This is a genomic window from Rhizobium sp. 01L419 (genome assembly GCF_056400025.1).
In genome coordinates, this window is sequence record NZ_JBFTSM010000011.1 from 112,614 (window position 1) to 169,505 (window position 56,892).

Here is a 56,892-nt window from a genome sequence, read left to right on the forward strand (position 1 = left end):
CATAACTGCACGCGCTTCGCAGTCCCCCCTTTCGTGGCTCGTCATATGCCGAGCAGGCACGAACGGGCTTACGGTGAGCGAGGAACAGATGGCCGGCACTGGCGGAGATCTCCCAATTGCCCACGCCCTGGCATCGAAGTGACAGTGATTCCACGCGTCGTGTTCCCGCCGTTGCAGCCACTTTCCATTTGGCCAGGCGGCGCGAATGTGCGCATTCGTGACCGGATCATATGTGCAAGTTGTGGAGGGTGACTGTTTACTCCGACGGAATGGAATCCCGTTCGAAGTGAGGCCATCAAGCGTTTTGCCGATGCGCGCAACTGACGTCAGGCCCTAGCAGACGACAATCTTGTCCCTAGCAAGCCATCTACAAAAAGTAGCAGAAAATTAACCATTTACGCGTGGTAGCATGGAACATTCGATCTTGCTAATAAGTTGATGATCCGCAGATCCTCAGCCTCTAGTCCCGCACTCGGCGGATGCGGATCGCAGGAGAGCGCGCGCCTCCTTCATTGTCATGTCGCCGGAACGTGTTCCGGCCAATTGGTCTTGGAGGACTTCAATGTTGTCTTATAAATTGGGCGTCGCCGTGACGGCGCTTGCGTGCGCAACCCTTGGCATGTCGGCTGCGGCAGTTGCACTCGATATCGGTGGACAGAACGGCATCAGTGTCGGCAGTAATGGCAGCGGCGGCCTCGGCGTATCAGTCGGAGGCCGCACTGGCGTTAACGGCAGTGTTGGAAGCAGACCGAGCGGCGCGCTCGCGGTCGACGCTTCCGTCGGCGGCTCGAGCGGCCTCAACAGCAACACCTCGGTCGGCGGCAGTAACGGCGGGCTCGGTGTCGGTACGCGGGCAGGCATCGGCGGGTCGAACAATGTCCGTGCCACCGCGAACGCCACTCTCGGTGGATCGAGCCTCGCAACGACGAGAACCGATGCCACGGTCAATGGTTCTCGGGGCGTGGCGGCCGACGTTGACGCGACGGTCGGGGGAACAAGGCTTGGGAGCGCGCGTGCAACGGTCGGTTCCACTGGCACCACGCTTGCAGATATCCTGCTCGGCTCTCCGCCAACAGCCGATCGCGACGCGAATGGCGGCAATGACACCGGCGAATCCGGCATTGCAAGCTCCAGCGGTTCGCGGATAGGCAATCCCGCAACGGAGCGTCATGTCAGGGCGATCAGAGACATGTCTTCCCTCGAGCGCGCCAAGGCAAAGGTCCGATGCAAGGATGTGCTGCGTTCCGGTGGCTATGATGCAGGTCTGACAAACCTCTGCAAGATAGTCGTCTCGATGCGGTGAGAGGCCTGGCGAGCGCTGCGCTGCGGGTATGCCCGACCCTTGATCTCGGATGATAAGATGGGAGGTCCTTCGGACCTCCCTTTCCGTTGGGAAATGTGGACAGACCGTTGCCCCATTGGTGCTCGTGGGGGCATACATAGAGATAATCCTGTGAAAAGCGCATCGCCGAAAGGCGTCCCAGGGCCGGCGCTATAACGTCTCTCAATGGGCAGAATGAAGGCATGGCAGCGAATAGATATTCTCCCTTTGCGCCGATCGAGCTCACATTCCATAACAATCGGCCGACAATGATCATCCGCACTCTGACAGACGCGGCGCGCGTCCTCATTCGGAGATAGCCTCTAGACGATGGCGAGGAGTTATCACCGCCGGCAAGGCCCGCGCCGATGCCCTCATTGGCGGGTCAGCCCTGAGGTGCTTCGCCGGGTGATCCTGCGCGCCGCGAACGAAGCCGGCATCTCTGCTCTGTCGCTCGTCCATGACGAACATCGCGAGAAGCCTCAGCCGACCCGCTTCCGTCGTTGCGTGGCCAATGATGGCGCAATCACCGTAAAGTTCTGCCAACGCCTTTATCACGTCTTTACTGATGCTGACACATGCCGGCCTGCGTAACAAATAGAGAACTTCAGCAACGAGGAGCCCGCGATGCACGTCCGGACGGACCGCGATGCCCTAACTGAATTTATGCCTGATACCAAATAACGTCGTTTGTGTGTGGTTTTCAAGAACTGTATCGAAGCTCGTCAGACCATGCCTGATGCCGTTCGGAGGCGTCGGTCATTCCAGCCAAGCATGAGATCAGGTCGCAGGTTCCGGTGCGTGCATCCGCGCGCCAGGGCATCCGTATCACGGCCAGGTCTCGTTGCTTGCAGGGGCAGCGGGAGTCCGGAACGTGCTAAGATTATTCACCTGGCTCTTGAATGTGCTCACCAATCTCGTGCTTGCCGCGGCCATCGTGGCATTCGTGCTGTTGCAGGGCGCGACGGCAAATTTGCCGGATTACCGGGCGCTTGCCGAATGGCAGCCGGCGCTGACCTCGCGGCTCTATGCGAGCGACGGCTCGGCACTTGCCGAGTTTGCCAGGGAGAAGCGGTTGTTCCAGCCGATCGGCTCCGTGCCGTTGCGAGTGAGGGGTGCATTTCTTTCCGCAGAGGACAAGAATTTCTACCAGCACGGCGGCATCGATCTCGAAAGCATTGCGCGCGCTTTGATGTCCAACATCGCCAAATCGGTCTCCGGCGACCGGCTCGTCGGCGCTTCCACCATTACCCAGCAGGTGGCGAAGAACTTTCTGCTGACATCTGATCGCACGGTGGAACGCAAGCTGAAGGAGGCGCTGCTTGCGATCCGCCTCAACCAGAGTTTCAGCAAGGACCAGGTGCTCGAGCTTTATCTCAACGATATCTATTTCGGCTCGGGCGCTTATGGTCTGGCACAGGCGGCGCTCACGTATTTCGGCAAGAGCGTCGGCGAACTCGATATAGCCGAAGCCGCCTATCTGGCAGCGCTTCCCAAGGGGCCGAACAATTACAATCCCATCCACTCCTATGAGAAGGCGTTGGCCCGGCGCAACTGGGTGATCGGCCAGATGCGCGAGAACGGCTTCATCAGTGCGGCGGAGGCCGGCAAGGCTGCCGATGAGCCGCTGAAGGTGATGCTGAAAGAGCGGCGGGTACAGATTACCGAGAGCGAATTCTTCACGGAGGAGATCAGGCGTTTCCTTCTGGCCAGATATGGCGAGGAAGGACTCTACACGGCTGGCCTGACGGTGCGCACCAGCCTCCATCCCGCCCTGCAGCGGGCTGCAATGAAGGCGCTGCGGCGCGGGCTTGTCGAATACGATCAGGCGAGGGGATATCGGGGGCCGGTGGCACAACTTGCTCTAGGTGAGAGTGCTGAACAGGTTTCCCAGAGGGTGCAGGGGCTTGCCGACGTCCCAGAGTGGCGGCCGGCGCTGGTGACAGGTGTGACGGCCGATGGGCTGGAGCTTCGGATCGATGGGCAAGCCGGCAAGTCGCTGCGCATGGATAAGGCGAATAGCTGGACGCTTTGCAAGATCTCCGAGGCCGGTCGTCGCTGCTTTAAGACGCCAGGCGAGGTGTTTGCCTCGGGCGATATCGTCTATGTCGAGGAGACGCCTGCGGGCCTCCGCCTGCGCCAACCGCCTGATGTCCAGGGCGCGCTGGTTTCGATGGAGCCGCGTACGGGCCGGGTCGTGGCGATCGCGGGCGGCTTTTCCTTTGCGCAGTCGCAGTTCAACCGGGCGACGCAGGCCTTCCGACAGCCGGGCTCGGCCTTCAAACCATTTGTCTATGCGGCAGCGCTCGATACCGGCTATACGCCCTCGACACTGGTGCTCGATGAGCCGCTCGCCATTCCCGATGGCGCCGGCCATATCTGGAGCCCGAAGAACTACGATGGTAAATCCGACGGTCCGTCGACCTTGCGCGTCGGGCTTGAAAACAGCCGCAATCAGATGACCGTGCGGTTGGCGCGCGCCGTCGGCATGGAGGTCGTTGCCGATTACGCTGAGCGTTTTGGCCTTTACGACCAGCTGACACCTTATCTGCCGATGGCGCTCGGGGCGGGTGAGACCACGCTGATGCGGCTGGTGGCCGGCTATTCGGTCATCGCCAATGGCGGGCGGGAGGTGCGGCCCTCGATGATCGACCGCATCCAGGACCGGACGGGCCATACGGTTTTCCGGCAGGATGACCGGGGGTGCCCGGATTGCCGCGCCGCAAATTGGCATGGCCAGGCCGAGCCGGGTGTCATCGACGACAAGGATTACGTTCTCGACCCGATGACTGCCTACCAGATTACCTCCATGTTGCAGGGCGTGGTTGAGCGGGGCACGGCGCATGGCGTCAGCGTGCTTGGCGTGCCTATTGCCGGCAAGACGGGCACGACGAATGACGAGAAGGACGTCTGGTTCGTCGGCTATACGCCCGATCTCGTGACCGGTGTGTTCATCGGCTACGATACGCCACGGCACCTCGGCTCGGGTGAGACGGGCGGCGGGCTTGCTGCGCCCATTTTCATCGATTTCATGAAGGTCGCGCTCGCCGGGCGTCCTGCTTCGAAGTTCATTCCGCCTAACGGTTTGATCTTCCACAGGGTCAACCGGAAAAGTGGGCAGGAGGTGGCCGCTGGGGCCGGGATCTCCGAGGCCTTCAAGCCGGGCACGGCGCCCTGCAGGGGCGCCTGCGCGGTCATCGGCGATGAGGAGCAGGGAAATATTGCCAGCGATCCCGGCGGTCTCGACGAGGCGACGCGGGCCGAACTTCTGCGCAATACAGGCGGCCTCTACTGATGCAGCAGGCCTCCTTCCACGCGTCCAGGCGCACTGCCTCTGCGAGCTCTCGTATCCTCATCCTGATGATCGGCTTTTCCGTCGCTTTCTTCATCGTGGTGGGCCGGCTCTTCTATCTCGGCCTGCAGGTGTTCCCAGAAGCGCAATGGGTGCCGAAGGGCAGTATCAACGGCCGGCCGGCCATTCTCGACCGTAACGGCGAGGCGCTGGCGATGGATATTCCGATTACCAGCGTTTATGCCTCGCCGAAACTGATCGTCGATGTGGACGAGGCGGTCGAGCGTATCACCGCCATTCTGCCAGAGCTTGACCGGCGTCAGCTCTATCGGCGGCTTTCCTCCGGCGCGCAGTTTGCCTGGATCAAACGGCATATCAGACCGCGCGAAGAGCAGGCGCTGTGGAATGCCGGCATTCCGGGCCTGAGCTTCCAGAAGGAGAAGAAACGCTTCTATCCGAAGGGGACGCTGGCAGCGCATGTGCTCGGCGCCGTCAACATCGACAATATTGGCATTTCCGGCCTGGAAAAATGGATCGAGACCGATGGTCTGGCAAACCTGCGCCAGAGCGGCATGGAGCTTGCGAGCGAAGATCTCAGCCCCGTCGTGACGACGCTCGATATCAGGGTGCAACACGCGCTCGAAGACGAGATCGCCAAGGCGATCATTAAACATGATGCCAAGGCCGGAGCCGGCCTCGTGCTTGATGTCGAAAACGGCGAGGTTCTGGCGCTGGCATCGCTGCCGACATTCGATCCGAACGAGCCAGCCGATGCGCTGGAGCCCGACAGAATCAACCGTATCGTGGCGGCCGATTTCGAGATGGGATCGACCTTCAAGGCGCTGACGACGGCGATGGCGCTCGATTCCGGAATGTTCTCTATCCACTCGGTCATCGATGCCAGCAAGCCGCTCGCCTTCGGGCGGATGCGCATCCATGATTTCGAGGGCAAGTACCGGCCTCTCTCAGTGCCTGAGGCCTTCATCTACTCCTCGAATATCTCGATGGCGAAAATGGCGATCGCCGTCGGTAAGGAGCGCCAGCAACAGTTCCTGCGGCAGTTCGGGCAGATGGACGCGCTTCGCACCGAACTGCCGGAGACAGCGATGCCGATCCTGCCGAGACGCTGGAACGAAGTCGAAACGGCGACCGTGTCCTTCGGGCATGGCATTGCCGTCACGCCACTGCAGGCGAGCATGGGCGTTGCCGCGCTTGTCAATGGCGGGCGGCTGATCCGGCCGACATTCGTGAAAGGCACGCCGGTCGACGCCCGCACATTTGCCTCCGGCCTGGTCGCGGCGCAGACGAGCCAGGCGATACGCTATCTGATGTCGCTGAATGCCACGGCAGGTTCGGCCAAAAAGGCCAGGGTCCCCGGCTATTTCATTGGCGGCAAGACCGGCTCGGCCGAAAAGGTGGTAGCCGGGCGCTATTCGAAGGAACTGAACATCACTTCCTTTATGGGCATCGTGCCGGCCGACAATCCGCAATATCTCCTGCTGACGCTGCTCGACGAGCCCAAGGGACTGCCGGAAACATACGGGTTCCGCACGTCGGGGTGGAATGCCGCGCCGCTCGGCGGGGCGGTGTTCAAGCGCGCGTTGCCGATGCTGGGTGAGCTCCCGTCTTTCGAGGCGCAGACCGACCCGTTTTCGGGTGTCCGCTGAAGCCCACATGTCTGCGAAAGATCTTGCAAGGAAGCCTGATGCCGATCGCATGCCAGGTCGTCAGAAAAGGCGTGAACCGAGCCGAGAGCGACGCCGTCTTCCTCACGATTTCGATGCCGCTTCATCATAAAACCAACACATGGTGCCGCCCGGTCGTCCGCAAACCCCGCCTTTACGCCTGACTTGAGCGCGAGAGAGTGGCCGTGATCGGGCATCATGTTCGTCTGCAGCGGGCGATCAGTCCGTCGATTTCGCCTGGCAGCCCGGTTGCGGACATCGACGGTTCGTCAACATCGAGAAGGCCCAGCTTCTCAAGGCGGCCGAAATGACGGATCGGTCCACAGACGGCAAAGGCATCAGTACGACGGTCGCGGGCTGAATTTACGCGTGTGAACGGCTTTTCCTCGCCTTCCGCCAGCGTATAAAGGCCTGGAGAAACAGCGAGGGTTCGACATGACAGGTACACCTGGAGGCGTTTTGCGCAGGGCCGCTATCACCGCGAGGCTGTTGACGCTTGCTAAATGCGACACGCGGGGTGCGCCGCAGGGGCAACACCAGCCTCCTGTCATCTCTGCATTCGTCGCCCGCAAACGTGAAACGATAACGCAGCTTGCCATGTCGACGACCGGTCTTGTCATCATCCTTGAGGGAGCAAAGGAGCTCACCTCCGGTGCAGAACGCCGGGTCTACAGGAGCGGCGACATCTTCGTTCTTTCGGCCAACGAACATTTCGACGTTGTCAATGAACCAGATGACAAGACGGGTTACTATCGGGCCTTGTTCATTCGCTTCGACCGCGCACTCATCATTGAGGCGGCCCGGCTGTGGCCGCAGTTCGTAAACCAGGAGACACGTTCGACGGAGCCTCGGATCACCGATGATCTGTGTTCAGCGATCCTTCATGCTGCGCAAGCATTAGCCCATCGCTTCCCGGTGTCGCGTCGGGTGGTCGAGCACCGCCTTCTCGAGGTGGTATTGGTGCTGGCCGAACAGGGCGTGCTTTCGCTCGCGCCCAAATACATCGAGGATTCGGTTGTGGCGGCGGTGCGTCTCCTGGTGCGGCATCGTCTTCATCTGAATTGGACCACGGCAGCGGTGGCTTCCGAATTCTCCATGTCTGAAGCAACACTGCGTCGGCGGCTTCGAGCGGAGGGCCATACGTTCCAAGGTCTACTGCTCGATGAGCGGATGAAGGCGGCCTTCATCATCCTGAGGGATCGTGACGCGGATGTTGCCGACGCGCTGGCGGCCACGGGATATCATTCGCGCGCGCACTTTTCGAGACAGTTCCAGGTGCGCTTTGGAGCAACGCCCAACGAGGTCCGTCTCGGTAGAGGAGCGCCGTCGAGCTCCTGATTGGAGTCGGCTCAAACCTGATCGGTATCGGATCATCTGCAGACATGATCGTCGCTATCCTCACCTCATCAACCGAGAAGGATAAATCGACATGCATCGATATTTACCGACAGTGGGTGCGGTTTGCGCCTTGGCATTTGCAACAACGGCGGCTGGATCCGACATCAAGAGTTTGAAGGTCGAGATCGAAGGAGTTGAGCAGGGTGGACGCCTGCCGGACAAGGCCGCCTTCTGTCCGCCATCCGCTACCACACAGAGAAACATTAGCCCTGCCATCACCTGGTCGTCAGGACCGCAAGGCACGAGATCTTATGCTCTGTTGATGACGGATCCAGATGTCCCCCGGGATTTCAGCCGGATCAACAAGGCAGCTGTAATGATCCGGCGCGACGACCCGCGAGTTTCGGTCTACCACTGGGTACTTGCCGACATTCCGCCTGAGACGAAATCGCTCGCGGAAGGTGTTGAAAGCGAAGGGCTGGTTCCCCACGGAAAGCCTGTTGGCGAGACGGCACACGGACGCCGGGGGACGAATGTCTACTCAAGCTTCCTGGCATCTGATCCGGAAATGGCCGGGACCTATGGTGGCTATGATGGTCCTTGCCCTCCGACAAACGACGAGCGCCCGCACCGGTACGTTGTTCAGGTCTATGCGTTGGACGTCCCGTCACTCGGCCTGAACAGCACCTTCGACGGTTCGTCAGTGGAGAACGCAATGCGGGGTCATGTTCTCTCGCAAGGAAACGCCATAGCCACTTATTCCCTCTATCCGAGTGTCACCAAACAGCTCGGCCAATGACAATAATCGCTCCGAGGAACTCTGAGATGACCACAAATGAAACTGCTGCATCCGTACTTTTTACCCGCGATGCTCGAGGTTACGACGATCTGCGCCGCCGCCTAATTCCCTCTTTCGATGAGTTCTACGGCACCGCCGTAAAGCTCATCCAGGAATGGCAATCGGGCGCAAATCTTGAGGTGCTGGATGTCGGCGCCGGGACCGGCCTCTTTTCGGCGATGGTTTTGGAAGCATGTCCGGTCGAGCGCCTCTGCCTGCTAGATGGATCCTCGGCGATGTTGGAGCAGGCCTGCGCGCGTGTTGGGCCAAAAGTGGAGGTGGAGCTTCATCACGCTGACATGGCGGTTGCGGATTTGGGTGGGCCGTGGGATCTCATTGTATCGGCGCTGGCGATCCATCATCTTTCCGACGAAGGTAAGCGCGTACTCTATGGCCGCATCCGCCATGCCCTGAAGCCCGGCGGGCTGTTCGTCAACGCCGAACAGGTAGCCGGACCTGGAGCGGCCGCAGATCAACGCTACCAGAAGATATGGCTCGAAGGAATTCGCCGGCTCGGAGTTTCGGATCATGAGATCGATAAGGCTGCTGAGCGCATGCTCCACGACAAATGCGCCTCCGTTGAAGATCAACTTTGCTGGCTTCGCGATGTGGGCTTTTCGGACGTCGACTGCAGCTTCAAAGCCTGGCGGTTCGCTGTAATCAGTGGCAGGGCATAGGAAAGCGCGAGGCTGGCAGCTGCGGTTGTTGTGCGCCTTGAGGCTCAAGCATGGGCGACGCAACGGCATGGCGCGGTGTTTACGTCCCAAAATCTGTTGCGGCGACGTCCACTCTGACGAAGTATCTCGCGCGCTTCGATCTCCGGTTCGAAGACGTCAAGAAGAGATATCCGAGACGGAAGTAAGCGGGTCGGCGGTCTAAACCCACTCAACAGCTTTAAGATCGGTACCTTTCGGTTGGTGGCATTTGCAACAACATTCGGCGAGGTGCAGCCGAAGGGGTGGAAGGCACACGTCCCACATTCCACCTACCATACTCAAACCCTGCACGCAGGCCGGTCGCCTCCAATAGCCGCAGGCACGCACCTCACCTCATCCACCCGCCAGCAACGCCCTTGCGCTCTCCTCGTCCGTAATCAGTGCGGTTGCGAGTCCGGCGCGTACGGTGGCGGTGAGGATGGCGTGTTTGTGGATGCCGCCCGAGGCGACGATGCGGCAGGGGATCTTGAGATAGTCGGTGAGGTCGGGGGCTAGCACCTGTGCGTTCAGCGGGTGGGCGACGGGGCGGCCCCCGGCATCGATATAGCGGCCGAGCAGGTCGCCGACGGCGCCGACGGCGATGAGGTCACCGACGTCGGTTCCGGCCGGCAGGCCGTAGCGCACCTGCAGGGATTGCCTGGTCACGTCGCCGACGCTCAGGTAGGAAATATCCACTTCGCAGGTCTGGCGGAAGATGCGCTCGAAGACCGATTGCGTGATGATCGCCTCGCGCGACTGCGGGCTCTCGGCATAGATCGGTGCCGCGAAATAGTGGCATTGCGCCTTCAGGACCTGCGCGAAGGCACGCACGATCTCGAACGTGTTGATCTCCGAGCCGCGTGTCAGCCCGCCCATCATCGAGCGCAGCTCCATCCCGGGCTCGCTTGCCGGCGTCATGTTGGTGACGGTCTCGCGCAGCGTCGCGCCCCAGCCGACCCCGATGGAGCGGGGCTTGCGGGCCTGGATCAGCCGGTCGAGATAGGCGGCTGCGCCACGGCCGAGCGCCTGGTGCAGGAGCTGCGGATCGGCAGGGGTGGGCACGACGACTGCCGCCTCCAGGCCGAAACGTTCCTGCAGGCGCGATTCCAGCTCCATGCCGGCGGCAAGCGGCGAGGCGAAGCTCACCCTGACGATGCCTTCCTCAAGGGCTGCGGCCAGGAACTCGTTCACCCGGCGACGGGTGAGGTACATGCGCTCGGCGATCTGCGCCTGCGTCAGCCCCTCCACGTGATAGAGCCAGGCCGCCCGGATTTTCAGTTCATGCGATTCCATCAATCCCCATCCCCAACATACCCTAAATGCCTTGGCGTTACATATTTCACATTGGTGTAACATATGTAACGTAATGCCGTCTGCATGACGATAGAACTTCTGATCTTCGATTGTGACGGCGTATTGATCGACAGCGAGGCGGTGGCGAGCGGCACGCTGGCGCAGGCCCTGCAGCGCGCCGGCATTGCCTTGAGCCAGGCTGAGGTCCACCGTCGCTTCACCGGCCTTTCGGGGGAGGCGGCCGGCCGCCTCTGTCGCGAGGAACTCGGCCTTGCCGATCCGGACCGTGTCTTCGCCGATGCCAAAAGCGCGCTCTACGCGGAATTTTCCCGTTCGCTGCGGCCGATGGCCGGCATGGAAGAGCTGGTGCGGAATGTGAAGCAGCGCAAATGCGTCGCGTCCAACAGCGACATGGAGAGGCTGCGCCGCAGCCTCGGTCTTCTGGATCTGTGGACGGAATTTGCCCCGCATATCTATAGCGCCGAGATGGTGGCGAGGCCCAAGCCTGCGCCTGACCTTTTCCTTCTCTGCTCCGAAAATCTCGGCGTGGCGCCGCACCGCTGCCTTGTCATCGACGACAGCGCGCTCGGGATTACGGGTGCTGTGGCGGCGGGCATGACGGCAATCGGCTTCATCGATCCGGCCGATCCACGCAGCGGACGGCACGAGGCGCTTAAGGCGGCAGGCGCTCTGCAAACGGTGGAGGGAGCGAGCGAACTGGCACGCGCACTCGACGCGTTTTCGGCGGGGACCGCCGCTTCGCCTGCAAGCAAACCGGCGGTTCCCGCCGCCGGCTGACCTTGTCGCGCCGGGCTTTGCCTTACGCGCTGGAACGGCTCTTCGCGGCATCCGCGACGGGCGCCTTTATTGAAAAATTCATAAAGCCGTCAATCCGGCGACATCTCGCTGATCTTAACAACACAGACCACGAGCGGGGGCTCGTCGGTCAAGACACAAGGAGTTTCCGATGATTTCGATCAATCGACGCGGCGCGCTCGGCCTTATCGGCGCCACCGCCGGCACGCTCGTTCTGCCACGCCTCGCTTTCAGCCAAGGCAAGCGCCCGTCCATCACCATCGCGGTGCAGAAGATCACCAACAACAACTCGCTCGACGTCTATCACGAGCAGTCCAACGTCGGCGAGCGCATCTTCTATCCCAACCTCTGGGAAGGCCTGATCCTTCGTGACTGGATGGGCAATCAGGGTCCGGTTCCGGGTCTTGCCACCGAATGGAAGCGCACCGACGACAAGACGCTCGAGCTCAAGCTCCGCCAGGGCGTCAAGTTCCACAACGGCGATGAAATGACCGCCGAGGACGTCGCCTTCTCCTTCTCCAAGGAACGCGTGTTCGGCAACACGGAGCCCGCCGGCGGCAAGACCATTTTCGAAGCCGACCACAAGCCTGCGACCGCCAAGGAACTGCCGGCAACCGTTCCCGGCGTCGGACGTCGCCTGTGGCCCGCACTCGCCGGCATCGAGATCGTCGACAAGTACACCGTGCGCCTGCACAACACGACGCCCGACGTGACGTTGGAAGGGCGCCTCTATTCCGGCGGCAGCCAGATCACCAACCGCCGCGCCTGGGATGAGGCCGCAAGCTTCACCGAATGGTCGCGCAAGCCGATCACGACCGGCCCCTACATGGTCGGCGAGTACAAGCCGGACGTTTCGCTGACCCTCGTTGCCTTCGACGAATATTGGGGCGGCCGCCCGCCGCTCGAGCAGATCCGCTTCGTGGAAGTTCCGGAAGTCGCCTCGCGCGTCAACGGCCTCTTGTCAGGCGAATATGACTTCGCCTGCGACCTGCCGCCGGATCAGATCGCCGCCGTTCAGGCCGCTCCGGGCTACGAGATCCAGAACTCGACGATCTGGAACCACCGCATTTCGGTCTTCAACACCCAGAACGAGATCCTCGCCAACCCGCTGGTTCGCCGTGCCATGACCCATGCCATCGACCGCCAGGCGATCGTCGATGCGCTCTGGGCCGGCAAGACGGTCATCCCGGCCGGCCTGCAGTTCGAATCCTTCCGCAACAGCGACATGTTCATCGATGGCTGGACGCCCCCGGCCTATGATCCCAATCTCGCCAAGGACCTCCTGAAGCAGGCCAATTACAAAGGCGATGCGATCCCCTACCGTCTGCTCAACAACTACTACACGAACCAGACGGCCAACGGCCAGATCATGGTCGAGATGTGGAAGCAGGTCGGCCTCAACGTCGAGATCGAGATGAAGGAGAACTGGGCGCAGATCCACGATCCCCAAGGCATCAAGGGCGTGCGCGACTGGTCGGCTGGCAACTCGATCAACGACCCGATCACGCCGATGGTCGTGCAGTTCGGCCCGAACGGCGAAGCGCAGCAAAAGAAGGACTGGACGAACGCGGAGATGAACAAGCTCGCCGTCGTCATGGAAACCTCCACCGACCGGGCGCAGCGCAAAAAGGCGATTGCCCGCATGCTGGAAATCGCCGAGCGCGAAGACCCCGTCTATCAGGTCCTGCACCAGAATGCCGTCTTCACCGGCATGAAGTCGTCGCTCAAGTGGAAGGCCGCTCCGGCCTTCGCCATGGACTTCCGCGCCACCAACTGGTCGATCTGATCGGCTCCTCGGTCTCCGGCGGCTGAAGGGCTGCCGGAGATCCTGTTTTTGATGCAACAAAGAGCGGGGATGAAAGATGGGCACGACCGGCTCCAATCTTGTGGAACTGCGTGACCTGACGGTCGCCTTCGACGGCGTGCAGGTTCTCCACGGCATCGATCTCGATGTCGCCAAAGGCGAGGCGCTCGGCCTCGTCGGCGAATCCGGCTGCGGCAAGTCGGTCACGTGGCTTGCAGCCCTCGGTCTGCTGCCCGGCAAGGCGAGCGTTTCCGGCTCGGTGCAAATCGAAGGTCGCGAACTCATCGGTGGATCGCGCGCGGGGCTCGAAAGTGTGCGCGGCAGCCGCATCGCCATGATCTTCCAGGACCCGTCCAGCTCGCTCAATCCGGTGCTGCGCATCGGCCGGCAGATTTCCGAGGCGCTGTCGGTCCATCGCGGCCTGCGCGGCGAGGCGGCAAAGGCCGAGGCGCTGCGGCTGATCGATATGGTCGGCATTCCCGATTCGCGCCGCCGCTTCGACCTCTACCCGCACGAGTTTTCCGGCGGCCAGTGCCAGCGCCTGATGATCGCCATGGCGCTCGCCGGTCAGCCCGATCTTCTGATTGCCGACGAACCGACCACCGCGCTCGATGCAACGATCCAGGCGCAGATCCTCGATCTCTTGATCCGCCTGCGTGCCGAAACCGGCATGGCGATCGTTTTCATCAGCCATGATCTCGGCGCGGTCAGCCAAGTCTGCGAGCGCGTCTGCGTCATGTATGCCGGACGCATAGTGGAGGAGGGCAGTGTCGAACAGCTCTTCTCCGAGCCGCGCCACCCCTATACGCGCGGCCTGTTCGATGCCATTCCGCGCCTCGACGGCGGCCGTGAACGGCTGATACCCATTCCCGGCACCGTTCCCAATCCGAAACATCTGCCGGACGGCTGTTCCTTCTCACCGCGCTGTCCGCGCGCCGTCGAGGCCTGTCGCAGCGAGCGCCCGCCGCTCGTTTCTTTCGATGGCGGCCGCAAGCTCGCCTGCACGCGCCCGGTGCCCGTCGCGGTTTCCGTCGAGACCCGGTCGTCCCGTATCGCCGAAGGTCTGCTGCAATGACGCCGCTCATCGAAGTCCATGATCTCGTCCGCATTTATCAGATCCGTCGCGGTCTCTTCGGCCGTCCGACGCCGGTGCGCGCCGTCGACGGCGTTTCGCTCTCGGTCATGCCGGGCGAAACACTCGGCATCGTCGGCGAATCCGGCTCCGGCAAATCGACGCTTGGGCGCATGCTGCTCGGCATAGATGACGCGGACCAAGGAAGCGTGCGTTTCCAGGGGCAGCCGATGCCGGCGCGCCATACCGCGGAATGGCGGGCACTGCGCGCCAAGATGCAACTCGTCTTCCAGGACCCGCTCGCAGCGCTCGACCGCCGCGTAACGATTGCGAAGCAGATCGCCGAGCCGCTTGATATCCACAAGCTCATTCCTAGGGAGCATCAGGGGTCGCGCGTGATGGAACTGATGCGGGCCGTCGGCCTGCGAGATGACCAGGCCGAGCGCTATCCCCACGAACTTTCGGGCGGCCAGCGCCAGCGCACCGTGATCGCCCGGGCGCTGGCTTCGCGGCCAAAACTGCTCGTCTGCGACGAGCCGGTTTCCGCGCTCGACGTCTCCATCCAGGCGCAGGTCGTCAACATGATGCGCGACCTGCAGGAAAAGAACGGCATCGCCATGGTCTTCATCAGCCACGACCTGAAGGTGGTGCGCAACATCGCCGACCGTGTCGCGGTCATGTATCTCGGCCGCATCGTCGAGGAGGCTTCCTCCGACGTCATCTTCCGCGCCCCGCAGCATCCCTACACGAAGGCGCTGGTATCCAGCGTGCCCATTCCCGGCAAGCCGCTCGAAGGCCGCGTCATCCTGCAGGGCGAGCCGCCGAACCCGGCCAAGCGCCCTTCTGGCTGCGCCTTCCATCCGCGCTGTCCGCTGGTCCGCGACATTTGCCGTTCCGTAGTCCCGGAGCTCCAAGGGATCGACGAGTACCGCAGCGCCGCATGCCATGTCGTGGCGGGCAAGACCACGCCAGTGGCGGCATAGGGGAGGGTTCCATGATCCGTTTTGTTCTCGTCCGCCTGTTCCGTGCGATGCTGACCATCATGGCGGTCGTCACCTTCGCCTTCGTGGTCCTGCGCATGTCGGGCGATCCCGCCATGGTGATGCTCGGGCCTGACGTGCCGCAGGAGTCGGTCGATGCCTTCCGCAAGGCATGGGGCCTCGACCAGCCGCTCTGGATCCAATATCTCGCCTATATCAAGTCGATCTTCACCGGTGATTTCGGCGTCTCGATGCGTGACAAGGCATCCGCAATCCAGCTGGTGCTGGAACGTGTGCCGGCGACACTGCAGCTGACGGTGCCGGCCCTCATCCTTAAGCTCGTTTTCGGCATTCCTGCCGGCGTCTACGCGGCGCTGCACCGGCAAAGCTTCTCCGATCGCGGCGTCATCCTGCTAGCCGTCCTCGGCTTCACCATTCCCTCCTTCGTCATGGGACTGCTGCTCGTGCTGCTCTTCTCGGTCATCCTCGGCTGGCTGCCATCGGGCGGGCAGGATACGTGGGTGCACGGCATTCTGCCGACGCTGACCATGAGCATCGGCGGCATCGGCATCCTCGCCCGCTTTTCGCGCAGTGCCATGATCGAGGTGATGGGCCAGCCCTATATCCGCACCGCCTCGGCCAAGGGGCTGACATGGCGCGACGTGGTCTGGAACCACGCATTGCCCAATGCGGCAGTGCCGATCGTCACGATCGTCGGCTTCATGGTCGGCTCGCTGATTGCAGGCGCGGTTGTGGTGGAATCGATCTTTTCCTGGCCCGGCATCGGCCGCCTGCTGGTGGTCTCCGTCAGCAATCGCGACCTCGCCGTCGTTCAATGCATCCTGCTGATCATCGCCGCCGTCATGGTCGTATCGAACCTCGTCGTCGACCTGCTCTACGGCTGGCTCGATCCGCGCCTTCGCTCACACGCGGCCGGACATTGAGGAGAAAGCCAATGGCAACTGTCGATCTCGCTGGGACATCGGCTTCCGGAAAGCCGAACCGCCTCGTCTCGTTTCTGCGCCGCAACGTGCCGCTCTCGGTGGCATTCGGCATGCTGTGGCTCGCGGCAATGGTGCTGACCGCCATTTTCGCCGACTATATCCGCCCGTTCAACATCACGGCCATGGATCTCGGCAGCCGGCTTTCAGCGCCGGGCGGTCTCAAGCATCTGCTCGGCACGGACGAACTCGGCCGCGACGTGCTTTCGCGTCTCATCCAGTCGATCCGCGTCTCGCTCGTCATCGCCTTCGGTGCGACGATCCTGTCGGCACTCTTCGGCACGCTGCTCGGGTTCCTCGCGGCGCAGTTACGCGGTTTCGTGGAGCATCTTGTCCTGATGCTCGCCGATTTCCAGGCGGCACTTCCCTTTCTCATCATGTCGCTCGCGGTGCTCGCCTTCTTCGGTTCCTCGATGCTGTTGCTCGTCTGCCTCATGGGTTTTTACGGCTGGGAGCGCTATGCGCGCATCGCCCGGGGCCTTGCCATTGCCGCCGGCGCTCAGGGCTATGCTGCCGCGGTGGTTCAGCTTGGTGCCACACCTTCGCGCGTCTACCTGCATCATATCCTGCCGAACGTCGCCTCGACGCTGATCGTTTCCATGACCCTCACTTTCCCGGAAATCATCCTGATGGAAAGCGGGCTCTCCTTCCTTGGCCTCGGCGTGCAGCCGCCAGAAACCAGCCTCGGCAACATGGTGGGCTTCGGGCGCGAATATCTGACGCGCGCGCCCTGGATCATGCTGGCGCCCGCCGCCGTCATCATGCTGACGACGCTTTCGATCTCGCTCGTCGGCGACTGGCTGCGCGACAAGCTCGACCCGACGATCCGCTAATACTGTCAAATCGATTTACTGAAGGATATTCCATGACGCTGATCACCGGCCACCGCGGCGCCCGCAACCTCTGGCCCGAAAACTCGCTCGCCGGCTTCCGCAATGCGATCACGCTCGGCGTCGACGCCATCGAATTCGATGTGCACCTGACGCGCTCGGGCGAACTCGTCGTCATCCACGACGCGACGCTGGAACGCACCGCCGAAGGTGTCGGCCCGGTGCAGGACCTGTCGGTGGAAGCCCGCAGGTCCGTCAGGTTGAAAGGCACGGACGAGGCCATTCCGACGCTCGCCGATGTGCTCGATGTGCTTGCGGTCAACAAGGGCATCGACCTACATGTCGAGATCAAGATCGACGAGACGGGTACGCCCTATCCTGACATTGCCGCGCGCGTCGCAGCCGAGCTTTTTCGCTTCGGTGTGGACGAACGCTCCTACCTGACCTCCTTCGATACGTGGGTGCTGGAGGAGTGCCGCCTTCACGCGCCAGATGTTTCCCGCCTCGTCTCCGTCAACGCCGCCTGGGCCGAGAAGCAGGGTGGGCTCGCCGCCTTCATCGACCGCCTGGACGGGCTGGTGGAGATCGTTGCCATTCATCACGAGCTGATGGAAGCCGAATGGGACTTGATCCGCAGCCGGCTGCGGCTCGACCGCCTCTGTGTCTGGACCCTCAACGACGAGCCCGGCATCCGCCACTGGCTGGAGCGCGGCATCGGCAGCCTGACCTCGGACAGCCCGGATCTGGCGCTGAAACTGCGCGCCGGCATCACTGCGTGAGCCATGGATTTGCCTCTGCGCCCTAGCGGGGGAACGGCCCGTTAAACCTGTGCCATTGGATCAGTGGCGCGGTCATGGCGCTGTGATTTCTGCTGGTCGGCTTGGACATCATGCGAAATGGTCGACGGCCAGCTTTCGTCCTCATATCGAAAGCGGCACCACCGATGACATCATCCGTCATATCGAGGCAGGCCGCATCAATCTCGGCTTCATCCGGCCTGTGGAGAATGTCGGTTCCTTATGCTTCTTCTCGATTCTCCATGAACGCTACCTGCTGGCGGTCGCCAGGGAGAGCCCGCTGTCTGCCAAGAGCGAGATCGAGATCGAGGATCTGCGTGGTGAGAATATCATCTCATTCTCCCGCCAGAGCCTCTCCTAGAGCGAGCGTTGGTTCGCGGAAGTGTTCGAAGAGCACGATCTCACCGACAATGTCGCTTGTACCTGCGACGACACCTTCTCTCTGGTATTGCTGGTCTCAGCCAGTCTTGGCATCGGCTTCGCGCCGGAATGGACGCACGATCTACCGAACCGAGGCTTGGAGCTGAAGAAGGTAAGGGGCGTCGATTCCAAGATCGGGCTCGGCGAGGCCTTTGCGGCTGGGAAAGGCGGCCGGTTAGGTGGGGCTCGAGGTAGCCGTGCATACGAACATCGGATACAGGGTCCGGCAGCTTCGACAAGATCACATGCCCGACCGCGCTTCATCTGAATTTGCGACCAAGAGGCGTTCTTGAGACAGCAGTCCCATCGCTGAAACAGCTTTGCCGCCAGTCAACAACGGTTGTTGAGACCATGGGACCTGTATGTCGTTGAGAGCCAAGATTTTCGTTGCGGTCATCGGTGCTGTTTTGATCGTCGTGATGGGAGGTTCCGCGTGGTTGTGGGATCGCTCCGGCGCTTACGGCTTCAATGTGATATTGCGGCGGGGTGGGACCTGCTGGATCAGCGTTAAAGCCACGACCCGCGCTTGTCTCCCGCCATGCAGCTGTCTTTGAGCAATCCCGAGCCGGTCGTAGCAGCTGGTCCTGTGATTTGGCGCGAAGTCGAGAAGGGCTTCGAGGTCGCGGAACTTCCGGTCGTGGTCCACGGCCACGAAGTCGATACCATCCTACTCAATGGGATCGATCCCGCCTATTACCGGTTCGTGGCGAGAAACGCACCGGCCGGCGACTTGGGGATCGATGAATGGGAGAAGGCGGTTCCGCAGGCGGTCCCGATCGTCAACGACAGCTACTGCGATCACAAGGGCAAGCCTGACACGCCGATCCTCAGCGAAGGCGTGCCGATGGGACCGACGGACTATGACGCCAAGGCAGGAGCCTTCGTGGCGGGCGATGGCTTTGCGGATATCAAAGATCTGTCTGCACAATCAGTGGCAAACGGCTTTTCAAGGGGCGACCAACGCAATGGTGTCCTACCTCTGTTGTTTCGGTGCCGATGGTCAGACGCATGTGCCGGTCAAAAGGCGGCTTGCCAACCGGACTTTTGTCGCCAAGGACAACAATGGGCGCGTGATCGTCGGCACGACAAAGGGAGGCTTTCTTCTCGCTCACCAGGCTCGCCGATTTCCTGAAGGATTCTTCGCTGAACCTGAGGAGCGACTGAATTTCGATGGCTGCCCGATCGCTTGCCAGAGCGTGCGTTTGACGGGATTTCAGCGAAAGCTCTATGTGCGATGGGAGGCGCAGGTCGAAGGCGACGAGGTGCGGCTGCTCCGGCGGCCTCTTAGCAGTGCAAGTTGGGCGATGTCTATGGTGCTGACGATTGAACGACGTGCAGACGATTAGGACCCTATCCCGTAATATGGATCAGTCGAACGCATGAGTGACTTGCCGATCAATACTGCGCTTAGTCCGCGCATGATTCACATAGGGTCTGGGGTTCGAACCTCTTCAAGGCGAGCAGGCTAAGAAAGACGTTCCCGGCAGATGGCCGCGACCAGTTCCTGCAGGACTTTCACCCGCTCGATCAACCATTCCAGCTCCTCAGCACTGATGTCGAAGTTGGGTGAATACCGTGCCTCGACATAGGCACGAGACAGGAGCTCAAAGCGGCGCCGGGCGATCCGGTTATCGCGTGGCCAGGCTTCGATCAAACGCTTGTCAAGGTCCTCAGCCTTGGAGCGCAATGCCTTGATGCGGTGCGATTTCGGGCTGTAGAGAGTCATTGTCAACAACAGGCAATGATAGAGCCGCTCGGTCGCCTGATGGAGGTTAAAAGCTGCCTCTTTGATATTCCCGCGATCAAGCAGGAACGTGGCTGAAGCGCCGAAGGCGTCCGCGCTAGCGAACCATTGTTCGAAATACCGCCGCGCCTCCTCTTGAGCTTGCTCTTTGTTCAGAGCCTTCGGCTGGGTGAGGGGATGGCCTTCCTCTTCGAAGAGGATCTTCCCGTCCCTCACGATATCGACAAAGAAGGGCCGGCCGCGTGAGAGCTGGTCGTTGATATCATGCAGGCTGTGAACGATCGGAATGACGGGCGTCTCGATGAGATGAGCGATCTGCTCCTTCAGGAGGCGCTCGTCGAGCGCAAGCCACAGTTCGTGTTCCTGGGCAAAACTGTCGGAGTTGACGACGACAAGGATATCGTAGTCCGAGCGATAACCGCTCAGCCGGTCTTCCACCCAATCGCCGCGAGCATAGGAGCCATAGAGGATGACTTTCAGCACCGCGCCGTTCGACCGTTTCACAGAAAGCTTCGTGGCCCGGAACTGCTCGACTTCGGAAAAGATGATCTCCAGCACGCGGGCAAGTTCACGCCGCTTGTTTGCCGGCAGGTGATCAAGCGTGTCAGTCAGTGTCAAAGCCGCGTCAAAGCCTTCGGTGGGATTCGTATTCATCTCCATCATACCGGCTCACCAGGTGAATAGCACTCAAACTCTTTACGAGAGCGCCAATATATATTCAACCCAAAAGAGCCGTTACCGCGCCCATGGAGCCGGCTTGTGGTCGGAGGCTCAGTTGGCTTGCTCGACCGGCGGCCGCGCGGGCGAAGAGGTACGAGCGAGCGTGGATTGCAATTCCGATAATATTCGTCAAGGAAGGTTATCAACAGGCTACGTTACAGCTATCAGCGGCCTGTCGCAGGAAACGATCCTCAGGAAGCCTCCTACGCGCTCGTTTCAATCGCAGATTTCGATCCATCACGTCTACTGCGGCTATGGCATGGTCTGCGATTTGTTTCCGTTCAAGGCGGTTAGACTAAGAAAGACGTTCCCGGTAGATGATGGCGCTGAAAGCACGCGGGGCAAGGTTCACTCCAGATGCGGATCAGCTCTCAGTGCAAATCAACAGCATGCATTCCTTCCGTTTGTTAAAAGCTGGTAGGCTTAGCGGTGCGATGGAAATGTGCGCAAATCTGCGTTCGGTTCTCTACTATCAGGTGCCCCTTCGTTGAGGATCGGCTAAGTCAGTTCCGGCGACCAATCAGCTAGAGGTTCAGCAGCGCCTGCGTGGCCTCTCGCCTCCCTGACGCCCGCCATCTGGCAGCCACCACTTTTGGTTTTTCGTTTCAATCAGCCGCCATGCAGATTTCAAATGGTCACAACTTAACTTTCAATTGGTCATCACTCGAGTTTCAAACGGTCACCAAAGGAATGAAGCTATGGCGCTGTATCCAAGGCTCATTGAGCAACGCGTTGCCGACGCCATGTCAGACACGCGAGTCGTATCGGTCGTATGTCCCCGACAATCAGGAAAAACGACGTTGGCGAAGAAGATGGCCAACGAGGAGATGGATTATTACACGCTGGATAATGCGACGACCCTCGTTGCAGCGACACAGGATCCAGTTGGCTTTGTAAGACCCATGGATCGGGCCATCATCAGTTGCAGGACGGACGCGGTGTCGGCCGCGATCGGCTTGAGGATTTCGGTCCGCGGTCGTTACATGCTCATCGCCAGCGAAACCGGCGCTCAAGGGCGGAAATCTCGTCGCCGACTTCACGAAGGCTTGTCCGCATGTCCGCCTGCGCGATTGCTTCGTCGAAATCATCGAGAAACAGACTTCGAAACTCGTTGATGACAAGAGCCCTTTCGAGCTCGTTATGGCGTGCGGACAATCGAAGCATGCGTCGCAGTCGGCCCATCGGACATGTCCCTGTCAGGCTGCCCGTCCCGGCAGCTTCATGCCGGGTGCCATCAAAGCGTGGATGGCACGCAGAACATCCGGCGCGGATGCAAAGCGCTGTTCGTCGAGATCGTAGACCTCGTATTTGACGGCAACGAACCGCACACCGGCCCCGTCCGGGACAATGATGCCGACCTGTATTCCGGCATATTCGATAACCTGCTTGGCCATGGCCTGCCTCCGATGTGCATCGATAGTTCCGAGCGGGACAAGGTTCATACTTGAGCCGCCGATATCGATAATAGTCTATTAATTTAGTGGATTATATCGTCGATAAGGTGGGAAAGAAATTCCTGCCTGTGCTAGAATTTCCTCCTGAGGTGATAAATCCTTCTAATATGAGAGGCCGGTTCGACGATCGGGCGTGGGCTAAAAGACCCGGCTTCCGTCGGTGCGCCGTGGTCGCACCGTTGGGATGGCCCGGCTGGAAAAGTCGGCGCTTTGCGACCGTTCGATAGATGACAACATGGGAGATCGATATGGCGACCGGAAAACGAGTAGTTCTTGCAAGCAGACCGCAGGGGGCTCCGACTTTGGACAATTTTCGCGTCGAGACTTTCGATCTGCCGGAGATCAAGGAAGGCGAGGTCGGCCTGCGCGTGATCTATCTATCGCTTGACCCCTATATGCGCGGCCGCATGAGCGACGCCAAATCTTATGCCGCACCGGTCCCGGTCGATGGGACAATGGAAGGCGAGACCATAGGCGAGGTGACGCATTCGCGGCATTCGGATTTCAAGCCCGGCGACATGGTCCGTGGACGCACCGGTTGGTGCACCGATGCCGTCATCAAGGGTGATGCCATTCGCCACTTTGACACGCATGGCGCCCCCCTCACGTCAGCCCTTGGCGCCCTTGGGATGCCGGGCTTTACCGCCTATGCCGGCATGAAGGTGATCGGTCAGCCCCAGGAGGGCAACACGGTCGTCGTTGCGGCTGCCTCAGGACCGGTCGGCTCGATGGTTGGCCAGCTCGCGAGACTGGCTGGCGCAAGGGCTGTCGGCATTGCCGGCGGGGCGGACAAATGCGCCTATGTCCGCGACGAGCTTGGCTTCGACGCCGTCGTCGATCATCGTTCCGGAACCTTCGCCGACGATCTCAGGCTGGCCTGCCCCGACGGTATCGACGTTTATTTCGAAAATGTCGGGGGCCATGTTTGGGACGCGGTGCTTCCGCTCCTCAATCCGTATGCGCGCGTTCCAGTCTGTGGCCTCGTCGCGACCTATAATGGCGAAAATGCTGCCGGCCATGACCGGCTCGCCGGCACGATGTCGGCGATCCTCCGCCGGAGCCTCAGGGTGCGTGGCTTCATCCAATCCGAGTTCGTGGGCGAACACTACGCTGACTTCCAGACTAAAATCGGCCCCCTCGTCGCATCAGGCAAGATCCGCTACCGCGAGGATATTGTCGACGGCCTGGACAATGCGCCGGAGGCCTTCATCGGCATGCTGAAGGGCCGCAATTTCGGCAAGCTTTTGGTGCGGGTTAAGGAGCTGTGACCGGTCTGATGGTTGCGACCCGACGACTATATGGGCCGGTCGGCCCATATTTCTGGTGTCGTCGGTAGTTCGAGCCTATCTAAACGCCGTCATGGACTGCGCGGGCCTTGGTCTCAGGCTACATTGCTCAATTCCTGCGAATTGAAATCGACAAGCAGGATGGCGATTTCATAGCCGCGCCGTTGCAGCCAATGGGCGACGATGCGCGCGCGTGCGCCAAGAAGATCATCGATGAGGACGATGCGTGCCCCTCTGACCGCGATCGTGCGATAGGCGACGCCGAGCAACTGGCCGCCCTCCGAAGACAGGCTATCCTTGAGATGGCCGCTTTCGAATTCTTCCGGTGTGCGCACGTCGAGCAGGTAGGTGGTGCGGTCGGGGTCGGCAGCCCATGTCCTTGCCGTTTCGATGTCGATCTCGGGGAACCGGTCGGCACTGCCCAAGACCTCGATCTGCCGACGGGCAAATTCGACAGCCGTTTGGCTGACCTCGCCATAGGTGCGCGTCTTGCCGGTCTCCAGGCTGAGGCCGGCCGCAGTCCATGCCTTTGTGCCGTCGTGGAGATAGGAGACCTTGTTGGGAACCTTGGCGTCGATCAGTGTCTGCGCCCCAAGGATGGCGCGTGGCAAACCGGCGCAGGAGACGACGATCCGCGTCTTTTCGGAGGGCACCACATCCTTGAAACGCAGCACCAGTTCCGCACCGGGAACGCTGATGGCGCCTGGCACGTGTTCGCGCGCAAATTCAGGCACGGTGCGGGTATCGATGACGATAAGATCCTCGCCTTCATCGCGAAGCCGTTTCAACTCTTCGGCCGACGTCACCGGCGTGCCCTTCTCGTCCTTGACCGCGAGAGTGAAATCGACACCGGGCGTATCGAATGTCGGCAGGGCGATGCCGTCGCCGCCCGCCGTCCAGGCCGGAATGCCGCCCTCGAGCGCAAAGACGTTCGGCCAACCGGCCTCGGCAAGGTCTGCCGCAAGGCGCTCGGCAGCACCGTCACCACCATCGGCAAGCACGGTGCGTACGACCTTGCGGGGTACGAAGCGCGACAGGTCGCCTGTAACCTTCTCGGCCGGCAGGTTGGTGGCAAAGAGCGGCGAGGCGTAACCGACGACGTCGGGGGCTCTAATGTCGAGAACGGCGAGTTCGCTTCCGTCTGCAAGCCACTCCTTGAACGTGTCGCGGGAAATCGTCTTCTGGCTCATCGTCAGTCTCCTTGTTCACGGTGGGTGATGGCGCAAGACTAGCGGCAGGACGAGGTGCTTTCGAAGTCGCTCGATGCGGTAAGGGCCCCAGATCGGGAAAAGCAATTCCATTATCTATAAAATCTATAGAGATTATTTTCTTATCTCTGTTTCTGCGCTCTCGTAGGCTTCCTGCCGTCATTGAAGGACGCCACGTCAATCTACGCGGGGCCACGCCGCTCGGCCAGGAGGGAAGAAATTATGAAGTTCAGCAGCATTACCGGGCTCATTCGTCGCGCCGGCATCGGCATTGCCCTTGCGGGCTTGTTCGCGACAGTATCACTGGCGCAAAGCGGCCCTGATCTTTCGAACCTCACGCTGACGGTCGGCACGCCCAACAAGACCGGCCTGCATCGGCAGCTGATTGCCGCAAACGAGATCGAAAACCTTCCCTACAAGATCAAATGGGCGGATTTCGATTCCACGCCGCCTCTCGTCGAGGCGCTGCGTGCCGGTCACGTCGATATCGCCGCCGGAGGGGACACCGGCGTGCTTGCGGCGATCGCCAACGGGGTCAAGGTGACGATCCTTGCCGCCACCCTTGAGCGCAAGGAGAGTGGCAGCGCCATACTGGTGCGCGGCGATTCAACGCTGCAAAGCGTCGCTGATCTCAAGGGGCACAAGGTCGCCTTGCCCTATTTCACCAAGCAGCACTATCAGTTCGCCAAGGCGCTCGAAGCGGCCGGTATCGCCTTTGACGACAAGCTGATCTTGAACCTCAACACGACGGACGGGCTGTCGGCGCTGGTCAATAGCCAGGTCGACGCCTTCGTCGTCTGGGATCCGAACACGGCCATCGCCCAGCAGCAGCACGGCGCGCGCATCCTGCAATCTCTCAGCAAGGTGATCGACACGGCAGGCGTGCTCTATGCGCCGACGTCCTCCGTCGAGGACCCGGCCCGCAAGGCAGCGCTCCAGGACCTGACACGCCGCATCATCAGGGCCCAGGCCTGGGTAAATGCCCATCCGGCCGAATGGGCCGAACAGGTCGCCAAGCTGTCACAGATCTCGCCGGACGCAGCCAAGCTGCAGGCGAGCCGCTCGCGGGTGGAATATGTTGCCGCGACCGATAGCGACGTGCTCGCCGGTTGGCAGAAGGAGGTCGCCTATTTTCATGGGACCGGCCAGTTCAAGCGCGAATTCAAGGTCGACGACTATGTCGTCAAGGACTTCGGCGACCTGATCGGCGACGAGAACAAGAAGTTGGCAAAGACGAACTGATGGCGACGGTCACGCGGTTTTCAAACGCGCATCCGGTCGTTCCCGCAAGGGGAGCGGCTCCACCGCAGCCGCTCCTTTCCGGCCTGGAGCGCATCGTCCCGGCGGGGAGGAGCCGGGCCGGCAGGAAAAAGAGTAGCAGTGTCCCGCGCGGTCTTGGCAAGTGCCTCGGCCCCGCGGCGCTCATTGTCCTCTGGTGGCTCAGCATTCGCTACGGCCTGGTTTCCGAGGACCTGCTTCCAGGTCCGGCGACGCTCTTTGCGACATTGCTCGAGATGATTTCAAGCGGCGAACTTGCCGAAGCGCTTCTCCTGTCGCTCCAGCGCGTCGTGATCGGCTTCGGCATCGGCTTCGTTACCGGCGTCGGTCTTGCCATCATCTCCGGTCTGTTGCGCCTTGGTGAGGATATGATCGACGCGCCGATGCAGATGGCGCGAACGCTTCCCTGGGCCGGCCTCGTGCCGCTGCTGATCATCTGGCTCGGGATAGACGAGACGCCCAAGGTCACGCTCGTCGCCTTTGCCGTCACGTTTCCCCTCTACATCAACACCTTCGCGGGCATCCGCAATGTCGACAAGACCCTGGTCGAGGCTGCGCGCACGCTATCCTTTGGCCGTGCAGCGCTGATCCTAGAGGTCATCCTGCCGGGTGCCTTGCCCAACCTGCTGGTGGGGCTGCGCTATTCACTTGGATCGGCCTGGCTGGCGCTCGTCTTTGCCGAGACCGTCAACGCTCAGGGCGGCCTCGGCTACCTGATCACCCATGCGCGCGAGGTCTATCGCGTCGACATCATCATACTTTGCCTTGCCATCTACGCGCTTCTCGGCCTGGGCGCGGACCTCGTCGTCCGGCTCCTGGAACATTTCCTGCTCAGCTGGCGCCAGAGTTTCGACGGAGCATGAACATGTCGCTTCCCGCTTCGACCCCGACGGGGCTTTCGGTCAGTGTGCGCGGGCTGGTGCGCCGTTTCGGAAAGCGCAACGTCATCGATCGTCTCGATCTCGACATCCGTCGGGGAGAATTCGTTGCCCTGCTCGGGGCAAGCGGCTGCGGCAAGAGCACACTTTTGCGGATCCTCGCCGATCTTGACCACGACATCGAGGGTGACGTCTTCGTTTCACCGCGTCGCGGCGTGGCCTTCCAGTCGCCTCGGCTGTTTCCCTGGAAACGGGTCTGGAGCAATGTCGTCGCCGGTCTCCCACGCGGCGCTGACCGGGCAAGTGCAAATGCGGCGCTCGAGGAGGTCGGACTGACCCACCGAGGCGATGCTTGGCCGAAGGATCTTTCGGGCGGGGAAGCGCAGCGGGCGTCGCTGGCGCGCGCACTCGTGCGCAACCCGGATCTCCTGCTGCTGGACGAGCCGTTCGGAGCGCTCGACGCCCTGACCCGCCTCAAGGCCCAGGCGCTTGTCGCCGATCTCTGGCAGAAACATCGCCAGGCCGTGCTGCTCGTTACCCACGATGTCGACGAGGCGCTTCTGCTTGCAGACAGGGTTCTGGTGATGCGCGACGGCGTGCTGGCCCATGAGGTCGTTGTCGACCTGCCGCGGCCACGCTCGGCCGGCGATGCGAACGTCAACCGCCTGCGCGTGCAACTGCTGGACTGGCTGGGCGTGATCGAGCCGGCTGTAAAATCAACATCAGAGCAATCGATGACAGTGAGAAAGTAGACCCATGACCAGGATCGATGAAGGCTGGGGTCGCGGCCCTTCGGCGCGCTACGAAGAGATCGCGGGGCCGTTCCGTGCCATCTTCCGTGAGATAGGGCAGGCGGCGATCGAAAGGGATCAGCAACGGCGCCTGCCTTTCGAGGAGGTCCGGTGGCTGCGGGATGCCGGCTTCGGCGCCCTACGGATACCGTCGACCCATGGTGGCCTCGAACTCACCTTGCCGGAGCTTTTCGGCCTGCTGATCGAACTTTCCGCCGCCGATCCGAACATCACCAACATCTTCCGCAGCCAGCTCGGCTTTACCGAGGACCTGCTCAATGCGCCGCAGGGTGATTGGCGCGACGAATGGCTGACCCGCCTCGGTCGCGGCGAGATGATCGGAAGCGGATTTTCGGAGCTTTCCACCGTCAAGGTCGGCGATCATTCGACGACGATCCTGAATGATGGAAACGGTTATCGCCTGAACGGCCAGAAATTCTATACGACCGGTTCGATCTATGCGGACTGGATCAATCTCGCCGCCGTCGACGGATCAGGTTCTCCCATCGCCGCTCTCGTGCCGACCCGGGCGCCGGGCGTCGATATCCTCGACGATTGGGACGGTTTTGGACAGGCTATGAGTGGCAGCGGCACGGCGCGGTTCAAGGATGTCAGGCTGGAGCCCGACCACATCAAGCCGGACGCAGCCCGCTTTCCCTACACGCCGGCCTTCTTCCAGCTCGTGCATCTGGCAAGCCTTGCCGGGATCGGCCGGGCCGCCGCCAGCGAGCTTGCCCAGCATGTCGGCGCCCGGGCACGCATCTATCCGCGCGGCAACGGCGCGACCAGCGCCGACGACCCGCAGGTGCTCGAAGTGGTCGGGCGCGTCAGGGGGCGAGCCTACTCGGCCGGCGCGATCGTGCTGAACGTTGCCGAGGCTTTGCAGCGCTCCTTCGAAGCCAATGTTTCGGGCATCGACCCGGAGCAGACGAATCTTCATCTCCTCGCAGACATCGAAACGAGCCAGTCCGTCACGGTCGTCTCGACACTGATCCTCGAGGCGACGACGATCCTTTTTGACGCCCTCGGGGCCTCCGCCGCCAAACGTGCCACCGCGCTCGATCGCCATTGGCGCAACGCCCGCACGATCACCTCGCATAATCCGCGCATCTATCACGACCGTGTGGTCGGTGAATACGCGGTTTCCGGAAAGAAGCCGGCGGCCGTCGGCTACCGCAAGATCATCACGCCTTTCGGCACCACGAGCGAGGTTGCCTGAGCCATGACGTCCATCAACCGCAAACTCAATCTGAATGTCGGCATCAACACGACCGGTTATCTCGCCAATGCCTGGAAATACAGAAGCGGCAGCCGCCATGACATCAACGATCCGGACTATTACCGCCGGCTGACCGAGCTCGCACATAGGGGACGTTTCGATGCAGTGTTCTTTTCAGACCATCCTGCACTGATGACCGATCCGGCGAGCCGGCCCTTCCACACGATCGATCCTCTGATCCTCTGTACCGCGCTTTCGGCACAGGTCCCCGATATCGGTTTCGTTGTCACCATGTCCTCGACCTACAATTCGCCGTATAATTTCGCACGGCGCGTGCAATCGACCGATATCATCTCGGGAGGCCGGTTGATCGTTAACGTCGTGTCTTCCTTCAACCCGAATGTCGCCGCCAATTTCGGCTCCGAGCCGTTGCCGCCACGAGCCGAACGCTACGCCAAGGCCTCCGAGTTTCTCGATGTCGCCAAGGAGCTCTGGGCGAGCTGGGATCCGGCGCGCGACGCAGAGGTGCCGGAAAACCGCTTCTGGAATGCAGCAAGCGCCCACCCGATTGAACATCAGGGTGCCTACTTCTCCGTCAGAGGGCCGCTCAATGTGCCGAAAGGACCGCAGGGCCACCCGGTCATTGCACAGGCAGGCGCATCCGAGGGGGGCATCGAGCTTGCCGCACGCCACGGCGAAATCATCTACTGCAACATCCTTTCACGCGGTGCCGGCCGGGTCTTCGGCGCGAAGGTGAGGGATCGCGCGGCCGCGGTCGGCCGCGATCCCTCCGGCATCCGCATCGTCCCTGGTCTTGTTGTGATCCTCGGCGAAAGCCGGGAGGAAGCGTTGCGCAAGCACGAGCTTTATAGCGGCGCCGGCTCGGAAGACGGATTGCTTGCACGCTTCGCCAAAGAGCATGGCATCGATCCTGAGGGGTTCGATCCGGACGCTGTGCTGGATGCCGAACGCTTCATTCCAGATCCCAATCGCCTCCAGGCTGTCGGTATGGGGCTTGGCCTTTCCGATCTGCTGACACATGAGAAGCTCACCGCAAGACAGGCGGTACGCCGGTCGGAGGGGCACCATCGCTTGCTGCTTGGGACTCCGGAACAGGTGGCCGACGATATCATCGATCTCTGGGCGGATGGGACCGTGGATGGCTATACGCTCCAGCCACCCCGCGCGCCCGACGATATCGAGGAATTTGTCGAGAAGGTTGTTCCGATCCTGCAGGATCGCGGCGTCTATCGGCGGGAATATGACGGCAAGACGGTTCGCGATCGATACGGACTGCCTTATCCAGCCGAGACGTTCGAGGGGATTGCCGAACGCCAGGTGCAAGCAGGCTAAGGCTGCGGATGATGGTGGCGCATGAGGCTTGGTGCATGGGTTCCCGCCGCGTCCGTGGCGTGTTCGGTGTTGGCGGTCGAGTTTTAACGCAGCAAAGTTTTTTCCGCATGCCTGCGATTGCGAACCGTCATTCCTTTAGTCCACTAAAATTATAGACAATACTGCCTCAGATGAAAGGAAGACCCATGGCCGTTCCCAGACTTGTTGGTATTGCAGGCAGCTTCAACCGTCCGTCCAAGACCCTGGCCCTCGTCAGCCACATCGCCCGCATTGCGAGCGACAGACACGGCTTCGCCACCAAGGTCTACGATATGCTCGATGTCGGCCCTTCGCTCGGTGAAGCCACATGGCGCAAGGATCTGGATGAACAGGCCGAAACCGTCGTTTCCGAGATCGTCAATGCGGATCTGCTGATCATCGGCTCGCCCACGTATAAGGGCTCCTATCCAGGGCTCTTCAAACACCTGATCGATCTGATCGAACCGCATGAACTGCGGGCCAAGCCGATCATCATCACTGCAACGGGCGGCGGTGACCGACACGCGCTAATGGTCGAACATCAATTGCGCCCCCTGTTCGGGTTCTTCATGTCCCACACCCTGCCAACTGCAATCTATGCGTCGGATCGGGATTTTGTCGACTACACGGTTTCCTCCGAGCAGCTTTCACGACGCGTCGACGAAGTCATCGGCGAGATCGACGCATTTTTCCCGCACTCCCGGCCGGCGCTCAGCGCGGCAGAATAGAGCGGCCATGTATCAGAGCCTGCAGGAAAAGACTGAAGCCAAGCCGGTGGGCGAGGAATTCTGGAACGTCTCTGACTTCGCGCGGCGCTATCGCCTGGCAAAGTCCGAGGAGAACCGTCTGCTGACCCTGTTTGGAACGACGGCATCGCCCCGCGACCTGTTGGTGAGCGCCAGGCGAGCGGAACTGTTTTCCTAGCGCAGATAATCAAAGAGGCTCGCCATGAAACGACGCATGCTTCGGCTTTTGGCCACAGGACTTAGCCGATTTCGCAACGGGCGAGGGATTGGGCAGATGATCGCGCCGGGCGTTCTTGCGGGCGACGACCGCCAGACGGCTCTCGACTACGAACTGTCCTTTTGGCGAGCGGCAGCTCCGATCTGGTACTAGTGGAGGCGACAATGGCAATTGCCAACGATCATCAGCGTTTCCTGCCCCGACATCATGGCAGTTGGCTTACTCCCCTCTGTCTGCGCCTGCATCAGGCCGCGGCAGCCGGTTCGTTTGCCTTCATTCTGGCACTCGTCCTCGGACTGGTTTGATCGACGGCGATGAAGCGGCGGGCCATGATGGATGGGGACTTGGAAGACACGGTCCTGGACGCGGCGGGCGATCCGCCTGCAGGTCAGGTGCGTCGCCGCGAAATCATCGGCGAGATTGTGAGAACGCTCGGCGCTCTTACCGAGGGGTTGGAAGGCCAGAACGAGGTGTCCCGGGCCTCGGTCGGACGCCTGATCGGAATTCTCCAGACCATGTCGGGCAGTATCGCATCGGCCGACGACGCGACCTTCACCGCAATCATGCGTGAGGCGGGCTTGCTCATCCGGGCAGTGCGTGAGCGACAAACCTATTTCAGCCAGTTCACGGTCCATTAGGATGCAGGTGCTCTTGTCGACGGTCTCATCGATCCAGGAGGCAGGCTCGGAAGAAAAGGACCATCCTGCGGGCTTACGTACGATGGCGCTGACGGCCGATCTCGTTTCACTCAGCTTGAGGCTGGAAGCCGACCCCGGACCGGATCCCCATCGTGTTCCGCTGAGCGACGAGGAACTTCAGACGCTCTCGGAGCGACTGTTTCATGAAGCGGCGGGCGAGCCACTGTGGGTCTTTGCCTATGGCTCGCTGATCTGGAAGCCGGACTTCGACGCGGTGGAATGGTGCCGTGCCCGAGCCCACGGGTGGCACAGGTCCTTTTGTCTGCAGATGACGCGATGGCGGGCAACCGATGCCGTACCGGGCCTGATGATGGCGCTTGAGAAGGGTGGACAATGCAACGGCGTCGCCTACAGGCTCTCGGAGGAGGACCGCATGGGGCAGATCCGTCGCATGATCCGCAGGGAGATCGGCACGATCACCGACTCGTCCTTCATCCGCTGGGTAGTGATCGAAACTCCACAGGGACCTTTGCGCGCCCTGGCGTTCTGGGCCGGGCCGAGAGGCAAGCGTGTGCTGCGCAGGCTACCGCTCGAAAGCGTCGCGCAGGTCCTGGCAAGGGCTTGCGGACATATGGGATCGTGTGCCGAATATCTCTATCTCACCGTCAAGCATCTCGAAGAGAAGGGTATCCGCGATCGCAATCTCTGGCGGCTCCAGGCCCTGGTCGCCGAGGAGATCAGGCGTATCCACGGGCTTGAGGCCGCTTAGAAGCATGGGGCCTGCTCATCGCCCGTGAGTTCTTCAGCCTCGTCTTTGAGATCCATCATCGCACGAGGCTCCCAAGAGCCTGAGGCCGGAACACAATCTACCACTGAGAATCGTTATTCAAGGAGAGCGGCAGCATATGAGCAATGAACTGGATATCGTCGACATTCATACACATCTCTGGCCCGCAGAATGGGGTGCTGATGGCAGCAGGCGTATATCCGCCGGGCTTGCAGATACCGTGTTGAAGAAGATTGTCGATCCAGCCTCCCTAATCGACGAGTTTTCCTCGGGCGGTGTCTCGCTAGCCGTTCTGAGCACGACCATCGAAAGTCTGTTCGGGATGGAGGGCGCTGCCGATCCGCATGTGATCGCCGAAGTCAACGACTGGCTTGCCGGACTGGTCAAGGCCCATCCCGATCGCTTGGCCGCGCTGGCGACGATCGATCCCTTTTCCGGTGAAGCAGGCGCGCGCGAGGCGGAGAGGGCGCTTGGCGAGCTCGGATTGGCGGGCCTCGTCGTCGATTCCTACCGGGACGGCAAGTTCATCGGAGATCCGGTTGCCCGACCCGCGCTCGCGGTTGCTGCCCGTCTTGGAAAGCCGGTATTCGTGCATCCCGTCAATGCGCCGCAAGCCGACATTCTCGTTGCCGGCGCCGGAAAGCTCGGCAATTCCCTCGGCCGCGGGCTGATGAATGGCGTGGCGTTTCTGTCGGTTCTGGAAAACGGTCTGCTGGACGAATTTCCGGATCTGAACTTCGTCTTCGCAACCCTTGGCCTCGGGGCGGTCGTGCAGGCTGCGCGCGGCGGCCACTACTCACAGCAAAACCGCGCAGCTGGGCACCGTCCGAACGTCTATTTCGATACGATGGGCGACGATCCGTCGATCATCGCCATACTTGTGGAGTTCTTCGGCGCGGAGCGTATTCTTGCCGGAACGGACTGGCCGATCCTATCCGCCCTTTCGCAGCAGGCTCTGGCCCAGAATCTCGCGGCCGCCGGTCTGGACGCTCCGGCGCGGTCCCTTGTCGCCGGCGGCAACGCGCGCCGGCTTTTAGGACACCTCGGTCGATAGACCTCTTATTTCAGCAATCACTGTCGTCGCGCACGTCCGCTGTCTCTTGCAGCGGAGGCAATTGACGTTCGAACTTGACGCTCCTCCGTGACAAGCTTTGCTTCTCCGCGCGGATAGAAAATCTGCCTTTGCTTCAGCGGGTCGCAAAGGGATCATTCAGGCAGCGGGGCATGGGGCTCCGTGCACGCTTTTTCGAGCGTCACCGCCTTAGGAGCCTTCAATGTCGATCAATCGCCGCCAGTTCAATCGATTCCTCCTTGCGGGTTCAGCCGGGCTCGCATTGGGAGGCGTTCCCCAGTTTGCCGCTGCCGCAGCAACCGAGACGCCTGTCAGAGGCGGTACGCTCAACTGGGCCTACTATCCCGATCCAAGCGCCCTGATCGCCATCAATACGTCCTCGGGTACGGGGCAGGCGATCGGGCCGAAGATTAACGAAGGCCTCTTCGACTTCGACTATGATCTCAATCCCATCCCGCTTCTCGCAACGGAGTGGTCCGTCAGCGACGATCAATTGCGTTATACGTTCAAGTTGCGCGAGGGGGTCAAATGGCATGACGGCGCCGACTTCACATCGGCGGATGTCGCCTTCACCATTTTCCGACTGAAGGAAGCTCATCCGCGCGGCCGGATCACCTATCAGAATGTGACGGCCGTGGAGACGCCCGATCCGCGTACCGCAATCGTGGTTCTCACCAAGCCCGCTCCCTACCTCATCACGGCGCTCTCCAGCTCGGAATCGCCGATCGTGCCAAAACATGTCTACGAAACCTTCAAGCCGCAGGAGCAGCCCAAGCTTGCCCAGACGATCGGAACAGGCCCCTTTCTTCTGAAGCAATGGGTTCCGGGCAGCTATCTGATCTTCGAGCGCAACCCGAATTACTGGGACACAGGAAAGCCCTATCTGGATCGTGTCATCCTGCGTGTCATCCTCGATCCGTCCGCTCGCGCTGCAGCACTCGAGACCGGCGAGATCGACATCGGGGCCAATCCGGTTCCATTGGCCGACATCGAGCGCCTCAAGGCCAATCCCAATCTGGTGGTGGACACGACGACCTATGCCTATTCCGGGCCTCAGCAGCAGCTGTTCTTCAACTACGAAAACGAAATTCTCACCAAGCGCAATGTCCGCCTGGCGATCGCGCATGCCATCGACCTGCAGAAGCTCGTCGATATCGCGCTCTTCGGCTATGCGAATGTCTCGCCGAGCCCGATCAGCACGGCATTGCCGAAATGGTATGATCCGAGCATCAAGGCGCGCGAGCCGGACGCCAAGCTTTCCGAAAAGCTGCTCGATGAGGCGGGTTACCCACGCGGGGCAGACGGCGTGCGCTTCAAGCTGCGCCTTGCCTATAATTCCTTTCTGCAGCCCTCCTATGCCGATTTCATCCGCCAGTCGCTGGCAGCCGTCGGCATCGACGCGGAGATCCTCAAATTCGACCTCGCGACCTTCCTGAAAACCGTTTACACGGATCGCGCCTTCGATCTGGTGATTGAATCGCTATCCAACACCTTCGATCCGACGCTCGGCGTGCAGCGCGCCTACTGGTCGAAGAACTTCAAGATCGGCCTCGTGTTTTCAAACGCCAGCCACTACGCCAACCCGGAGGTCGACAGGCTGCTCGAAGCCGCCGCCGTCGAGCCCGACGAGGCCAAGCGGCGCGATTTCTGGTACCAGTTCCAGCGCATCATTCACGAGGATGTCGTGTCGGTCGATCTCGTCGCCGCCGGGGCGCAGATCGTCGCCAGCAAGAAGGTCAGGAATTTCGCGCCCGGAGCGCAGGGTATCAACAACAGTTTCGGCCAGATCTGGCTGAGCCCGGATGCCTGATTTTTCCAGATGCCCGGCCAGTTCAGTGCGCTGGCCGGGCGCTCCCGTCTCGTGTTGAGTTTCAGATACGCCCCGCCTCCAGACGGGCAAGGGCGTTTTTCGCAGCGATCGCCCGGACCATGTGGTTCTGTGGTGCATGCGAGCGGCCGGTGATGGCATCGCGATGCTGGCGCTCCAGCCCGAAATCCCTGTTGAGCCCGGGATTACCGGCAAGATCGAGCGCCAGACTTGTGACGGCCACCGCATTGTCGATCACCACATGGCGCACGGCCATGGCGTCGACGCCGACGGGCCTGCCGGCATCGACATCGTCGCCGAGCGAGCGCAACAACCTGGCGTTCGTCGACAGGCGGACCTCGATCTCGCCAAGACCATCCTGGATGCGGGGCACGGTCGCAATCGGCGCCCCGAGGCTTGCCGGCGCATGGTGGGCCGAAAAGGCGAGCACCTTGTCGCGGGCCGATAGCGCCACCCCATGGTAGACGGCGCCGATCAGCGAGAAGAAGAAGGCCGTCGCATGCTCCTCGCGCCGGATCGGCTCTGAAGCGGGTTGCGCCTCGATCAGGTCTTCGAAGGGGATGGTGACGTCCTCGAGAATGATGTCGTCGCTGGCGGTCGCGTGCATCCCGGTGGCGTTCCAGGTCTTCTCGATCGTCAAGCCCGGGCTGTCGGTCGGCACGAGGAAGGAGGCAAGCCGTGGCTCGGCTTCATCGGTCAACGCCAGAAGCGACACCCATTTGAGGATCGGAATGCCGGTCACATAGGTCTTGCGACCGGTGATACGCCAACTGTTGCCCGCGCGCCTTGCAATCGTCTCGGGCAAGGCGCCGTGGGCGGGAGAGCCGATACGCGGCTCGGCCTGAGCGGCATTGATCAGGGCTGGCCCCTGCCGGTTGGCGAGAAGCACGCGTTCGGCAAGGTGGGCCGGCCATTTTCCGAACCGCCGCAGCGTATAGTGGCTGTTATAGTGCATGGCGAGTACCAGCGCCGTCGATGGCTCGCCGCGGGCGATCTCGCTGATCACTGCCTGCGCATCCGCAAGGCCGCCGCCATGACCGCCATGCTCGGATGCCGTCACCAATCCGAGCAGGCCGGCCTCGTAGAGCCTGGTGAAATTCTCGAAGGGAAATTCGCCGCTTGCATCGAAATGGTCGGCGCGTTCGGAAAAATCCTTTGCAAGTCTTCGTGCCCTGTCGAGGGGGTCAATCTTTTCCTGCAGCATGATTGCACCTCCTATCAGGCGACGGCGCGGGCATCGAAGCCGTCGATATGACGGCGGTCGACCCAATTGGCGATGTCGAAATCGGCCGCGAGGAAGCCGAAGTCGCGCAGGAAGTCCTTGTAGTGGCCGACCGCTTCGACCAGTTCGGGCTCCAGGCCGAGGCCAAGATGGCGGTGGATCTCAAGCCCGTTTGCCGCCAGCACCTGCTCCTCGGTTGCGCCGGCCTCGCGCGCAACGAAGCGGCGCGTTTCGTCCGGATGGGCTTGCGCCCAGTCGGCCGCCTTGTAGATCGCTTCCAGAAGCCGGTGGACGAGATCAGGGCGCTCGTCTGCCAGGAGTTCGTCGACTGTCAGAATTCGGGGTGAACCGGAATTGATGCGGATCTTCGGGTCGGGGTGAAAACCGAACTCCGCCACCTGAACGGCGCCAATCAGATTGGCGACGCTGATGCCGGCCGTACCCTTCACATAGATCGCATCCACATCACCGCGCAGTAGAGCTGCGATTTCCTCGCCATAGGCCTGACGACGCTTGAGACCGAAGAGCGATGGCCCCTCCTGGGTGGCGAGCACAGAATCGGCAAGCGCAATGTCGATGATCTCAACGTCGTCGAGCGCCAGGCCTTCCAGCGACAGAGCCGACAGGAGACCTTTCAAGGCCGTCGCGCGCATGAAATCGACGATGCCTTCCGGCCGTCGCGCGATGCCGAAGCGACGTCCCTTTAGATCCCTGGTCGCGTTGATTCCGGCTCCCGGCAAGGTGATGATCGCCTGAAACTCATCTGTCCAGGTGATGCCGACGAGCCTTGTCTTTCGGCCTTCCGAGCGGGCGCGGATCGGGGGAACATTGCCGCCGTGGCGGAAGGACCAGTCGAGCGTATGGTTGAAATGGCTCTGGCGGATGGCGCGGTCGGGAGAGTCGATGATCGACTTCAGTGTCACGCCTTCCTTGCGGAAGCCTTCCTCGAGATAGCCGAGCTGGGCGGCAAGCCCGACCGGGGTCGGCACCGGGCAGCGCGTATACCAGATTTCGGAAATGGCATTGCTGGTCATGATCGTCCCTTTCAGTGGCGCAGGCCGACCTGCTTCATCAGCGGCAGCACGTCGGTGCCGAAGAATTCGAGCTCATCACGGAAATCGAAGAAGCTGAGCTGCAATCCGTCGATACCGGCGGCCTTCAGTTTCTGGAACTGGTCGACCACGCTTTCGGGCGAGCCGATGACGCGGATATTGCCGCCGACGAAGCGGTAGGGATCCTGCGGATCGCGGCCTTTCCAGGCATGCGCATCCGAGTTCAGTGACGAAAAGCCCTGCGGCGAGCGCTGGTCGCCATGGGCGACGATCCGGTCGGCAAGCTCCCAGGCCTCCTTGTCGGTCGGCCGGCAGATGACCATCGGATTGAGCAGGGTGCGCACCGTGCGTCCGACGTCCCTGGCGGCATTCTTCACTCTTTTCGTGTGGGCCGGCAGCGATTGAAGCGCGCTGTTGATATCGGCGCCCGTCGGGCTGGTGATGAAGACAATGTCCGAATAGCGGCCGGCGAAGGCAATGCCGGCATCCGAACCCGTGGCGTTGACGAGGATCGGCCGGCCGAAATTCGGCTTGGGCGTCACGAAGCCGCCACCGAGCTTCCAGCTGCTCTCGCCCTCGAAGGAGAAATTCTCGGTATCGCTCCAAAGACGCTGGACGACTTCGAGGAATTCGGCCGCCAGTTCGTAGCGCCTGTCGTGCTCGATGCGTGGCCAGCCGAACATTTCATGCTCGACGGCACGGTGACCGGTCACGACATTGATGCCCCAGCGGCCACCGGTGATGTGGTCGAGCGTCCCACCGAATTTTGCCAGATGCAGCGGATGCCACGGCCCGTAAAGGACATGCATGGTGGAGATCAGCATGATCTTCTTGGTCAGGCCGGCAAGCGCTGCCGTCGTCGTGAAGCTGTCGAGCGCCTGGCCGTTGAAGACGCCGCCATAGCCGCCTTTCGGCAGCCACTGCGACAGGGCGAAAACCAGATCGAAGCCGAGTTCTTCGGCCTTCAGCGTCAGCGCCTTGTTGTAATCGAAGCTCCAATCCGTGGATCGCTCGAGCGTGGATTGCGTCCAGCCGCCGGCCTGGATCGGCAGGAACAGGCCGAGCAGCACCGGCTGCTTGAGCGCCTGCGACAGTGGGCTTTCGGCAAAGTCGGTGGGGGCGGAGAATTTCGGGAGACCCACGATAGAGCCGGGAGGGTGTTGAATGGACATGACGGATCCGTGTTCCTTTCCTCTTGGCTCAGGCTGTGGCGAGATAAGCGTAGGCAAGGCTGCCCGAGACGCCTTCTCCACCCACAGTGTGGTCGGCGATGCGCTTGTTGTAGATGGTCAGCTCCGGCTGGCTGGCGATGTCGATCGCCGGTAGGTCCTCGACAAGGATCTGCTGGATCTCGCGCCATTGATCGACACGCTTCTTGGCATCGACCTCGATTGCCGCGGCCTCGAGCAATGCATCGACCTTCGGATTGCTGTAGGCCGAGCCGTTGGAGAAGGGCACGCCCGGCTTGAAGTTCTTGCTCCAGTAGAGGCGCTGAACGCCGACGGTCGGATCGAAGAGGTTGCTCATTCCCTCGAAAGCGAAATCGAAATCGCGATCGGTATAGATGCGCTTGGTATAGGTGGCGAAGTCCTGGCTGCGCACCGTGGCATCGACGCCGACCTTGGCAAGCGCCTGGCGGATATATTCGGAGCCACGCGGATAGGTTTCGCCGCTCGGCACATAGTCGAGATTGATGCGGATGCGCACGCCGTCGCTGCCGCGTGGATAGCCTGCCTCGTCGAGCAGTTTCTCGGCGGCGGCAAGATCGATCGGATAGGTCTTCAGGTCGCCATCATACCATTTGGCAAGATTGGGATTGATCGGGCCGGGAATGGCCGCGCCGTAGCCGTAGTTGATGGTGTTGAGGATCACCTTGCGGTCGATCACATGGGCGAAGGCCTGGCGAACGCGGATGTCCTTGAAGAAGGGCCGTTCGAGGTTGAACTCGATGCGGCTGACACCGTTTGCATATTGATAGCCGCGCTCCTCGAAGGCGATGCCGGGGACCGTCTTCAAACGTTCGAGATCGCTCAGAGGAACGGGCGTGGAGGGCGCAAGATCGATTTCGCCGGTTTCGATTGCAATCGAGCGCGCCGCTGCGTCGGGAATGAAGCGGACGATGAGCTGGTCGAGATAGGGACGCGGCTGGTCCCAGTAATCGGGGTTGCGCTCATAGACGAGGTGGCTGCCGCGGACCCATTCCTTGAACTTGAAGGGACCTGTGCCGATCGGCGCGAGATTTGCAGGATTTTCGGCAACCTTCGTCCCCTCATAGATGTGACGCGCTACGATCGGCGTCTCCGAGGAGGCAAGGGCGGTGATGAGATAGGGCGCCGGCTTGGAGAGTTTCAGGATCGCCGTCAGCCGATCCGGCGTTTCGACGTCGACGAGGTTGAGGAACGTGTTGCGACCACGTGGATGAACCTCCTTCAGCGTCTTGATCGAGAAAACAACGTCGGCCGAGGTAAAGGCCTGGCCGTCATGCCATTTTACGCCGTCGCGCAGGTGGAACGTGTAGACGAGCCCATCCGGGCTCACCGACCATTCCTTGGCCAGAAGGGGCTGCGGGTTCAGCTCGAAATCATAGGTCAGAAGGCCTTCGATGACCTTCGGCGAGACATAGACGGAATTAAAGGCAGTGTTGGCAATCGTCGTCAGCACCGGCGGCTCAGCCGACAGGAGCAGCGTCGCTGTGCCGCCACGCACCGGAGCGGCAAAGGCCGGCAGGCGTGTTGCCGACGCCACGGTGAGCGCAACGGAAGCAAGAAGGAAATTGCGGCGTGTCGGAGCAGGAAATGCTGGCATGGTCGGTCCCTCGATGATTGTGCGTGCCCGTTGCCGGGCGTTCTGGGTTCGCCTTTCCATACTTCGGCGCAGCCGTAGAGTTTTTTACCCAATTCCGGACCTGCTTCGGTAAGAAATTCGAATGTGTTCTAATATGGCGTTAAATAATTTCAAAAGACTTCGATATTCGAACTCTTCTTGGAATTATTTACTAATATGGATTTGACAAAACCCACAGATTTAGTCAACTACTATCGCAACACAGCACGATGAAATTCTTCCGGCGACGCGAGGTGGAAATCCATGTCGGCACTCAAGCGGGTCGCCCGCACGATCAGAAAGACCGTCATTCAGGCCGTGCCGACCATGCTCGGCATCGTCATACTGAGTTTCTTCCTGCTCAAACTCGCGCCGGGCGATGCAGCCGACGTGATGGCGGCCGAATCCGGTTCGGCCACTGAGGAAACCATGGCGGCTCTGCGCCAGCGTTTCGGGCTCGACAATCCTCTTCTCGTGCAGCTCGCCAACTATCTAGACAACCTGGCGCATTTCAGCCTCGGCTTTTCACCGCGCTACGGGATGCCGGTCGCCGATCTCATCGGTCAGCGGCTGCCCGGAACACTGACGCTGATGCTGGCCGCGCTGCTGATCGCCATTGCCGTCGGTCTGCTGCTCGGCGCGTTGATGGCAACCTTTTCCGGCAGGCTTGCCGACCGGGTGATATCGGTCGTCTCGCTGCTGTTTTACTCAATCCCCGGCTTCTGGATCGGCCTGATGCTGATTCTGTTTTTCTCCGTCAAGCTCGGGTGGCTGCCGAGCGGCGGCGACAGCACGATCGGATCGCGGCTCACCGGGCTACCGGCACTCCTCGACCGGATCCGCTACATGGTGTTGCCGGCAACCTCGCTCTCCCTCTTTTATCTGGCAATCTACGCGCGACTGACGCGCGCGGCGATGCTGGAGGTCAAGTCGCAGGATTTCGTCCGCACCGCCCGCGCCAAGGGCGTGTCGCCATTCTTCCTGACCACGCGTCACGTGCTGCGCAATGCGCTGATCCCGATCACGACAATGGCCGGCATGCATTTCGGGGGCATGCTCGGCGGGGCCGTCGTGGTCGAAACCGTCTATAGCTGGCCGGGGCTCGGCCGACTTGCCTTCGAAGCCGTGATGGCACGCGATTTCTCCGTGCTGCTCGGCATCCTGCTCTTGTCTTCCTTCCTGGTGATCGTCGCCAATGCGGCTGTCGATCTGCTGCAGGCATGGATTGATCCCAGAATCGGAACCAGCCGATGACCAGTCAGAAGCTTCATACCTACGCCGGCAGCGCAATCGATCTGGCCGAGCACGATAGCGACGCCTCGCGGCCGCTGCCCGAAAAGCCCACCGAGCCGCGCTGGACGCATATCCATGCGCCCGACGTGCGCGCCGCCGCCGTCCCCGGTATTGCCTGGCGCGGTCTGCGCCGTGAGCTCAAGGTTTTTCTGTCCAATCCCACCGCATTATTCGGCGTCCTTTTCCTGATCGCCACCGCACTCGCTGCCCTTCTTGCTCCCGTCTTTTATCCAGGCGATCCGATGGAGATGGTGGCGCGACCGTTCCTCTGGCCGGGCCAAAACCCGTCCTATCCGCTCGGTACGGATTCGATGGGACGCGATGTTCTCGCAGGCATCCTGCACGGGGCGCGCATTTCGCTTACGGTCGGAATCGCGGCGACCGCCCTCGGGCTTTCTGCCGGCATCACGATCGGCGCGATGGCGGGGTATTTCGGCGGGATCGTCGACGACATCCTGGTGAAAGTCATCGAGATTTTCCAGACAATCCCGAGCTTCGTGCTGCTCGTCGTGCTGGTCGCCATCGCCCAGCCGACGACCTCGACCGTCACCATCGCGATTGCCATCGTCAGCTGGCCGACGGTGGCGCGCCTGACGCGGGCCGAGTTCCGCTCCATCCGCGAGAAGGACTATGTGCTTGCGGCGCGAAGCCTCGGCTTCGGCCATGCACGCATCATCTTTCGCGAAATCCTGCCGAACGCCCTGCCGCCGCTGATCGTCACCTCTTCGGTCATGGTCGCCAGTGCCATCCTGATGGAGTCGGCACTGTCCTTCATGGGGCTCGGCGATCCCAATCGCGTCTCCTGGGGATCGATGATCGGCGCCGGCCGTGACGTCATCCGAACTGCATGGTACCTGACGGCGCTGCCGGGCCTGGCAATTGTCTTTACCGTACTGGCACTCAATCTTCTGGGTGATGGGCTCAACGATGCGCTCAATCCGCGCTTTTCGGAGGAACGCTGATGAGCCATCTTCTCGAAGTCCGCGATCTCTCCGTCCGCTTTGCGACCGCAGAGCCGGTCAAGGGCGTCAGTTTCAACGCCAATCCCGGAGAGACGCTGGCGATCGTCGGCGAATCAGGCTCCGGAAAATCGCTGACAGCCCTTGCCCTGATGGGGCTCCTGCCACGGCACGCCCGGCCGGGTGGCGAAATCCTGTTTGACGGTCGCAGTCTGCTGACGCTGTCGGAACGGCAATTGCGACAGGTTCGCGGGCGCGACATCGCAATGATCTTCCAGGAGCCGATGACCTCGCTCAATCCGGTTCTGTCGATCGGTGACCAGATCATCGAGGTGCTGCGGATCCATGAGGATCTCAGCCGCCGCCAGGCGCGTGCCCGGGCGATCGAGCTTCTGGACCTCGTCAGTATTCCGGAGCCGGCCCGCCGCATTGACGACTATCCCCATCAGTTGTCGGGCGGCATGCGCCAGCGCGTGATGATCGCGATTGCCGTTGCCTGCAACCCGAAACTTCTGATCGCCGACGAGGCGACGACCGCGCTCGACGTGACCATCCAGGCGCAGGTCCTGCAGCTTCTCGATAATCTGCGCGCCAAGCTGAATATGGCGGTCATCCTCATCACCCACGATCTTGGCATCGTGGCGCAATGGGCCGATCGTGTTGTCGTCATGTATGCCGGCCGCAAGATCGAGGAGGGGCTTCCCGGCCCGGTCTTCGACACGCCTTATCATCCCTATACACGCGGCCTGCTGGCGGCCTCGCCGCGGCTGACGGCCGATTATCATTATCGCGATGGGCCGCTTGCCGAAATTCCGGGCTCCATCGTCTCGGCCGCCGGCGAGAAGGGCTGTTCCTTCCGCCCGCGCTGTCCGGTCGCCCGTCCCGCCTGCGCCCAGGCGGTGCCGACGCTGTTTTCCATCTCGGCGGGCCGCGAAGTCGCTTGCCCCTATATTTCAGTCCACGCGGAGGTCGCTCATGTCGCTCCTGTCGGTCGATAGGCTCTCCACCCACTATCCCGGCAGCGCCGGCACGGTGCGTGCCGTCGACGGCGTGTCACTGGAAATCGCTGAAGGCGAGACAGTTGCGCTTGTCGGCGAATCCGGTTGCGGCAAGTCGACGCTCGGCAAGTCGCTGACGCGCCTCGTCACGCCGTCTTCCGGGCAGGTCCGCTTTCGCGGCCGCGACGTTACCGCCATGTCGAACAGAGAGCTGCAGTCGATCCGCCGCAGCATCCAGATGATCTTCCAGGACCCCTTCGCCTCGCTCAATCCGCGTCAAACCATTCGCACGATATTGACGGCGCCGCTTGCCGTGCATGGCATTGGCGATCGCAGGAAACGCGACGCGATCGCTGCAGGAATGGTCGAGCATGTCGGCCTGCCACGCGATTCCCTGGAGCGCTATCCGCACGAATTTTCCGGCGGCCAGCGCCAGCGCATCGGCATTGCCCGGGCGCTGATCCTGCAGCCCGAGCTCGTCATCTGCGATGAACCGGTCTCGGCACTTGACCTGTCGATCCAGGCCCAGATCCTCAACCTTCTGGTCGAGATGAAGACGGAGCTGTCGCTTTCCTATCTCTTCATTTCGCATGATCTGTCCGTCGTTCGTTATTTCGCCGACCGTGTGCTCGTCATGTATCTAGGGCGTATCGTCGAAAGCGCCTCGACCGCCGACCTCTGGAACGGCGCCAAACATCCCTATACGCAGGCCCTGCTTGCCGCCGTGCCCGACCCGTCGCGCCGCAAACAGGCCGCCCCGATCACGGGCGACCTGCCAAGTCCGCACAATCCGCCGTCCGGCTGTCGCTTCAACACGCGCTGTCCGTTTGCCACCGATATTTGCCGGGCCGAGGATCCGGCATTCCGCCAGTTCGGCGCCGGCCATGCCGTCGCCTGTCACCACGCTCAATGAATGGAGAATGAAATGGTCGATTATCGCTATCTCGGGCGCAGCGCGCTCAAAGTGTCACCGCTCAGCCTTGGAACCATGATGTTCGGCGGGCCGACGCCCGATGAGGTCGCCTTCCGCATCATCGACAAGGCCCGCGAGCAGGGAATCAACTTCATCGACACGGCCGATGTCTATCACGACGGCAAGTCGGAAGAGGTTGTCGGCCGCGGCATCAAGTCAAGCCGCGATCATTGGGTATTGGCGACCAAGTTCGTAAACTCGCACACCAAGGGCCCGAACCTTGGCGGCCACTCGCGCAAATGGGTGATCGAGACGGTGGAGAATTCGCTGCGCCGCCTGAACACCGACTATATCGACATCCTCTATTTCCACCGCGCTGTCTTCGACGCGCCACTCGAAGAGCCGGTGCGTGCTATTGCCGACCTTATTCGCGCTGGCAAGCTTCGTTACTTCGGGGTCTCGAATTTCCGTGGCTGGCGCATCGCCGAGATCGCCCATCTTGCCGATCAGCTCGGCATCGACCGGCCGGTCGCAAGCCAGCCACTCTACAATATCGTCAACCGCACGGCCGAATCCGAACAACTGCCGGCTGCCCACCATTACGGCCTCGGCGTTGTCTCCTATTCGCCGCTCGCCCGCGGCGTGCTGACCGGCAAATATGAGCCGGGTAAGGAACCGGGTGCCGATACGCGTGCAGGCCGTGGCGACAAGCGCATCCTCGAAACCGAATGGCGTCCGGAATCGATTGCGATCGCCAAGGAGATCGCTGCCCATGCCAACCGGAAGGGCATTACGCCGACTGAGTTCGCGCTCGCCTGGGTGCTGAACAACAAGCTGATCTCGGCCGCCATCACCGGTCCGCGCACCGAAGAGCATTGGGATAGCTATATCCGCGCGCTCGACGTCAAGCTTGATGCCGAGGACGAGGCCCTCGTCGATAGGCTGGTGACGGCCGGTCATCCGTCGACGCCGGGCTTCAACGATCCAAGCCATCCGGTCGAAGGGCGCGTTCCGCGTGTCAGCGAAGTAGGGACCGACAATGTCGTGTCGCTGACGCGCGCCGTCGCCTGAGGCCGTCAGGGAGGATCCGCTCGCGTAGATCCTCCCCATTCTTCAAAAATCCGCCGTTGAAAGCTTGACCATGGCCACTCCGACCTCTTCCGTGCTGTTATCTGCAGGTGGATCAACGCCCGATTCCGATCTTGCAGCCCTGCTTTCGACAGTACCGGCGCTCGCAGCCAAAATCGGCAAGGAAGCGGCACGGCGCGATCTCGATCGCGAGCTCCCGTTTGAGGCTTTCCGCCTGTTCAAGCAGGCCGGTCTCGGAGCGTTGCGCATTCCCGTCTCGCTTGGCGGACCGGGCGGCAGTGTCCTCGACTATATCGAGACAATCATGGCGATCGGTGCGGCCGATTCCAATGTCGCACATGCGCTTCGCAGCCATTTCAATTTCACCGAGAGCCTCATTCTCAATTCGAATACTGCGCTTGATCGCACACAGCTTGCCAGAGTGCTTGCCGGCAAGCTGTTCGGCGGCGCTCACACGGAACAGGGCACAAGGCGGCCCGGCGAGGTGACAACAAGGCTTTCGAAATCCGGCGACAGCTACCGCCTCAACGGCCGCAAATGGTATGCGACGGGCACGGCCTTTTCCGATTTCGCTTCCTTCAGCGCGAAAGGTGACGAGGACCAACTCGTCGGTGTTCTCTTGCCGGTCGACCGCAAGGGCATCACCATTCTCGACGACTGGGACGGCATGGGCCAGCGGCTGACCGCAAGCGGCGGCGTATTGCTTGAGGACGTCGAGGTCCTGCCCCACGAGATTTCCACGCGCGGCCTCAATTCACTTGTCGGGCGCCATACATCGACCCTGCGTCAACTCCACCTTGCCGCCTCCATGGCCGGTGCGGTGCGCGGTGCAGTGGCGGAAGGTACCGATTACGTGCGCAGGCAGGCGCGTTCGGCCGCCCATAGTGCGGCCGAGACGGCCAATGCCGACCCCTTTGTGCAGAAAATCCTGGGCGAGATCGCCAGCGGCTCCTTTGCGGTCGATACGCTGATCCGCGAGGCGGCCCGTGCGCTTGACCGTTCCGTCGCGGCGTTTGGCGCAGGAGATCCGGAACGCTTGGAAGCGGCTCTTGTCGAAAGCGCCCTGACGACGGCGCGTACGCAGATCGTTGCCTCTCAGATCGCGCTTTCTGCCGCAACCAACGTCTTCGAGCTCGGCGGCGGTTCGGCGACATCGAGACATCTCAACCTTGACCGCCACTGGCGCAATATCCGCACAGTGCTCAACCATAATCCGCTTTTGCACAAGGCGCGTGTGGTCGGCGATTTCTACATCAACGGAACGACGACGCATCTGGAGGAAGGCAAGGTCTTCTAGAACCCGGCCCGTCGCGTCGCTTCCATTTATCACCCGAGGTCACCCTGATGTCCGGCCGCCGCGCCGACAGGAGATCTGTGCGCCTTTCTTGCTGTCATCCCCCGGATCTGTGTGACGGGGAGGGAGGTCTCATGCATTTCGATCCAAAGCCAGGCCATTCCGTCATCATTATCGGCGGCGGCTTCGCCGGCGCGTTGACGGCGCTCAAACTGCTTGACCGGACGACGGTGGGGCTGTCGATCACCATCATCGAGCCACGTACTGAGCTCGGTCGCGGCGTTGCCTATAGCACCAGCGACCCGGCCCATCTCGTCAACGGACCGGCCGAGATCTTCTCGCTCTATCCCGAGGATATGGGTCATCTGGCCCGTTGGCTTGCCGAAAACGGCCCCGCCAACGGCTGGCAGCCGCCCGCAGACGTTGCCGCAAGCAGCCCGCCGCGCCATCTTTACGGGACCTATGTGCGCGACGAACTGAAGCGCGCGGTTGCACAGGCACGCTCCGGATCGAGCCTGCAGCATGTCCGCTCGTCGGCAGCACATCTGTCATCATCGCCACACCGGGTCCGTGTAGCGACCACGGGCGGCACTGTCTTGGAAGCGGACGAAGCCGTACTGGCACTCGGGGTATTCCAGCCCGATCTGCGCCCTGCCGAGGCGGCTGTGGCGGGACATCCGCGCTTTGCCGAAAATCCCTGGAACGTGGCAGCGCTCGACCGGTTGAGCGACAGTTCGAATATCCTCATCATCGGTGCCAGTCTCTCGATGGTCGATGCGATCGCGAGCATGGAGGCGAGGGGGTTTCGTGGACGCTACCGGGTGATTTCGCGGCGGGGCCAGTTTGTCGAGGGTCGCAGGAATGCCGAGCCGGCCCGTGACTTTCTCGCTGAGGGACCGCTTCCTTCGACGGCGCGCGACCTGCTTGCGCGCGTCAAGACGGAACGGCGCCAGCTTGCCGCCGCCGGTGGGGACTGGCAGGGGCTGCCGCTTGCCATTCGCCCCCACATCCTGCCGCTCTGGCAGAATGCCAACGATCGGGAAAGACTGCGCTTTGCCCGTCATCTGAGGGCCTTCTGGGACGTGACGGCACATCGCTCCGCGCCGGAAAGCCACCGTAGCGTCGAAGAAGCTCGATCACAGGGGCGGCTCATCCATGGGACGGCCCGCCTGCTGGCGCTGAGGCCTGATGAAAACGGTATTGCAGCAACCCTGAAGACCGCGGCAGGCCTCGAGGAGACTGTGTTCGGCGGTGTGATCGATTGCCGCGGACATCAGCTGCATGACTGGCGGCAAATCGCTGATCCGTTCGTTCGCCAGCTTCTTTCAAGCGGCGAGGTGCGCCCGCATTCGACCGGTTTCGGCATCGATGCCACTCCCGAAGGCGACCTCATCAATGAGGAGGGGCGCGTTCATCGCAACTTGAGCGCCATCGGCCATCCGCTGCGCGGCGTGGCCTGGGAATCGAGCTCGATCACCGAACAGCGCACGCAGGCGATCGCGCTCGCCGACCGCATCCTGGCGAAATTCACGCCGGCCCGCGCCGCCTCTTGAGCGGCCATTCGTGCGATAGACCGGAAAGGATCAGGGGCGCATCTGACGATGCGCCTCTGATCCGTGAAGGCTGGTCGTGACCCCCGGAACCGTCAGCCTTCGCCGTCCTTGATATAAACCTCGGCGAAATTAGCCTGGACCCCTTCGGCGCCGATCGTGTGGTTCTTCACCCGCTTGTTGAAGACCGTGACATTTTCCAGCGCGATCAGGTTCACCACTGGAACCTCGTCGGCGATGATCTTCTGGAAATCGTTGAATTCTTGTCTTCGTTTCTGCTCGTTGATTTCGACCGATGCCGCCTCCAGCAGCCGGTCGACCTCCGGATTGGCGTAATGGGCCGCATTGGAAAAGGGCAGGCCGAGCTTGAAGTTCTTCGACCAGTAGATGCGCTGGACGCCGAGCGTCGGATCGAACTGGTTGCCGAGATATTCGGCTGTCACGTCGAAGACGCGTTCGGTATAGACCTTCTGGATATAGGTCGAGAAATCGTATGAATCGATCGTCGCGGCAATGCCGATGCGGGTGAGGTTCTGCTTCAGATATTCGATGACCCGCTTGAAGCCTTCATTGTAGGAATTGTGGGTAAGCCTGAGGGCAAAGCGGGTGCCGTCAGGGCCGCGCTTGTAGCCGGCCTCGTCGAGAAGCTGTTCGGCTGCCTTGAGGTCGTAGGCATAGGGCTTGATCGACGCGTCGTGGTAGCGTGACAGGAAGGTACTGATCGGTGTCGGCGAGATATGGCCGTAACCGTACCAGACAGTGTTGAGGATGACGTCGAGATCGATCGCGTGGGCGATGGCGCGGCGAACCTTCACATCCTTCAGGTACTCGTTGTCGAGATTGAAGATGAGCTGCGTCTGGTCGCCCTTGGTTTCGTAGCCGCGGGAGTCGACGCTGATATTCGGCAGTGCCTTGATGCGCTCGAGATCGCTGAGCGGGATCGGATTGTCGCCGCCGATATCGAATTCGCCAGTCTCGAATCCTGCCGCTCGTGCTGCTCCATCGGGCACGAAGCGGATGACGATCTGGTCGAGATAGGGTTTGCCTGCATCCCAGTAGTCGGCATTGCGCTCCAGGATGATATGCGAGCCGCGCGTCCATTCCTTGAAGACGAAGGGGCCGGTTCCGATCGGTGCGCTGCCGTTCTTGTTGAGCGGCACGTCGGCGATCGCGACATTGTCGTAGATATGCTTCGGCACGATCGGCGATTCCGCCGCGTAGAGCGCGCTGAGCAGATAAGGCGCGGGCTTTGACAGGCGGATGACCGCCGTCAACGGATCGGGTGTCTCGACCTTGACGACATTGGCGAAGGTGCCGCGCCCGCGCGGATGGACCTGCTTTAAGAGTTCGATCGAATAGGCGACGTCATCGGCGGTGAAGGGCTTGCCATCATGCCATTTCACATTGGGGCGTAGCTTGAACGTGTAGCTCAAGCCATCGTCGGAAATCGACCATTCGGTCGCAAGCTGCGGTTTCGGGGTCAGGTCGAAGTTATAGGTCAGCAGCCCCTCGGTGATCTTCGGGCTGACCTTCTGGGTGCCGCCCGCGGTATGGGCGAGCGCCAGGATTGTCGGCGGTTCGGGCTCGACGATGAAGTTCAGCGTTCCGCCCGGCTTCGGCTTGTCCTCAGCGGCCCTGAGGCCGAACGAGGGCACAAGCGTGCTGGCGGTGGATAAAAGCAGCAGCTGGTTGAAGGTGCGACGATTAATGCTCATGAGGATCGTCCCTGTCAGGCGTTGTTGAGGAGATAAGCGGAGGAGAGGCTACCCGAGAGACCGTCGGCAACCACCGTATGGTCCTGGACCTTCTTGTTGAAGATCGTCAGCTGCCGGAAGGAGACGAGCGTGATATCGGGCAGGTCGCGGGCGATGATCACCTGCATGCGGTTGAAGAGTTCGACGCGCTTGGCCCTGTCGTTCTCGACCGCGGCCTGTTCGAAGATCGCGTCGATTTCCGGATTGTTGTAGCCCGAGCCGTTCGAGAAAGGCACGCCCTTCTTGAAGTTCTTCGACCAGTAGAGACGCTGCACGCCGATGGTCGGATCGAATGTATTGCCCATGCCGTTGGTGACGAAAGCGAAATCGCGGTCGGTGTAGACGCGCTTCAGCCAGGTCGGCACATCCTGTCCGCGCAACGTCACCTTGACGCCGATTTTGGACAGCGAGTCGCGCAGATAGTCACCGATACGAGTATAGGTGTCGCCATAAGGCATGACATCGTGCGGCACCTCGAAGCGCACACCGTCTGGCCCGCGTGGGAAGCCGGCTTCGTCGAGAAGCTGTTCGGCCTTTGCCGGATCATGGGCGTAGACCGGGACATCGGGATTATAGAAAGCCTTGAGGAAGGGGCTGATCGGGCTCGGCGCCGGGACCGCATAGCCGTAAAAGGCGATATCGGCGACGGTCTGCCGATCGATCGCATGCGCCACGGCCTGGCGGACCTTGTCGTGCTTGAAATACTCGTTCTGTAGGTTGAATTCGATGCGATAGACAGTCGGCGAATAATCGTTGCCGCGATCATCGACGGCAAGCGTGGGCGAGGCTTTCAGCCGGTCGATTTCGCTCAGCGACACCGGTGTATCGGGAGCAATATCGACTTCGCCGGTCTCAAGTGCTGCAAGTCTGGCGCTGGCATCGGGAATGAACTTGACGACGATGCGGTCGAGATAGGGCTTGCCCTGGTCCCAATAGTCGGGATTGCGATCCAGGATCACATGGCTGCCGACCGCCCATTCACGGAAGATGAAAGGACCGGTGCCGATCGGGGCGCGACCGTTTGCATGCCCGGCAAGATCGGTGGCGCCCTCATAGACATGTTTGGGGACGATCGGGGATTCGCTCGCCTGCAAGGCGCCGATCAGATAGGGCGCCGGCTTCGACAGGCGGATGATGGCGGTATGGGCATCCGGTGTCGCCACTTCCTTGACGCTGGAGAAGGTGGCCCGGCCGCGCGGATGCACTTCCTTCAGCGCCAGGATCGAGAAGGCAACATCCTCAGCGGTAAAGGGTTTGCCGTCATGCCACTTGACGCCTTGCCTGAGTTCGAAACGATATTCCAGCCCGTCGTCGCTGACGTGCCAGGCGGTCGCAAGTTGTGGAATCGGCTTGAAGTCCAGCCCGTAGGCCAGCAATCCTTCCGTGATCTTGCCGGACACGCGTGTGGTCGGGCCTGCCGTATGCGCAAGGGTGACGAGTGTGGGCGGCTCCGGCTGGACGAGCAGATTGAGCGTACCGCCGGCGACCGGCTCCGCTGCCTCTGCAAAGCGGCCGATGGGCACGACGGCGCTGAGCGCCGTGAACGCGAAGAGCTGATTGAGCTGACGTCTGTTGATATCCATAACGACCCTCCGTGTCCGTTTCGGCCTACTGAGGCCCAAGCCTTGGTGAGCGCGCATGATCGGTCGGGGGAGGGGAAATCGAGAAGAATGTTTTTCTCGCAGCGCCCGAAAGAAAAGCTTCGCGCAAATCGGCGGGCGTGCCGGGGCGGTAATAATCTAGTCTTTTGGTAGACAATTTTTGGATTTTAGTTTTTGCTTCCCCGGCAGGGTGGTCACGCGCAAGGAAATGTTTCCGGCCGGGTTATCGGCGCAAAGCGGGTTCTCGTCTTGGCTGGTCTGTTTGTGGTGCAATCAGCTCATGAACACGCTCGCGCCCCACCGCAGGAAGACCATCAATCCGACGCTTGCCCGTCTGCCGCCGCTGACGTCGCTGCGCGCCTTCGTGGCGACGGCGCGTCATCTCAATTTCATCCGTGCCGCCGAAGAGCTGCATGTCACCTCGGCCGCCGTCGGCCAGCAGATCAGGCTCCTGGAAAACTACCTTGGCCAGCCGCTGTTCAACCGTGTGCGCGGCCAGCTGCAGTTGACACCGGCAGGCCATGCCCTGATGCCAGGTCTGACGGATGCCTTCGATGCCGTCCTTTCGGCCATGACGCAATTTGCGACGAGCGATCACGAGCAGCCGATCCGGGTGTCCGTCGCGCCGTCCTTCGCCAGCAAATGGCTGATCCCGCGGCTCGATGCGCTCCGACGCGCGGCACCCGGCCTGCAGGTTCTGGTCGAAGCCTCGACAGATCTGACGGACCTCGACGCGGGTGACGCCGATTGCGTGATCCGCTTTGGCAGCGGCGCCTATCCCGGCCTTGCAGTCGATCATCTGTTTTCCGAAGCGGTCGTGCCGGTCTGCAGTCCGCAATTTGCCGACCACCACGGGCTCTGGGAGCGACCGGAGACGATCGAAGACGTGCCGCTCCTTCATGAGGAGGGTGCTGAGCATGACCATGCCTGCCCCGACTGGCATGCCTGGCTACGCGCCGAGGGACTTTCCTATCGCCCGGCGCGCGGTGGCTTCCGGTTAAACCAGTCCTCTCTGGTGCTCGATGCGGCTGTCGCCGGCCAGGGGCTCGGGCTTGGCAAGATAAGGCTCGCGGAAGCCGAGATCCGCAGTGGGCGGCTCGTCTGCCCCTTCGGTAGCCCGCAGGCGGTCGGCTCTTCCTATTTCTTCGTCACATCGGCCCACAAGGCGCGACTGATGCGGGTCGATCTTTTCCGCAACTGGCTGCTTGCCGAGGCGCGCGCCGCGCAGACGATCGAGGTCGCTTCATCCCGCGGCCCTCGATCCGATTTCGACATGATCGCCGCCGAGTGAGATTGTGCGTCGTGCAGGGGTAGGCCGGGACGGCCTATTTCAGCCGGAACCCCAGTTTGCGCACCACCTCGCCAAGCACATGGCGACCCTTGAGCGCTTCTACCGTGCCAATGCGATTGCGAACCTGATCGGTCCAGTCGATCAGAGGCATTGTCTGTTCTGTCTGGAAGGTTCTGAGAATATGATTGTAACCGGCGAGATCGTCGGCCGGTGCGCTGTCCTGATAGCGTTCGCGGTGCAGGACGCTCGTTTGCGGCAGGCGGGGCTTGACGCCGGCGGGCACCGCCGGATCGGGATAACCGACCGTCAGGCCAAAAACGGGAAAGACCCCATCCGGCAGGGCAAGTTCGCGGGCGACCGTTTCAGGGTCGTTGCGGATCGCTCCGATATAGCAGGTGCCGAGGCCAAGAGATTCCAGGGCGACGACGGCGTTCTGGGCGGCGAGTGCCGCGTCGATCACGCCAAGAAGAAAGCTTTCCACATAGTCGAGCCCTTCGGCCGTCGCGCCACGCTCCGTTGCAATCTTGCGCGGTCGGGCAAGATCGGCGAGCCAGACCAGCAGAAGCGGAGCCTGGGCGATCTGCCGCTGATTGCCGGCAACCGCGTTCAAACGCCTGCGACGTTCCACATCTTCGACGGCAACCACACTCCAGGCCTGGAGGTTCGAGGAACTCGGTGCCGACTGGGCGGCGGCAACGGCAAGCTCGACAGCCTCCGCCGGTACCGGGTCCGGCAGATAGTGACGCACGCTCCGATGTGAGAGGATGGTCTCGACGGTTTCGGTCCAATCGCCCGAAAGTTGCTGCTCATTGCGATAGCGCTTGCCGGCAAGCGCCTTCAGCCTGTCGTTGCCGACGTTTCTTTCCGCTGCTGTTGATGGCGTCATATCGATTTCCCCTTGCCTGCTGTCATTGCCGATCGCTATTCCGCCGCGGCCGCATAAGGATTGGCCGGGCGCGCAAGACCAAGATGCTCGCGAAGCGTCCGGCCGCTATAGGCTTGCCGGAACAGTCCGCGATTGCGCAGGATCGGTACGACCTCGTCGACGAAGACTTCGAGTCCGTGCGGCAGCACGTCCGGCATCAGGTTGAAGCCATCAGCTGCACCGGCGACAAACCACTGTTCGATGTCGTCGGCAACGTCTTGTGGCGTGCCGACAATGGTGCGATGGCCGGTGCCCCCGTTCAAGGCGCGGATAAGGCCGCGTACGCTGAGCCTCTCCCGTTTGGCGAGCGCCAATGTGGCGCGGAAGAAAGTATGGCCACCATCCGGCGGCAGCGGAATGTCGTCCGGCAGCGGCGCGTCGAGGTCGAGGTTCTTGGCGTCGAGCTGCAGCACGCCCGCAAGTCGCGCGAGACTATATTCGAGCGGTATCAGCTCGCTCAGCTCTTCCTGTCGACGTTTGGCCTCGATCTCGGTACTGCCGATGATCGTCGCAAGGCCGGCAAGCACGAGAATGCTGCCCTCCGTCCTGCCGAAGCGGGCAGCACGCCGGCGCAGGTCGCCGGCATAATCGAGCGCCTCTTCGAAGGATTGCGAGGCAGAGAAAACGGCTTCGGCATGTTCGGCCGCAAGCTCTCTTCCATCGTCCGAGCCGCCGGCCTGCACGAGAACCGGATGGCCCTGCGGCGGGCGGGGAATATTGTGCGGCCCATGCACCTGGAAATGTTTGCCGCGATGGGCGATCGCATGAACGCGTGCCGGATCGACGAAACGGCCGGTCGCTGCATCGCCGATAAAGGCATCTTCTTCCCAGCTGTCCCACAACGCCTTGACGACGGCGGTAAATTCGCCGGCGCGCTCGTAACGGCTGGAGTGGGCGACCGGCTTTTCGAGGCCGAAATTACGGCTCTGCGACAGGTCGGCACTGGTGACGATGTTCCAGCCGGCCCGGCCGCCGCTCGCATGGTCAAGTGTCGCAAAGCGGCGGGCGATATTGTAGGGCTCGTTATAGGTCGTCGAGGCTGTGGCGATGAGACCGATATGTTGCGTGTTGGCGGCGACCAGCGCAAGTACGATCGTCGGTTCGAGGGAGGTTAGCGGCCTGAAATCCACCCTGTCAGAGATCGCCGCCTGATCGGCGAGGAAGACGGCATCGAACGTGCCGCGTTCGGCAATCTTGGCGACATTGACATAGTGATTGACATCGAAGGAGGCGCGGGGATCGCTGCCTTCCATCCGCCAGGCCGCGGGCGAAAAGCCGGAATGCAGGATATTGATGTTGAGATGAAGTTCGCGTCCGCTCACTGGAATATTCCCGGCTCGGGATAGTCGCCGGTCAGGAACCATGCCCCGACATTGCGTGTCTTGTATTCGGCCGGATTGTGCAGCGTATGGATGCGGACATTGCGCCAGAACCGGTCGAAACCATGAGCGCGCACCGCCGAACGCGCGCCCATGACCTCGAAGATCTCGCTTGTGACCTCGAGCGCCACCTTGCCGGCCAGCACGTTGGCGGAAGCAACGGCAATTGCCGTCTGGCCGCGCTCATCCGCCGTCAGCGCAGCACCTTTAGCGTAGGCGGAGTCAATCGCCTGCGCTGCGCGGTCGGCAAGCGCGGTTGCAGCCTGCACTTTCGTCCAGAGCTCACCATATTGCCGCTTGATCCAGGGATCGTCGACGTGTTGCTCGACGCCAGAATAGATCCAGGGCCGTGATTTCGTGACCGTATAGTCGCGGGCCGCCGCAAGCGCGCCCTGGGCGGTGCCGATAAAGACGTTGAGGAGCACGCTCTGCTGCTGCTGTGGCGCCAGAAGCGCGATAGGATCGCGCGGGCGTTCCGCCAGGATTTCGTCACCGTCGATCCAGACATCCTTGTAGAAAACCCTGCCGCTGCCCGTCTGGCGCTGGCCAATTCCGTCCCAGTCGTCCGCGATGGTGATCCCTGGGCGATTGGCCGGAATATAGGCAAAGCTGCGCTGGTTGGTTTCCTCGTCTTCCCAGGCGACCATGAGATAGTCGGCGACATGCGAGCCCGAGGCGAAAGGGCGAAAACCGTTCAGGATGGCACCACCGGCGGTCCTTCTTCCAAAGAGGATCTTCGAAAAGCTGTTGGTCGTATTGCCCCAGAACCAGCGGCCGTCCGCTGAGCGGCGCAAGATCTCATGCGAGCGCCTGTCGCCTGCCGTCGCCGCGTTCATGAGCGGGCTGAAGTGATAGCCGAAGAGATGACCAAGCGATCCATCGACCTTGGAAAATTCACGCAGAACCTTAAGCGCTGTCGAATAGGGTTGCCCCTCACCACCGAATTCCTTCGGGATCAGCAAATTGACGAGGCCGCTCTCCTTCAAAAGCCTGATCTGTTCGGAGGGGCGGCCGCCGAGCTGGTCGCGCTCGACAGCATCGTGCGAAAAGATCTCCGTGAGTTCGGCCGCCTTGGCGAGATAGGGATTGTCGCGATCCGCCAGGAAGAGGGCGGGCGGCTTTGAGGTCGGCTCCGGCTGACTAGGCTCGAACGTTCCAGGCTTTACGGTCATGGTGCTCGTCCTTCAGGTATGAAGCCGCGGGAAACCATGGCGCTCGGCAAGTAGTTCGAGAATGCGATCGGTCTTGTTGACGAAATGCACGCCATTCCAGTGTTCGGCATCAACAGGCGCGCTCTCGGCGAGAACCAGCACCGGCAACGACTGGTGCT

At 61.5% G+C, this 56,892-nt stretch carries 50 protein-coding genes and 1 pseudogene (1 of these 51 cut by a window edge); 37 read left to right on the top strand and 14 right to left on the bottom strand.

Annotation, left to right across the window (positions count from 1 at the left end):
- Window positions 1-562: 562 nt before the first annotated feature.
- The 6 genes from AC1DUP_RS21750 to AC1DUP_RS21775 all read left to right on the top strand — a co-directional run bounded on the left by AC1DUP_RS21750 (window position 563) and on the right by AC1DUP_RS21775 (window position 9,151).
- Window positions 563-1,303, top strand: a complete 741-nt coding sequence (locus tag AC1DUP_RS21750) for a polysaccharide biosynthesis GNAT family N-acetyltransferase UppQ (protein ID WP_477834330.1) — start codon at window positions 563-565, stop codon at window positions 1,301-1,303.
- Between the two features lie 892 nt (window positions 1,304-2,195).
- Window positions 2,196-4,616: a penicillin-binding protein 1A gene (locus AC1DUP_RS21755; RefSeq protein WP_477834332.1), complete on the top strand. Its 2,421-nt coding sequence runs from the start codon at window positions 2,196-2,198 to the stop codon at window positions 4,614-4,616.
- On the top strand, window positions 4,616-6,280 hold the full coding sequence (locus tag AC1DUP_RS21760) for a peptidoglycan D,D-transpeptidase FtsI family protein (RefSeq protein WP_477834334.1): 1,665 nt from the start codon (window positions 4,616-4,618) through the stop codon (window positions 6,278-6,280). Before AC1DUP_RS21755 ends, AC1DUP_RS21760 begins: the two co-directional genes overlap by 1 nt.
- Before the next feature lie 453 nt (window positions 6,281-6,733).
- Window positions 6,734-7,636 (top strand): helix-turn-helix domain-containing protein, encoded by a 903-nt coding sequence (locus tag AC1DUP_RS21765; RefSeq protein ID WP_113508837.1) that lies wholly within the window; start codon window positions 6,734-6,736, stop codon window positions 7,634-7,636.
- 91 nt (window positions 7,637-7,727) lie between these two features.
- Complete coding sequence (locus AC1DUP_RS21770; RefSeq protein ID WP_477834337.1) at window positions 7,728-8,435, top strand: YbhB/YbcL family Raf kinase inhibitor-like protein; 708 nt, start codon at window positions 7,728-7,730, stop codon at window positions 8,433-8,435.
- Between the two features lie 26 nt (window positions 8,436-8,461).
- Window positions 8,462-9,151: a class I SAM-dependent methyltransferase gene (locus AC1DUP_RS21775; RefSeq protein ID WP_113300502.1), complete on the top strand. Its 690-nt coding sequence runs from the start codon at window positions 8,462-8,464 to the stop codon at window positions 9,149-9,151.
- A 372-nt stretch (window positions 9,152-9,523) separates the two neighbouring features.
- On the opposite strand, the gene AC1DUP_RS21780 is transcribed toward AC1DUP_RS21775, so the two are convergent.
- Window positions 9,524-10,462 carry a sugar-binding transcriptional regulator gene (locus tag AC1DUP_RS21780; RefSeq protein WP_113508839.1) on the bottom strand — a complete coding sequence of 313 codons (939 nt, stop codon included), beginning with the start codon at window positions 10,460-10,462 and terminating at the stop codon, window positions 9,524-9,526.
- Between the two features lie 84 nt (window positions 10,463-10,546).
- Between AC1DUP_RS21780 and AC1DUP_RS21785 the strand changes: the two genes are divergently transcribed.
- From AC1DUP_RS21785 to AC1DUP_RS21825, 9 genes and pseudogenes are all read left to right on the top strand, one after another.
- Complete coding sequence (locus AC1DUP_RS21785) at window positions 10,547-11,260, top strand: HAD family hydrolase (protein ID WP_477834340.1); 714 nt, start codon at window positions 10,547-10,549, stop codon at window positions 11,258-11,260.
- A gap of 169 nt (window positions 11,261-11,429) precedes the next feature.
- Entirely contained in the window at window positions 11,430-13,064 is a 1,635-nt protein-coding gene (locus AC1DUP_RS21790; RefSeq protein WP_477834341.1) for an ABC transporter substrate-binding protein, read from the top strand.
- A gap of 76 nt (window positions 13,065-13,140) precedes the next feature.
- Window positions 13,141-14,157 (top strand): ABC transporter ATP-binding protein, encoded by a 1,017-nt coding sequence (locus tag AC1DUP_RS21795; RefSeq protein ID WP_477834343.1) that lies wholly within the window; start codon window positions 13,141-13,143, stop codon window positions 14,155-14,157.
- Window positions 14,154-15,137 (top strand): ABC transporter ATP-binding protein, encoded by a 984-nt coding sequence (locus AC1DUP_RS21800; protein ID WP_113508843.1) that lies wholly within the window; start codon window positions 14,154-14,156, stop codon window positions 15,135-15,137. The genes AC1DUP_RS21795 and AC1DUP_RS21800 overlap by 4 nt, the downstream gene beginning before the upstream one ends.
- Before the next feature lie 11 nt (window positions 15,138-15,148).
- Window positions 15,149-16,078, top strand: a complete 930-nt coding sequence (locus tag AC1DUP_RS21805) for an ABC transporter permease (protein WP_115039051.1) — start codon at window positions 15,149-15,151, stop codon at window positions 16,076-16,078.
- 11 nt (window positions 16,079-16,089) lie between these two features.
- On the top strand, window positions 16,090-16,968 hold the full coding sequence (locus tag AC1DUP_RS21810) for an ABC transporter permease (RefSeq protein ID WP_113300509.1): 879 nt from the start codon (window positions 16,090-16,092) through the stop codon (window positions 16,966-16,968).
- Window positions 16,969-17,000: 32 nt separating this feature from the next.
- The gene (locus AC1DUP_RS21815) at window positions 17,001-17,744 is read left to right on the top strand and encodes a glycerophosphodiester phosphodiesterase family protein (RefSeq protein ID WP_113508845.1); all 744 of its coding nucleotides are present in this window, start codon (window positions 17,001-17,003) and stop codon (window positions 17,742-17,744) included.
- A gap of 136 nt (window positions 17,745-17,880) precedes the next feature.
- A pseudogene (locus AC1DUP_RS21820) lies at window positions 17,881-18,336 on the top strand (LysR family substrate-binding domain-containing protein); the annotation flags it as partial.
- A 396-nt stretch (window positions 18,337-18,732) separates the two neighbouring features.
- Entirely contained in the window at window positions 18,733-19,314 is a 582-nt protein-coding gene (locus AC1DUP_RS21825) for a hypothetical protein (RefSeq protein ID WP_477834346.1), read from the top strand.
- A gap of 333 nt (window positions 19,315-19,647) precedes the next feature.
- Here the strand turns inward: AC1DUP_RS21825 and AC1DUP_RS21830 are convergent, their stop codons facing one another.
- Window positions 19,648-20,580: a HEPN domain-containing protein gene (locus AC1DUP_RS21830; RefSeq protein ID WP_477834348.1), complete on the bottom strand. Its 933-nt coding sequence runs from the start codon at window positions 20,578-20,580 to the stop codon at window positions 19,648-19,650.
- An 866-nt stretch (window positions 20,581-21,446) separates the two neighbouring features.
- On the opposite strand from AC1DUP_RS21830, the gene AC1DUP_RS21835 reads away from it, so the two are divergent.
- Window positions 21,447-21,761, top strand: coding sequence for a hypothetical protein (locus AC1DUP_RS21835; RefSeq protein WP_477834350.1), 315 nt, complete (start codon window positions 21,447-21,449; stop codon window positions 21,759-21,761).
- A gap of 81 nt (window positions 21,762-21,842) precedes the next feature.
- Here the strand turns inward: AC1DUP_RS21835 and AC1DUP_RS21840 are convergent, their stop codons facing one another.
- A complete protein-coding gene (locus AC1DUP_RS21840) occupies window positions 21,843-22,040 on the bottom strand; it encodes a hypothetical protein (RefSeq protein WP_113300511.1) in 198 nt (65 codons plus the stop codon).
- A 308-nt stretch (window positions 22,041-22,348) separates the two neighbouring features.
- Between AC1DUP_RS21840 and AC1DUP_RS21845 the strand changes: the two genes are divergently transcribed.
- Window positions 22,349-23,368, top strand: coding sequence for an MDR family NADP-dependent oxidoreductase (locus AC1DUP_RS21845; RefSeq protein ID WP_113508887.1), 1,020 nt, complete (start codon window positions 22,349-22,351; stop codon window positions 23,366-23,368).
- A 113-nt stretch (window positions 23,369-23,481) separates the two neighbouring features.
- On the opposite strand, the gene AC1DUP_RS21850 is transcribed toward AC1DUP_RS21845, so the two are convergent.
- On the bottom strand, window positions 23,482-24,576 hold the full coding sequence (locus AC1DUP_RS21850) for a rhodanese-like domain-containing protein (protein ID WP_477834353.1): 1,095 nt from the start codon (window positions 24,574-24,576) through the stop codon (window positions 23,482-23,484).
- Between the two features lie 240 nt (window positions 24,577-24,816).
- Here AC1DUP_RS21850 and AC1DUP_RS21855 point away from each other — a divergent pair, with 240 nt between their 5' ends.
- The 12 genes from AC1DUP_RS21855 (at window position 24,817) to AC1DUP_RS21910 (ending at window position 35,401) form a co-directional block, all read left to right on the top strand.
- Entirely contained in the window at window positions 24,817-25,836 is a 1,020-nt protein-coding gene (locus tag AC1DUP_RS21855; RefSeq protein WP_477834355.1) for an ABC transporter substrate-binding protein, read from the top strand.
- The gene (locus tag AC1DUP_RS21860) at window positions 25,836-26,735 is read left to right on the top strand and encodes an ABC transporter permease (protein ID WP_477834357.1); all 900 of its coding nucleotides are present in this window, start codon (window positions 25,836-25,838) and stop codon (window positions 26,733-26,735) included. The genes AC1DUP_RS21855 and AC1DUP_RS21860 overlap by 1 nt, the downstream gene beginning before the upstream one ends.
- Window positions 26,732-27,502, top strand: a complete 771-nt coding sequence (locus tag AC1DUP_RS21865) for an ABC transporter ATP-binding protein (protein ID WP_113300515.1) — start codon at window positions 26,732-26,734, stop codon at window positions 27,500-27,502. The genes AC1DUP_RS21860 and AC1DUP_RS21865 overlap by 4 nt, the downstream gene beginning before the upstream one ends.
- A gap of 4 nt (window positions 27,503-27,506) precedes the next feature.
- Window positions 27,507-28,760 carry an acyl-CoA dehydrogenase family protein gene (locus tag AC1DUP_RS21870; RefSeq protein ID WP_113300516.1) on the top strand — a complete coding sequence of 418 codons (1,254 nt, stop codon included), beginning with the start codon at window positions 27,507-27,509 and terminating at the stop codon, window positions 28,758-28,760.
- A gap of 3 nt (window positions 28,761-28,763) precedes the next feature.
- Window positions 28,764-30,113, top strand: coding sequence for an NtaA/DmoA family FMN-dependent monooxygenase (locus AC1DUP_RS21875; protein ID WP_115039058.1), 1,350 nt, complete (start codon window positions 28,764-28,766; stop codon window positions 30,111-30,113).
- A 185-nt stretch (window positions 30,114-30,298) separates the two neighbouring features.
- A complete protein-coding gene (gene msuE, locus AC1DUP_RS21880; RefSeq protein ID WP_113300518.1) occupies window positions 30,299-30,859 on the top strand; it encodes an FMN reductase in 561 nt (186 codons plus the stop codon).
- 7 nt (window positions 30,860-30,866) lie between these two features.
- Complete coding sequence (locus AC1DUP_RS21885; RefSeq protein WP_477834360.1) at window positions 30,867-31,055, top strand: hypothetical protein; 189 nt, start codon at window positions 30,867-30,869, stop codon at window positions 31,053-31,055.
- A gap of 203 nt (window positions 31,056-31,258) precedes the next feature.
- On the top strand, window positions 31,259-31,399 hold the full coding sequence (locus tag AC1DUP_RS21890) for a hypothetical protein (protein ID WP_162747232.1): 141 nt from the start codon (window positions 31,259-31,261) through the stop codon (window positions 31,397-31,399).
- 39 nt (window positions 31,400-31,438) lie between these two features.
- The gene (locus AC1DUP_RS21895; RefSeq protein ID WP_477834362.1) at window positions 31,439-31,732 is read left to right on the top strand and encodes a hypothetical protein; all 294 of its coding nucleotides are present in this window, start codon (window positions 31,439-31,441) and stop codon (window positions 31,730-31,732) included.
- Between the two features lie 82 nt (window positions 31,733-31,814).
- Window positions 31,815-32,501 (top strand): gamma-glutamylcyclotransferase, encoded by a 687-nt coding sequence (locus AC1DUP_RS21900; RefSeq protein ID WP_113300553.1) that lies wholly within the window; start codon window positions 31,815-31,817, stop codon window positions 32,499-32,501.
- 136 nt (window positions 32,502-32,637) lie between these two features.
- Window positions 32,638-33,573, top strand: coding sequence for an amidohydrolase family protein (locus tag AC1DUP_RS21905; protein WP_477834364.1), 936 nt, complete (start codon window positions 32,638-32,640; stop codon window positions 33,571-33,573).
- Between the two features lie 220 nt (window positions 33,574-33,793).
- Window positions 33,794-35,401: an ABC transporter substrate-binding protein gene (locus AC1DUP_RS21910; protein WP_477834366.1), complete on the top strand. Its 1,608-nt coding sequence runs from the start codon at window positions 33,794-33,796 to the stop codon at window positions 35,399-35,401.
- Window positions 35,402-35,462: 61 nt separating this feature from the next.
- On the opposite strand, the gene AC1DUP_RS21915 is transcribed toward AC1DUP_RS21910, so the two are convergent.
- Genes AC1DUP_RS21915 through AC1DUP_RS21930 form a run of 4 tightly spaced genes read right to left on the bottom strand, consistent with a single transcriptional unit; the run spans window position 35,463 to window position 40,498 of the window.
- Entirely contained in the window at window positions 35,463-36,623 is a 1,161-nt protein-coding gene (locus AC1DUP_RS21915) for an acyl-CoA dehydrogenase family protein (RefSeq protein ID WP_113335607.1), read from the bottom strand.
- 14 nt (window positions 36,624-36,637) lie between these two features.
- Window positions 36,638-37,675 carry an ABC transporter substrate-binding protein gene (locus tag AC1DUP_RS21920; RefSeq protein ID WP_477834368.1) on the bottom strand — a complete coding sequence of 346 codons (1,038 nt, stop codon included), beginning with the start codon at window positions 37,673-37,675 and terminating at the stop codon, window positions 36,638-36,640.
- 11 nt (window positions 37,676-37,686) lie between these two features.
- Window positions 37,687-38,865 (bottom strand): LLM class flavin-dependent oxidoreductase, encoded by a 1,179-nt coding sequence (locus AC1DUP_RS21925; protein WP_477834370.1) that lies wholly within the window; start codon window positions 38,863-38,865, stop codon window positions 37,687-37,689.
- Between the two features lie 28 nt (window positions 38,866-38,893).
- Window positions 38,894-40,498, bottom strand: coding sequence for an ABC transporter substrate-binding protein (locus AC1DUP_RS21930; protein ID WP_477834372.1), 1,605 nt, complete (start codon window positions 40,496-40,498; stop codon window positions 38,894-38,896).
- A 282-nt stretch (window positions 40,499-40,780) separates the two neighbouring features.
- Between AC1DUP_RS21930 and AC1DUP_RS21935 the strand changes: the two genes are divergently transcribed.
- From AC1DUP_RS21935 to AC1DUP_RS21965, 7 genes are all read left to right on the top strand, one after another.
- The gene (locus AC1DUP_RS21935) at window positions 40,781-41,770 is read left to right on the top strand and encodes an ABC transporter permease (RefSeq protein WP_477834374.1); all 990 of its coding nucleotides are present in this window, start codon (window positions 40,781-40,783) and stop codon (window positions 41,768-41,770) included.
- Window positions 41,767-42,771 carry an ABC transporter permease gene (locus tag AC1DUP_RS21940; RefSeq protein WP_477834376.1) on the top strand — a complete coding sequence of 335 codons (1,005 nt, stop codon included), beginning with the start codon at window positions 41,767-41,769 and terminating at the stop codon, window positions 42,769-42,771. Before AC1DUP_RS21935 ends, AC1DUP_RS21940 begins: the two co-directional genes overlap by 4 nt.
- Window positions 42,771-43,766, top strand: coding sequence for an ABC transporter ATP-binding protein (locus AC1DUP_RS21945; RefSeq protein WP_477834378.1), 996 nt, complete (start codon window positions 42,771-42,773; stop codon window positions 43,764-43,766). Before AC1DUP_RS21940 ends, AC1DUP_RS21945 begins: the two co-directional genes overlap by 1 nt.
- Window positions 43,744-44,679: an oligopeptide/dipeptide ABC transporter ATP-binding protein gene (locus AC1DUP_RS21950; RefSeq protein ID WP_113300528.1), complete on the top strand. Its 936-nt coding sequence runs from the start codon at window positions 43,744-43,746 to the stop codon at window positions 44,677-44,679. The genes AC1DUP_RS21945 and AC1DUP_RS21950 overlap by 23 nt, the downstream gene beginning before the upstream one ends.
- Before the next feature lie 12 nt (window positions 44,680-44,691).
- The gene (locus AC1DUP_RS21955; protein WP_113300529.1) at window positions 44,692-45,750 is read left to right on the top strand and encodes an aldo/keto reductase; all 1,059 of its coding nucleotides are present in this window, start codon (window positions 44,692-44,694) and stop codon (window positions 45,748-45,750) included.
- A 70-nt stretch (window positions 45,751-45,820) separates the two neighbouring features.
- The gene (locus tag AC1DUP_RS21960) at window positions 45,821-47,065 is read left to right on the top strand and encodes an acyl-CoA dehydrogenase family protein (protein ID WP_477834381.1); all 1,245 of its coding nucleotides are present in this window, start codon (window positions 45,821-45,823) and stop codon (window positions 47,063-47,065) included.
- Between the two features lie 131 nt (window positions 47,066-47,196).
- On the top strand, window positions 47,197-48,615 hold the full coding sequence (locus AC1DUP_RS21965; protein ID WP_477834383.1) for an FAD/NAD(P)-binding protein: 1,419 nt from the start codon (window positions 47,197-47,199) through the stop codon (window positions 48,613-48,615).
- Between the two features lie 92 nt (window positions 48,616-48,707).
- On the opposite strand, the gene AC1DUP_RS21970 is transcribed toward AC1DUP_RS21965, so the two are convergent.
- Both AC1DUP_RS21970 and AC1DUP_RS21975 read right to left on the bottom strand, forming a co-directional pair.
- On the bottom strand, window positions 48,708-50,327 hold the full coding sequence (locus AC1DUP_RS21970; protein WP_477834385.1) for an ABC transporter substrate-binding protein: 1,620 nt from the start codon (window positions 50,325-50,327) through the stop codon (window positions 48,708-48,710).
- Window positions 50,328-50,341: 14 nt separating this feature from the next.
- Entirely contained in the window at window positions 50,342-51,949 is a 1,608-nt protein-coding gene (locus AC1DUP_RS21975; RefSeq protein ID WP_477834387.1) for an ABC transporter substrate-binding protein, read from the bottom strand.
- Window positions 51,950-52,247: 298 nt separating this feature from the next.
- Here AC1DUP_RS21975 and gcvA point away from each other — a divergent pair, with 298 nt between their 5' ends.
- Complete coding sequence (gene gcvA / locus AC1DUP_RS21980; RefSeq protein ID WP_113300534.1) at window positions 52,248-53,258, top strand: transcriptional regulator GcvA; 1,011 nt, start codon at window positions 52,248-52,250, stop codon at window positions 53,256-53,258.
- Between the two features lie 34 nt (window positions 53,259-53,292).
- Here gcvA and AC1DUP_RS21985 read toward each other — a convergent pair whose 3' ends face one another.
- The 4 genes in view from AC1DUP_RS21985 to AC1DUP_RS22000 are tightly spaced (at most 35 nt apart) and all read right to left on the bottom strand, a layout consistent with a single transcriptional unit that may run on beyond the window.
- On the bottom strand, window positions 53,293-54,144 hold the full coding sequence (locus AC1DUP_RS21985; RefSeq protein WP_477834389.1) for an NADPH-dependent oxidoreductase: 852 nt from the start codon (window positions 54,142-54,144) through the stop codon (window positions 53,293-53,295).
- A gap of 35 nt (window positions 54,145-54,179) precedes the next feature.
- Entirely contained in the window at window positions 54,180-55,505 is a 1,326-nt protein-coding gene (locus AC1DUP_RS21990; protein ID WP_477834391.1) for an LLM class flavin-dependent oxidoreductase, read from the bottom strand.
- Entirely contained in the window at window positions 55,502-56,734 is a 1,233-nt protein-coding gene (locus tag AC1DUP_RS21995) for an acyl-CoA dehydrogenase family protein (RefSeq protein WP_477834393.1), read from the bottom strand. Before AC1DUP_RS21995 ends, AC1DUP_RS21990 begins: the two co-directional genes overlap by 4 nt.
- 12 nt (window positions 56,735-56,746) lie before the next feature.
- Window positions 56,747-56,892, bottom strand: partial view of a DUF3088 domain-containing protein gene (locus tag AC1DUP_RS22000; RefSeq protein ID WP_477834395.1) — the end only. The gene runs 196 nt beyond the window's last position; the window shows 146 of its 342 coding nt (coding positions 197-342); its start codon lies off the right edge, out of view; its stop codon occupies window positions 56,747-56,749.

Coding starts and splice junctions, on each gene's coding strand:
- AC1DUP_RS21815 (WP_113508845.1), top strand. CDS start 17,001: ATGACGCTGATCACCGGCCACCGCGGCGCCCGCAACCTCTGGCCCGAA.
- AC1DUP_RS21905 (WP_477834364.1), top strand. CDS start 32,638: ATGAGCAATGAACTGGATATCGTCGACATTCATACACATCTCTGGCCC.
- AC1DUP_RS21965 (WP_477834383.1), top strand. CDS start 47,197: ATGCATTTCGATCCAAAGCCAGGCCATTCCGTCATCATTATCGGCGGC.
- AC1DUP_RS21845 (WP_113508887.1), top strand. CDS start 22,349: ATGGCGACCGGAAAACGAGTAGTTCTTGCAAGCAGACCGCAGGGGGCT.
- msuE (WP_113300518.1), top strand. CDS start 30,299: ATGGCCGTTCCCAGACTTGTTGGTATTGCAGGCAGCTTCAACCGTCCG.
- AC1DUP_RS21760 (WP_477834334.1), top strand. CDS start 4,616: ATGCAGCAGGCCTCCTTCCACGCGTCCAGGCGCACTGCCTCTGCGAGC.
- AC1DUP_RS21955 (WP_113300529.1), top strand. CDS start 44,692: ATGGTCGATTATCGCTATCTCGGGCGCAGCGCGCTCAAAGTGTCACCG.
- AC1DUP_RS21920 (WP_477834368.1), bottom strand. CDS start 37,675: ATGACCAGCAATGCCATTTCCGAAATCTGGTATACGCGCTGCCCGGTG.
- AC1DUP_RS21790 (WP_477834341.1), top strand. CDS start 11,430: ATGATTTCGATCAATCGACGCGGCGCGCTCGGCCTTATCGGCGCCACC.
- AC1DUP_RS21750 (WP_477834330.1), top strand. CDS start 563: ATGTTGTCTTATAAATTGGGCGTCGCCGTGACGGCGCTTGCGTGCGCA.
- AC1DUP_RS21930 (WP_477834372.1), bottom strand. CDS start 40,498: ATGCCAGCATTTCCTGCTCCGACACGCCGCAATTTCCTTCTTGCTTCC.
- AC1DUP_RS21810 (WP_113300509.1), top strand. CDS start 16,090: ATGGCAACTGTCGATCTCGCTGGGACATCGGCTTCCGGAAAGCCGAAC.
- AC1DUP_RS21850 (WP_477834353.1), bottom strand. CDS start 24,576: ATGAGCCAGAAGACGATTTCCCGCGACACGTTCAAGGAGTGGCTTGCA.
- AC1DUP_RS21875 (WP_115039058.1), top strand. CDS start 28,764: ATGACGTCCATCAACCGCAAACTCAATCTGAATGTCGGCATCAACACG.
- AC1DUP_RS21945 (WP_477834378.1), top strand. CDS start 42,771: ATGAGCCATCTTCTCGAAGTCCGCGATCTCTCCGTCCGCTTTGCGACC.
- AC1DUP_RS21995 (WP_477834393.1), bottom strand. CDS start 56,734: ATGACCGTAAAGCCTGGAACGTTCGAGCCTAGTCAGCCGGAGCCGACC.
- AC1DUP_RS21780 (WP_113508839.1), bottom strand. CDS start 10,462: ATGGAATCGCATGAACTGAAAATCCGGGCGGCCTGGCTCTATCACGTG.
- AC1DUP_RS21910 (WP_477834366.1), top strand. CDS start 33,794: ATGTCGATCAATCGCCGCCAGTTCAATCGATTCCTCCTTGCGGGTTCA.
- AC1DUP_RS21940 (WP_477834376.1), top strand. CDS start 41,767: ATGACCAGTCAGAAGCTTCATACCTACGCCGGCAGCGCAATCGATCTG.
- AC1DUP_RS21800 (WP_113508843.1), top strand. CDS start 14,154: ATGACGCCGCTCATCGAAGTCCATGATCTCGTCCGCATTTATCAGATC.
- AC1DUP_RS21855 (WP_477834355.1), top strand. CDS start 24,817: ATGAAGTTCAGCAGCATTACCGGGCTCATTCGTCGCGCCGGCATCGGC.
- AC1DUP_RS21975 (WP_477834387.1), bottom strand. CDS start 51,949: ATGGATATCAACAGACGTCAGCTCAATCAGCTCTTCGCGTTCACGGCG.
- AC1DUP_RS21900 (WP_113300553.1), top strand. CDS start 31,815: ATGGCGCTGACGGCCGATCTCGTTTCACTCAGCTTGAGGCTGGAAGCC.
- AC1DUP_RS21915 (WP_113335607.1), bottom strand. CDS start 36,623: ATGCTGCAGGAAAAGATTGACCCCCTCGACAGGGCACGAAGACTTGCA.
- AC1DUP_RS21830 (WP_477834348.1), bottom strand. CDS start 20,580: ATGAATACGAATCCCACCGAAGGCTTTGACGCGGCTTTGACACTGACT.
- AC1DUP_RS21970 (WP_477834385.1), bottom strand. CDS start 50,327: ATGAGCATTAATCGTCGCACCTTCAACCAGCTGCTGCTTTTATCCACC.
- AC1DUP_RS21865 (WP_113300515.1), top strand. CDS start 26,732: ATGAACATGTCGCTTCCCGCTTCGACCCCGACGGGGCTTTCGGTCAGT.
- AC1DUP_RS21785 (WP_477834340.1), top strand. CDS start 10,547: ATGACGATAGAACTTCTGATCTTCGATTGTGACGGCGTATTGATCGAC.
- AC1DUP_RS21765 (WP_113508837.1), top strand. CDS start 6,734: ATGACAGGTACACCTGGAGGCGTTTTGCGCAGGGCCGCTATCACCGCG.
- AC1DUP_RS21770 (WP_477834337.1), top strand. CDS start 7,728: ATGCATCGATATTTACCGACAGTGGGTGCGGTTTGCGCCTTGGCATTT.
- AC1DUP_RS21805 (WP_115039051.1), top strand. CDS start 15,149: ATGATCCGTTTTGTTCTCGTCCGCCTGTTCCGTGCGATGCTGACCATC.
- AC1DUP_RS21960 (WP_477834381.1), top strand. CDS start 45,821: ATGGCCACTCCGACCTCTTCCGTGCTGTTATCTGCAGGTGGATCAACG.
- AC1DUP_RS21935 (WP_477834374.1), top strand. CDS start 40,781: ATGTCGGCACTCAAGCGGGTCGCCCGCACGATCAGAAAGACCGTCATT.
- AC1DUP_RS21840 (WP_113300511.1), bottom strand. CDS start 22,040: ATGGCCAAGCAGGTTATCGAATATGCCGGAATACAGGTCGGCATCATT.
- AC1DUP_RS21885 (WP_477834360.1), top strand. CDS start 30,867: ATGTATCAGAGCCTGCAGGAAAAGACTGAAGCCAAGCCGGTGGGCGAG.
- gcvA (WP_113300534.1), top strand. CDS start 52,248: ATGAACACGCTCGCGCCCCACCGCAGGAAGACCATCAATCCGACGCTT.
- AC1DUP_RS21950 (WP_113300528.1), top strand. CDS start 43,744: ATGTCGCTCCTGTCGGTCGATAGGCTCTCCACCCACTATCCCGGCAGC.
- AC1DUP_RS21870 (WP_113300516.1), top strand. CDS start 27,507: ATGACCAGGATCGATGAAGGCTGGGGTCGCGGCCCTTCGGCGCGCTAC.
- AC1DUP_RS21775 (WP_113300502.1), top strand. CDS start 8,462: ATGACCACAAATGAAACTGCTGCATCCGTACTTTTTACCCGCGATGCT.
- AC1DUP_RS21860 (WP_477834357.1), top strand. CDS start 25,836: ATGGCGACGGTCACGCGGTTTTCAAACGCGCATCCGGTCGTTCCCGCA.
- AC1DUP_RS21890 (WP_162747232.1), top strand. CDS start 31,259: ATGGCAATTGCCAACGATCATCAGCGTTTCCTGCCCCGACATCATGGC.
- AC1DUP_RS21985 (WP_477834389.1), bottom strand. CDS start 54,144: ATGACGCCATCAACAGCAGCGGAAAGAAACGTCGGCAACGACAGGCTG.
- AC1DUP_RS21925 (WP_477834370.1), bottom strand. CDS start 38,865: ATGTCCATTCAACACCCTCCCGGCTCTATCGTGGGTCTCCCGAAATTC.
- AC1DUP_RS21795 (WP_477834343.1), top strand. CDS start 13,141: ATGGGCACGACCGGCTCCAATCTTGTGGAACTGCGTGACCTGACGGTC.